This is a genomic window from Thalassobius vesicularis (assembly GCF_004799325.1).
In the GTDB taxonomy this organism is placed as follows: Bacteria; Pseudomonadota; Alphaproteobacteria; order Rhodobacterales; family Rhodobacteraceae; genus Thalassobius; species Thalassobius vesicularis.
Window position 1 is genome coordinate 1 of sequence record NZ_SSMD01000006.1, and the last position, 54,491, is coordinate 54,491.

A 54,491-nucleotide genomic window follows, 5' to 3' on the forward strand; every position below is an offset into this window, starting at 1 on the left:
CCCGATCCCTTCCCGAACTCGGAAGTTAAGTGCATGAACGCCAATGGTACTGCGACTCAAGTCGTGGGAGAGTAGGTCACCGCCAAACCTAGTAATAACCAGAAATCTCTCTATAAGATGAAATAACGAAAACGCCCGGCTAAAGCCGGGCTTTTTGCTTTTTCAGGGTCCGTGTTCCTACTGACTTGAATTGCTCATTTGCCTGCAACATGCTGAGATCAGCGAAGAATGTAGGGGGAGCGGATGGAACAGGTCACGCCTGAACAACAGGGTATGGATAGCGTGCGTCTGGCGCGGATCGGCGCCTGGATGGAGCGGTATGTCGAGACGCGGAAATATCCCGGCTGCTCAGTCGTGATCGCGCGCAATGGCAAGGAAGTCTATCATCATGCCACCGGGCAGCGCGATATTGAGCGCAATTTGCCCTTCACGCGTGACACCGCTGTCCGGATCTATTCGATGACCAAGCCGGTGACATCGGTTGCGATCATGATGCTGGCCGAGCGAGGGTTGTTTCACCTCGATGCTCCGGTCTCGGACTTCATTCCTGCCTTCAAGGACATGACCTGCTTGTTGCCCGGCGCGATGAATATCGCTCAGGTCAAGGCGTGCCAAACGCCCACCTTGCACCATCTTCTGACGCATACGTCCGGTCTGAGTTACCCGTTCAATCCTGGCCTGCTGCCTGCTGTGATGAACGATGACGATATGCTGTTTCGACCTGATCAAGGTCCGCTTGAGGCGATGGTCAACAAGGTTGCCGAACTTCCCTTGGCCTTTGAGCCAGGCACGCGCTGGGAATACTCCGTTTCGATCGACATCCTGGGCCGTGTGGTCGAGGTCGTGTCGGGCAAGTCTCTGGCGGAGTTTTTCGCCGAGGAAATCCTTGGCCCGCTCGGCATGCACGAAACGGCGTTTAGCGTACCGCAGACTGCGCGTGACCGGTTTGCCGCGCTGTACACCCCGCTCGCAGGGGATGCGATGGCGCTGAACTCGGCGCAAAAAGGGGCTGAGACCCTGCGCTGCGTGGACGATCCCCTGAAATCGCCATTTCTGGACGCGACGATGCATTCCGGTGGCGGCGGGCTGATCGGCACCATCGACGATTACATGAAATTCGCGGAAATGCTGCGCCGGGGCGGTGAATTCGGCGCGCGCCTGCTGTCGCCACAGACGGTGGCGTTTATGCGCCGCAATCACCTGAAGGGCGACATCGCCTCGATGGGACCGGCAAGCTTTGCCGAACAACCGATGGAGGGGATGGGCTTTGGTCTGGGCGGATCGGTGGTGATTGAACCCGGCCGCACACGCGTTCCCGGCAGCGTTGGCGATTTCAGCTGGGGCGGCATGGCGTCCACCTTCTTCTGGACGGACCCGGTGCTGGATTTGTCCGTGGTGTTCTTCACCCAACTGTCGCCGTCCAGTTCATACCCCGCGCGGGCAGAGCTGAAGGCCCTTGTGCATGGGGCGGTGATCGCATGACCGAACGCCCGATCCTTTGGACCCCGACCGACGAGCGTGCGCAATCAAGTTTGATGGCGGAGTATATCCGCTGGCTGAAAGCGCACAGAAATCTGGAATTCACCGATTACAACGCCCTGTGGGAATGGAGCATTACCGACCTCGAAGGGTTTTGGACCTCGATTGTCGAATTTTTCGATATCCGTTTCAGTGCCCCGGCAACGACCATCCTGAAAGAGCGCAAGCAGCCGGGGGCCGAGTGGTTCGTCGGGGCGCGTCTGAACTATGCGGAACAGGTCATGCGGTGGGCGGAGGTAAAGCCCGACGCACAGGCGCTGGTCGTCCACTCGCAAACGACCGGGCGGTCTGAATTCAGCTGGGCCGAGTTGCGTCAGGCCGTGGCCAATGTGGCCGCGCATTTGCGTGACATGGGCGTGGGGCCGGGTGACCGGGTTGTCGCCATCTTGCCGAATACCGAGGTGTCGGTGATCTCGTTCCTGGCCACAATCAGCCTGGGGGCGATCTGGTCGCTGTGTGCGCCGGATATGGGGCATGTGGCAATCCTGGACAGGTTCAAGCAAATCGAACCCAAAGTGCTGATCGCTCAGGACGGCTATATGCACATGGGCAAGATGATCGACCGGCGCGAAATCCTGACGCAAATCGCGGACGGCTTGCCGACGCTGCAGCACCGGGTAATCCTGCCGGTAGCGGGCGATCTGCCCAAGGGCGCTGTGGCGTGGTCCACGATGCTTGAGGGTGCGGCCGAGTTGCAGATCGAGCAGGTGGATTTCTCGCACCCGCTGTGGGTGGTCTATTCGTCGGGGACGACCGGCAACCCCAAACCGATTGTGCACGGCCACGGCGGCGCGCTGTTGGAGTCGGCAAAGGCCAGCATTCACATGGACATAACCGATCAAACGCGGTTCCAGTGGCTGACCTCCTCGGGGTGGATCATGTGGAACGTACAGAGTTCGTGCCTAGCCAAGGGGGCAACGGTCGTGATGTTCGACGGCGCTGCCAATTACCCGGACATGATGGAGGTCTGGCGCATCGCCGCGGCTGAGAAGCTTACGTATTTCGGCGCTGGGGCTGCCTATTTCACGGCCTGTCAGAAGGCCGGCATCAAGCCTGCGGCAGTACTGGATCTGAGCAGCATCACCGCGATCGGCGCAACTGGATCGCCGATGACTGCGGAAGGATACGACTGGGTCTACGCCGAGGTGGCGGCAGATGTCTGGCTGGCGCCGATCTCAGGCGGGACAGATTTGGCTGGGTCGTTCGTTTGCGGCAACCCGATGCTGCCCGTCCGCGCCGGAGAGATGCAGTGCCGGTCGCTGGGCAACGCGGTGCGGTCTTTCGACGATTCGGGAAATGAACTGATCGGCGAGGTTGGCGAATTGGTCTGCACCGAACCGCTGCCCTCGATGCCGCTGTATTTCTGGGGGGACGAAGGCAACGCGCGCCTGCTGGACAGCTACTATGACACCTATCTCGGCATCTGGCGGCATGGCGACTGGATCGAGATCACGCCCGAGGGCGGCTCGGTCATCTACGGCCGTTCGGACGCGACGATCAACCGGCGCGGGCTGCGTCTGGGCAGCTCGGAAATCTACCGGGCAGTCGAGGCGCTGGACGAGGTACAGGATTCACTTGTCGTCGATCTGGAGTTTCTGGGCCGCGACAGCTTCATGCCGCTGTTCGTGGTGATGACACCGGGGCAGGTGCTGGACGGTGCGATGCGGGACCGGATCAAGGGAGCGATCCGGGCCAATGTCTCGGCGCGGTTCCTGCCGGATGAGATCGTGGAAATCCCCGAGGTGCCGCGCACCCTGTCGGGCAAAAAGCTGGAAGTGCCGGTGAAAAAGCTGCTGTTGGGTGGCGATCCGGCCAAGGTGGTTAACCGCGATTCAATGGCCAATCCGGGCAGTTTCGATACGTTCATCTCCTACGCTCACGGGCACGAGGCGCTGGCGCATCACAAACTGTCCTGAGCGGCGCTGATCAGTTGCACCGCGCCCACGCCCAACGCGGCGCTGAGCGCGGTGCCGGGTCGGTGCAGTGAATTGTCCAGGGAAATCAGGCGTCCAGCGTCTCGGTGCTGGCGAAGAACATGGCCTGACTGACAGCCGATCGTACTTGCGCTTCGGAATAGGGTTTGGTGATGACAAAGGCTGGTTCGGGGCGCTCGCCGGTCAGCAGGCGTTCGGGGAAGGCGGTGATGAAGATCACCGGAATGTCGCCCGCGGCTTTGAGGATTTCGTTTACCGCTTCGACGCCAGACGAGCCATCAGCCAGCTGGATGTCCGACAGGATCAGGTCGGGGCGTACGCGCCCGGCCAGACGAACGGCACCATCGTGGGTGCGCGCCACGCCTGTGGTCGAGTGGCCCATATCCGATACGATATCCTGCAGGTCCATGGCGATGATCGCTTCATCCTCGATCACCAGGATGCGGCCGGTGACGCTGTCCTCCATCTCGCGGCGGGCGATGTCGACCAGCTGTTCGACCTCGGCCGTGGGAAGGTTCATGATCTGACCGATTTCCAGTGCCGAAAACTCCTCGATCGTGTGCAGCAGCAGCGCCTCGCGCGTGTTCGCGGTCAGCTTTTGCATGTGCGATTGGGCGCGACCGGCAAGGCCGTCCTCGGGCTCGGACACCGGGGCGCCGGCGCTGTTCCAGATCAGATGAAACGCCCGAAACAGCGCAACCTTGTCCGAATATCCCTGTTCAAAGACCGAGCGATCGCTCAGCAGCGCCTCCAACGTGGCGGCGGCATAGTTGTCGCCCGTCCGTTGTGACCCGGTCATAGCACGCGCGTAGCGGCGCAGATAGGGCAACAGGTTGGCAACGGTCACGGCCAGAGAATTGCTATCGGTGGGGTGCGACATGCGCGGCCTCATTTTTTCATTCTTTGTTGGAACCTAACTCAACCCGTGCGAGTTTGTTCCCCGAGAGTGTAAAAAAACAGTGCAGTATGCAGGAAGTTAAAACGATGGCGCAAAATCAGCCCAAGTCGAGCCTGGAAGAGCTGATCGACGACAACCTGCGCAAAGTTTACCGTCAGGTCGAGGACGAAGCCGTCCCGGATCGGTTTCTGGCGCTTTTGGATCAACTGAAGCAGCAGGAAGATCCACATGACAAATGAGACTGTGGCGAAGGACCCGCGCGACGAAATCGTCGAGCACCTGCCTGCCTTGCGTGCCTTTGCCGTCAGTCTGACGCGAAATGGCAGTCAGGCGGATGACCTGGTGCAGGACACCATCGTGAAGGCGTGGAAGAATTTCGACAAGTTTCAGCAAGGCACTAACCTGCGGGCCTGGTTGTTCACCATCCTTCGGAACACTTTTTATTCCGCGAAACGCAAAAGCCGCCGCGAAGTGGCTGATACCGATGGGTTGCTGGCCTCGACCTTGGCCGAAAAGCCCCATCACGATGGCCGGCTGGCGATGGTGGATTTCGAGAAAGCCTTTGCCACCCTTCCGGCAGAACAGCGCGAGGCGTTGATCTTGGTTGGGGCCTCGGGTTTTTCTTACGAAGAGGCGGCCGAGACCTGCAACGTGGCGGTCGGCACGATCAAAAGCCGCGTCAATCGCGGTCGCGCCCGGCTGGCCGAGTTGCTGGACGTCGGCCCGGATCAGGCGATGGAATTGACGGATGCGCCGACGGTCGCGGTTGTGGCCAGTTCGATGCAACCGCGCCGGGGGATTGTGTGAAGCAACTGATCGAGCGACTGCGCCAGCACAGCGAAACGCTTCCGTTCAGGATTGCGGCGCTGCTTGCCTTGGCGTTGTTGCCGATCGGCCTGATCTCGGTGACGCAGACCGTGTTGCTGATCCGGGAATCCGACGACCGCACAAAGGCCAGCCTGCTGGCCCTGACCTCAGAGGCGGCGGCGGGCGAAGAGGCGCATATCCGCACTGCATTCGGAGCAGCATTGGCCATTCGAGCGATGCTGTCGGACGGAATGCCGTCGCAGGCCGAGTGCGAGTTTCGTATGCAGCGTTTCCTGAAAGAAAGCGGGTCATTCTCGTTCGCGGGCTATGTCGATGGCGACGGCATCATCCGCTGTGCCTCGGGTGGACATATGAGGGACATGTCGCAGCTGACGATCTTTCCGCTGATGAAGGCCGACCCGGTGCCGCGCGTCACGATCAACCGCAACGGGCCGGTCAGCGGCACGTCGGTGCTGGTGATGTCCGTGCCGGTGATGGATGGCGAGAAATTCGACGGCTATATTGCGATTTCCCTGCCGCACCGGACATTCTTTGGCGACATCTCGGACGCGTCAGAGCGGTCACTGGTCAACCTCATCACCTTCAACGCGCAAGGGGCTGTTCTGACCAACGACCACGGGCTGGACGAGGTGGTCAACGAATTGCCCGTAAACCACGACCTGACCGAGTTCGTCGCGGGCAATGAGTACGCGTTCATCGACGTGAATGCGGACGGGAAATGGCGCGTCTATTCCGTGGTGCCCGTGGTGCCCAAGGTCGTCTACGCGATGGGAATCTGGGAATACGAAAGCTATGCCTCGCTGACCGAGAATATCAAGATCACCAACTCGGTCCTGTTTCCCGTTGCCATGTGGCTGGCCTGCCTTGGGGTCGCGTTCTTTGCCGTTCAGCGCATGGTCATTAGGCCGACGCGCGATCTGCGCGCCCGGATGCTGTTGTTCATGCGCGCCCGCAGGATTTTCCCGCCGCGGGACGAAAGCAAACTGCCCATCGAGATCCGCGAGATCGAAGAGACCTGGCAATTGCTGGCCGAAAGCGTGCTTCAGGACGAAGCGGAGCTGCACAACTCGATCCATAAGAAGGCCATACTGGTGAAGGAAGTGCATCACCGGGTGAAGAATAACCTTCAACTCATCGCCTCGATCCTGTCGATGAAGATCCGCAAGTCGCGCAGCATCGAAGTGCGCCACTCGCTGCAGGAAGTACAGCGCCGGGTCATGAGCATCGCGCGCGTTCACCAGAAACTCTACGAAACCTCGACTGAAGAGCGTGTTCGCGCGGACGAGCTGTTGCGCACGATCATCAGCCAGATCAAATCCTCGGCCCTGCCGAACGAGGCCGATGTGCGCTATAGCGATGAGTTTGAAAGCATCGTCCTGTATCCTGACCAGGCAGTTCCGCTGAGCCTTGCCGCCTCGGAAATGCTGACCAACGCGCTGAAATACATGGGGAAACCGTCGGATGGTCAGGCGTGGCTGTCGGTGCGGCTGGTGCCGGAGGGCAAAGACCGGGTGCTGTTCGAAGTGGCCAACTCGATCGGTGAAAAGGTCGATCTGGACGTCGCCATCACGGAAACCGGCCTAGGGGACAAGCTGATCGCCGCATTCGTCCAGCAGATGGAGGGCGAGGTTGAAACGGTGACCGAGGACAGCGTCTATCGTATCCGCATCCATTTCCCGATCATCGAGTTTACCGAGGCGGCCTAGCCGGACATCTGATCGTGACACCATTGCAGGATCGCGTCGCGGGACCGCGCCAGTGGTTGCGCCAGATCGCCGGAAAACTCCAGAAACGCGGGGAGTTTTTCGCGACCGACCCCCAGTATGACCGGGATGCCGCGCGACAGGGCCTCGGCGATGATGGGGCGAAAGCCTTGGCCTTCCGCCTCTTGCTTGCCGAATTTGTTCAACAGCACCAGCTGCGGCGCGTCCTCAAGGCCAGCCGCAATCAGCCCCGCAGCGTGCTCCAACCCCTCTGGGTCCAGATTGCAGCCTTGCGAAAGGCGCCCCAGCGATTGGCTGATCGCAACCTCAGGGCCGTCCGGCAACAGCCGCAGGCTCATGCTTTTGCGTTCGTCGTCGCCATTGCGTTGCGTGTCCTGCACCGCGCCGATCAGGGCTATGCCGTCCGCAAGCAACTGCCCGGCAACCTCGTGCAGCACGGCATCGGTCTGGCCCGGCTCTTCGGAAATGACGTACCCCAGCATCTGCGCCCCTTGTAACTGACCCGTTCGGATTACAGGATAGGCGCGGTTGGGAAAAGAGCGGCAGCGTCGCAGAAGGTATCGCAGTTATGAGCAAGCATCCGGCGGTGATCCTGGCAGGTGGCAAGGCCAGCCGCTTGGGCGGGGGCGACAAGGGCCTGTTGCGCCTTGGAAACGGGACCGTTCTGGATCACGTCATCGCCCGACTGACTCCGCAATGCGGCCCGATTGCGTTGAATGCGAATGGCGATCCGTCCCGGTTCAAAGGACTGAAATTGCCCGTTTTGCCAGACAGCGAGGCGGAACAGCCCGGCCCACTGGCGGGGATTTTGGCGGCGATGGACTGGGCGGCGTCCCTTGGAGCATCTTCGGTTGTGACGGTGGCTGCAGACACGCCGTTTTTCCCGCGCGATCTGGTTGCCCGGTTTGAACAGCATGATGGCGGTGTCATCGCGGCCAGCGGGATTGCTGGCGAACCGGCGTCGCTGCATCCGGTGTTCGGCCTGTGGCCCACAACATGGCGTGAGGATCTACGGCGCGATCTTAGGGCCGGGGAACGCAAGGTGCGCTACTGGGCCCGCCAGCACGGTGCCGCCGAGGAAGTGTTCCTGCATGGCGGCGCCGACCCGTTTTTCAACATCAACACGCCCGAGGACTTGCGTCAGGCTCGCGCCTTGGCGCGTGGCGATCAGTGCTTTCGGATGAAGTAGATTTGCGCGTTGCCGTCTTCGTGCATGGACAGCAATTCATGCCCGGATTGGGCGCAGAAATGGGGCAGGTCGATCACGGCGACGGGGTCTGTCGCGATCAGGCGCAGCACCTGACCGGGACGCAAAGCCATCAACCGCTTGCGCGCCTTCAGCACCGGCATCGGGCAGATCAGCCCCGAGGCATCGTATTCGTCATCATGCTCCATGTCCGCGCAGGTAGCCGATGGGATTGGCTCTGTCCACGATTTCCCGCGCATAACGGACATTCTGGCGCATGGCTTCATCTTGGCGTGATCCGCGCCTATCTTTAAAGGGTCGCAACCTTTCCGGAGTTTCCCATGCCGACGCATTATTCCCGCGCCCAGATTGCCTTGCACTGGGTGATTTTTCTGCTGATTGCTTTCCAATTTGTTGCCAACGAGCCTATGGGCGAGGCGTGGCGCGCCGTGAAAAAGGGGCAAGAGGTCTCGTTCGATCCGCTCGTGGCCGCACATGTTTTTGCCGGTATCGCGGTGCTGGCGCTGGTGGTCTGGCGTCTGGCCCTGCGCCTGACGCGGGGCGTCCCCCCGCTGCCAGCCGAGGAACCCGCACATCTGAAACTGGTCGCGCATCTGACCCATTGGGGGCTTTATGCCTTCATGGTTCTGGTGCCGCTCAGTGGTCTGGTCGCATGGTTCGGTTCCGTTGAGCCAGCAGGCGAGGCGCACGAAGTGCTGAAGACGCTGTTGATGATCCTGGTGATCCTGCATGTCGCGGGCGCGCTGTACCAACAACTGGTTTTGAAGACCAACATCATGGAGCGGATGAAAAAGGCGGGGTAACCCGCCGACCGCCCGGCCAGTCTGACCCAGATCAAAGAAGATATATTCCGAATCTCTTATGCATCTTCACAAGGACACGCGTCAGATTTTGTGAGGATGCTATGCTCAGACTGGCCTCTATTCTTTATTCGCTGATCAGCACTACGCTGGCGGGCACTTTGGTGATTGTCGCGCTGACGATGGGCTTTGACACGCTGCAGCCGATTCTGGTTGCGGCTGCGATCGGTTTTGCTGCGGCGCTGCCCGTTGCCTGGCTGGTTGCAAAAGGGATCGTCGAGAACAACTGATCCCGGCTTGTTTCGCTTCGGCGGAACGGTGGCGACGGCGGTAACAGGGAGGGGTCCCCGTTGGGGCCGCCGTCGCCTCTTTGAAGATCAGCGGTTCAGCCAGACCCGAACGGCGGCTTCGAACTCGCGCGGTTTTTCGGCGTGCAGCCAATGCCCCGCGTCGGGGATTTTCGCAAAGCTGGCATTGGGGAACCGCGCCTTGATCGTGGGGCGGTGTTCATGCGTCACGTAATGCGATTTCGCCCCGGACAGGAACAGAACGGGCTTGTCGAACTGCGCATCAAGCTGCGGGAAAGACAGGATTTTCGGCATCTCCTGTTCCAGCACGTTCAGGTTCAGCCGCCAGCGTTTCTCGGCCACGTCCAGCGATTGGGTAAAGAACACCGGCAGGGTTGGATCGTCGACCATGTCGCGCAATTGCGCCTCGGCGTCCGAGCGTTTTTGCACCTTGTCCAGATCGACCGCTTTCATCGCCTTGATGTATTGCAGTTGCGAATGGCCATAAGGCACCGGGGCCACGTCGGCCACGATCAGGCGGTTCACCAGTTCGGGATATTTCAGCGCCAGCACCATCGATGCCTTGCCGCCCATCGAGTGGCCCAGCACATCCATCGGGGCACCGTGAGCGCGGATTACTTCGGCCAGGTCGTTGGCCATGTCCTCGTAGGAATGGCTGTCGAACCACGGGCTGTTGCCGTGGTTGCGCTGGTCCACGGCGATCACCTGGCGCTGATCGGACAGGCGCTTAGCGATGACACCCCAATTACGCCCCGAGCCATAGAGGCCGTGGACGATCAACAGGGCGGGCTGGTCGGTGTTGTCACCGTGAACGATCTGGGTCAGCATAGGCCTTAGATAGCGAGGGCGCCGCTGCTTTGCCAGCAGGATCAGGCGCGTAAGGTGTGTACACGTGATCGAGCAAGACAGTTTTCACCGCATGACCACCGAGTTGGAGCATTTGCTGGCGCAAAAGCACGGGCTGACCTCGGGCCTGTTCGAAACCCGCTTGCGCAAGGCCCTGCGCCGCGCTCCGCGCAAGGTCAGGGCGGCGGCGGAACGCTTCGTGCAGGTCTCGGTCCAGATGGGCAACCCCAAGCTGATGCGCCTGATGGATCCCGCGGTGCTGGAGGCGGATTTCCAGCTGCTGCGCGCACATTTCCGCGCTATCGACGTGGCCGACCGGCGCAAAGGGCTGGTGCTGGGCGTGCTGGGCAGCGTCGGGTTCAGCCTGCTGGCCGTCGCGGCGCTGCTGATCATCTTTCTGGTGTGGAAAGGCTATCTGTGAGCTTGGGTTCGCGGTGCAATGCGCTGCGAAACACCAGCGTCACCGTGACAAAGCTGACATAGAGCAGCAGATACCACGACCCCATTTTGGCAAAGCTGACCTGATCGAACGGGTTTTGTCCGGCATACAGCCAGGTGCCGGTCATCGTCCCGATATTCTCGGCCAGCCAAAGGAAAAAGCTGGAGAAGAATGCCGCCAGGGGCAGGGGCATCCAGTACCAATTCTCGCCGATCCGAAACCAGATGCGGGTGCGCAGGTACAGAAGGACCGTCGCCGCAAACAGCAGCATGCGAATATCCGGCAGGAAATGATGCGCAAAGAAGTTCACGTAGATCGCCCCGGCCAGCACCAGCGTGGTCCAGTACGGCGGGTAGGGGGCGAATTGCATGTCGAACAGCCGGATCACCCGCGCCATGTAACTGCCGACCGAGGCATACATGAACCCGGAAAACAGCGGCACGCCCATGATCTTGAATAGGCCCGGTTCGGGATAGGACCAGCTGCCGGCCTGTACCTTGAACAGCTCCATCGCGGTGCCGGTCACGTGAAAGATCAGGATGACGCGCGCCTCGTCCCAGCTTTCGAGTTTCAGCGCAAGGAACAGCACTTGCAGGCCAAGCGCCACCACGAACAGCGTATCATAGCGGTGAATGGGCCAGTCCGCCTGCCAGATCGCGCGTGTCAGCAGGATCGCCGACAAAAGGCAGATGCCGAACAGGCAGGCCCAGCCTTGCTTGAGCACGAACATGACGAATTCGGCCAGGACATGCGGCAGGCGGGCGCGCATCCAGTCGCCAAGCTGGCGCTCGATCCGCAGGGTCAGGGGGGCGTGATGGGACATTGAAAACCGTTACTCTGAAAAATTTTGAAAAATGGAGGTTAGAACAGGCCGAAGATCTTTTTCCGTGGAAATTGCGCCTCGTACCACGGGTTTTGCGAGGCTCCGTGGAACCGGTTTTCGGCCTCACCGAACAGATCGGCCGGTTTAACGATGCCCAGATAGCTGACCATGTAGTCGCGCGCACTATAGAGTTGATATTGCGCGATGCAGGCCTCGTTCAGCTCTTGGGCCGTGGCGACCTGCTGCATCATCTGGATGACCCGTCGAAAATTGGTGGCCTCTTGATCCAGCCAATGATGGAATTCGTCGATTAACGGGCGACCGTCGATCAGCCCCCGTTCATCGCTGCGATAGGTCAACTCTCCGGCGCGGGGGCCATTCGCGATTAGGCAAACGCGCGTGCCGCAACCGTAATCGATAATCGACAACAGCCCCTGCAAGGCGTCGTCGGGGACATCCCAGCTGTTCTCGCTGTCGTAGTAGAACTCGCAGTCCTCGTCGTCGTCCTCGGCGTTTTGTCGGGCCAGATCGCGCAGTTGGTCCGCGTCCAGAAAGGGCGCGTCAGGGTGATAGCCTTTGATTTTTTCCAAGGATTGAAGGCCGTAAAAGGGGCCGGGCCCACCGTTGCCGCATTCCTGATAATAGCTGCGCAAAGGGGCGGGCAGGGCGGCATTGTTGGCGTTTTCCCACGCGGCGATCTGGGCGTCCGTCAGCTGTGGGCCGAACTGATAGAGGTGATGTCGCGCCCCAAAGACCTGACGGGTTTTGTCCAGATCTTTCAGGACACGCAGCTTGGCCTTCACCTCGTCCCACATTGGTTTGCGAACCTCATACTCGTCACTCGGACCAGCCTAGGAGCAGCTTGGGACAATGAAAAGCATCACCCAAACGAAAACGCCGCCGCTGGGATGTCCAGCGGCGGCGTCTGTTCAGGAGCGATCAGCCGATTACAGGTTCGGGTAGATCGGGAACTTCTTGCACAGCTCCTCGACCTCGGCTTTCACCTTGGCTTCGATCTCGGCATTGCCTTCTTCACCGTTGGCGGCCAGTCCGTCGACCACTTCGACGATCCAGTCGGCGATCTGGCGGAACTCGGCCTCGCCGAAGCCGCGGGTGGTGCCGGCAGGGGTGCCCAGACGGACGCCCGAGGTCACCATCGGCTTTTCGGGGTCGAAGGGGATGCCGTTCTTGTTGCAGGTGATGTGCGCGCGGCCCAGGGCCTTTTCAGTGGCGTTGCCCTTCACGCCTTTGGGGCGCAGGTCAACCAGCATCACGTGGGTGTCGGTGCCGCCGGTCACGATGTCCAGGCCGCCCTTCATCAGTTGATCGGCCAGAGCAACCGCGTTGGCGCGAACCTGCTTCTGGTAGGTCTTGAACTCGGGGCGCAGCGCCTCGCCGAAGGCGACGGCCTTGGCGGCGATCACGTGCATCAGGGGGCCGCCCTGAATGCCCGGGAAAATGGCCGAGTTCACCTTCTTGGCGATCTCTTCGTTGTTGGTCAGGATCATGCCGCCACGCGGACCGCGCAGGGTCTTGTGGGTGGTGGTGGTGGCCACGTCTGCATAGGGGAACGGGCTGGGGTGCTCGCCTGCGGCGACCAGACCGGCGAAGTGTGCCATGTCGACCATCAGCAGGGCGCCAACGCTGTCGGCGATCTCGCGCATCTTGGCGAAGTCCACCTGACGCGGAATGGCCGAGCCACCGGCGATGATCAGCTTGGGCTGATGCTCGGTGGCCAGAGCCTGCACCTGATCATAGTCGATCAGGCTGTCTTGCTTGCGCACACCGTACTGGACCGCGTTGAACCACTTGCCCGACTGGTTCGGCTTGGCACCGTGGGTCAGGTGGCCGCCGGCATCCAGCGACATGCCCAGAATGGTGTCGCCCGGCTGCAGCAGCGCGGTGAACACGCCCTGGTTCGCCTGCGACCCCGAGTTGGGCTGCACGTTGGCGAATTCACAGCCGAACAGCTGCTTGGCGCGCTCGATGGCCAGGTTTTCGGCCACGTCAACGAACTGGCAACCGCCATAGTAGCGACGGCCCGGATAGCCTTCGGCATACTTGTTGGTCATGACGGAGCCTTGGGCCTCCATCACGGCGGCCGAGACGATGTTCTCGGACGCGATCAGCTCGATCTCGTGACGCTGACGGCCCAACTCGTCGGTGATCGACTTGTACAGCTCGGGGTCACGCGAGGACAGCGCTTCGGTGAAGAAACCGGTATCGGACATTCATGTGCTCCGTATGGCAGTAGGATTGGCGCGTTCCTAAAGGAAAGGTGACACATAAGGAAGGGGGGAATGCGACGATACGGCAACTGTTGGCGGCAGGGCTGGTGCCCGGCGGAAACTTGTGGTTCGATTGGGAACGCTCTGCGCCGCTTAGGAAACAGGACCACGGCATGTCTCTTCGCATCGCTTTTACCGCCAGCGAGGCCCACACGGCCCAGACGGCCCGCGCCGCGTTGATCGGCCGCTACGGCAACACCCCTGAGGAACAGGCCCATATCATCGTTGCTTTGGGCGGCGACGGGTTCATGTTGCAGACGTTGCACCGCACCCAGCACCTTGATTTGCCGGTCTACGGGATGAACCGGGGCACGGTCGGCTTTCTGATGAACGAATACGCCGAGTCCGATCTGATCTCGCGCCTGTCCGATGCCGAAGAGGCGGTGATCAACCCGCTGTCGATGAAGGCCACCTGCGTGGACGGCACCGTGCATCACGCGCTGGCCATCAACGAGGTTTCGGTTCTGCGCGCCGGCCCACAGGCGGCTAAGCTGCGCATCACTGTCGATGGACGGCTGCGGATGGAGGAGCTGGTCTGCGACGGTGCCCTGATCGCTACGCCCGCCGGGTCCACCGCCTATAACTACTCGGCGCATGGGCCGATTCTGCCGATCGGCTCGGATGTGTTGGCGATGACGGCGATCGCACCCTTCCGGCCGCGTCGCTGGCGCGGGGCGTTGCTGCCCAAAACCGCCCATGTGCGGTTCGATGTGCGCGACCCGGACAAACGCCCGGTCATGGCCGAGGCTGACAGCTATGCGGTGGAAAAGGTGGTCAGCGTCGAGATCAAGTCCGAGCCTGACATCAAGCACCGCATCCTGTTCGATCCGGGCCACGGGTTGGAAGAGCGCCTGATCCGCGAGCAATTCGTTTAATAGAAGCTGACCCGCCCTAGGGTCACATCGCCCAGAATGGCGTAGGCGTTCAGCGCCTCGGGACGGGGCAGGCGGCGCAGCACCCCGCCAAAGGGCTGAAACTGCGCCAGTTGCAGGTTCAGCGTCTGCCAGTCGTGGGGCGCGACGAACTGGGCCGCATAGCCCTGCTCGGGCCGCATCGCTTGCGTGCGCAGGATCATACGGCAATGCGTGTCCGCCCCACGCAGGCTGATCAGCACGCCCCGCGTGGTCGGCAATAGCGGCAGTCGCAGCACATGAAACCCCGGTGGCGCCGCAGCGGGGCGCTCGGGCATAACCGGACGGTCTTCGGTGAAATCGTCGAAAATCATCATGGGGGCGACTCCGCGTGCGTTCTTATTTTGTTCTTTTTTCGAGCGGACGCAATCGCAAAAGAAAAGCCCCGCACGAAGGCGGGGCTAGTCGGGGTTAATCTGGGGGCAAACTTACTTGGCGTAGCCGATGGTTTGCAGGGCTTCCTTGATCTCGCCCAGGATCGCCGGATCGTCGATGGTGGCGGGCATCTTGTACTCCTTGCCATCCGCGATCGAGACCATGGTGCCGCGCAGGATCTTGCCCGAGCGGGTCTTGGGCAGGCGATCCACCACGACGGCCAGCTTGAACGCTGCCACGGGGCCGATCTTGTCGCGCACCAGCTTGACCACTTCCTTGACCACATCGGCGTTGTCGCGGTCGGCGCCCTTGTTCAGGCACAGGAAGCCGACGGGCATCTGGCCCTTCAGGTCGTCGCTGACGCCGATCACCGCGCATTCGGCGACATCGGGGTGCGAGGCCAGAACCTCTTCCATCCCGCCGGTCGACAGACGGTGGCCTGCGACGTTGATCACGTCATCGGTGCGCGCCATGATGTAGACGTAGCCGTCTTCGTCCTTCATGCCCGCATCGCCGGTCTCATAGTAGCCGGGGAAATGCTCAAGATAGGATTTCTTGAAGCGCGCCTCGGCGTTCCACAGGGTCGGCAGGGTGCCCGGGGGCAGCGGCAGCTTGATGGCAATCGCGCCCAGTTCGCCGTCTTTGACGGGGTGGCCGCCTTCGTCCAGGATCTGCACGTCGTAGCCCGGCAGCGGCACAGAGGGCGAGCCCAGCTTGACCGGCAGTTCTTCGATGCCCAGCGGGTTGCCCGCGATGGCCCAGCCGGTTTCGGTCTGCCACCAGTGGTCGATCACCGGAACCTTCAACTGATCCTGAGCCCAGACGATGGTGTCGGGGTCGGCGCGTTCGCCGGCCAGGTAGACCTGCTTCAGGCAGGACAGGTCGTACTTGCCGACATACTCGCCCTTGGGGTCCTCGCGTTTGACAGCGCGGAAGGCGGTGGGGGCGGTGAAGAACGACTTGACCTTATGCTCGCTGATGACGCGCCAGAAGGTGCCCGCATCGGGGGTGCCGACGGGCTTGCCCTCGAACACGATGGTGGTGTTGCCGTGGATCAGCGGGCCGTAGCAGATGTACGAGTGGCCCACGACCCAACCCACGTCCGAGGCGGCCCAGAACACGTCGCCCGGGTCCACGTTGTACAGGTTCTTCATGGTCCAGTTCAGCGCCACCAAGTGGCCGCCGGTCGGACGCACGACGCCCTTGGGTTGACCCGTGGTGCCCGAGGTATACAGGATGTACGCGGGGTGATCGCCCTCGACCGGAACGCATTCCGCCGGTTCCACGCCGTACTGGAAACCGTGCCAGTTATAATCGCGGCCTTCGATCAGCTTGGCGACTTCCTGTTCGCGCTGGTAGATTACGCAGAAGTCAGGCTTGTGCTTGGACAGGTCGATGGCGCCGTCCAGCAGGGGTTTGTAGTGGACGACACGGCCCGGCTCGATCCCGCAGGAGGCGGCGATGATCGCCTTGGGCTTGGCGTCGTCGATGCGGACGGCCAGTTCGTTCGAAGCAAAGCCGCCGAACACGACCGAGTGCACGGCACCCAGACGGGCGCAGGCCAGCATCGCCTCCAATGCTTCGGGGATCATCGGCATGTAGATGATGACGCGGTCGCCCTTTTCGATGCCCTTGGCGCGCAGGGCGCCGGCCAGGCTGGCGACGCGGTTGCGCAGCTCGACATAGGAAATCGTACGCTTGGTGTGGGTGACGGGGCTGTCATAGATGATGGCGGTCTGCTCGCCGCGGCCCGCTTCGACGTGACGGTCGACAGCGTTCCAGCAGGTGTTGACCATGCCATCCTTGAACCACTCGTACAGAGGGGCATTTTCTGCGAACAGGGCTTTCGAGGGCGCCTGGTCCCAATCGATGGCCTTGGCGGCGTCCATCCAGAACCCTTCGGGATCCGATTTCCACGCGGCGTAAACGTCTTTGTATGCCATTGTATGCCTCCTCCTTTGAGATGTGATTTTTGTTACGTAGCGTCGAAGATTCCCGCAAGAATTTTGCAGCGGGGGGCGACAGATTTACGCAAGAAATTTGCAGAAACGGATGCAGTTGACTCGCTAATTTTGCAAACACCCCAATGATCGTAAACAAAGCAAGCGAATTGGGCGGGTGTTTGCAAAATTGCAAATCTTCCCCCGCAAATCTTGCGACTCATCCGTCCGAGGCGGAGTGCTTCGGTAAATCATCCCCGAGTTGCAGCCAATCCAGATGTTGCCGGTAATGCACATGCATCTGGGGCGGCAGGAGGTTCGGGTCGTCCAGAGTTGCTGTGTAGAGGTGGATATTCACCGCGTCGTCCTGCGTACGATAGGCCATCGGCGTGCCGCAGTCGGGGCAGAACAGCCGCTCGACCCCGGGGGATGATTGGCGCACCTTTGGCGTACCTCGCCAGGCCACATTGCCATGTGGCACCCCAAAGAACGCGGTAACCGGGGCCGCGCAGTTGCGGCGGCAATCGGCGCAGTGGCAGTAGACGCTCCATGCGACAGGGCCGCCGGTTTCAAATCCGACGGCCTCGCAATGGCAATGACCTTTCACGGCGAACCTCCCTGCTGGGTTGGCTCAACCGTATTGTGCGACGGGCGTCCCTGCAATGGCGGCCATGTTCAGCAATCCGCGCGCGGTGATCGAGGGGCTGACGATGTGGGCGCGGTTGCCCATGCCCATCAGGATCGGCCCGACTTCCAGACCGCCGCCTTTGACCTTCAGGATGTTGCGCACACCGCTGGCGGCGTCGGCATTGGCAAAGATCAGCGCGTTCGCGGTGCCCTGCAGACGGTTGCCGGGGAAAATCCGCTCACGCAGTTCGGCGTCCAGGGCAGCGTCCACGTTCATCTCGCCCTCGTAGCAGAAATCGCGGGGGCACGAGTCGAGGATTTGTAGCGCTGCGCGCTGGCGTTGCCCGGTGTCGCTGTTCAGGTTGCCGAATTGCGATTGCGAGCACAGCGCGATCTTCGGCTCCAGTCCGAAGCGGCGCATATGGCGGGCCGCGCCGATCACCGTTTTGGCGATCTCTTCGGGGGTGGGATCGATCGAGACCTGGGTGTCCGCGATGAACAGCGGCCCGTCCTCAAGGATCATAAGCGACAGTGCGCCTGACGGCTGCAGAGTCTCGGTCGCCAGCAGTTGCGTGACATAGTTCAGGTGCCAGCGATATTCGCCGAACGTGCCGCAGATCAGGCTGTCGGCCTCGTCCCGGTGCACCATGATCGCGCCAATGGCGGTGGTGTTGGTCCGCATGATTGCCTTGGCCAGATCCGGGGTGACGCCGCGCCGGGCCATGACCTGGTGATAGGTCGTCCAGTAGTCGCGATAGCGCGGGTCGTTTTCCGGGTTCACCACTTGGAAGTCCTTGAAGGGGCGAACCGTCAGGCCAGCGCGCTCGCAGCGGGTTTCCATCACTTCGGGGCGGCCGATCAGGATAGGCTGCTCGGTGGTTTCTTCCAGAATTGCCTGGGCCGTGCGCAGCACGCGCTCATCCTCGCCCTCGGCAAAGACGATGCGACGGCTGGCTGTGCGGGCGGCCTCGAACACCGGGCGCATCAGCAGCGCGGACTTGAAGACCGACTGGGTTAGCTTGGCCTTGTAGGCCTCCAGATCCTCCAGCGGGCGGGTGGCGACGCCGCTGGCCATCGCGGCATTCGCCACGGCGGTCGAGACGACGCCAGACAGGCGCGGATCGAACGGTTTGGGGATCAGGTAATCGGCGCCAAAGCTCAGGCGTTCCCCCTGATAGGCCGCAGCAGCCTCGGCGCTGGTGGTGGCGCGGGCCAGTTGCGCGATGCCGTCGATGCAGGCCAGTTGCATGTCGTCGTTGATCTCGGTCGCGCCAACGTCCAGCGCACCCCGGAAGATGAACGGGAAGCACAGCACGTTGTTGACCTGGTTCGGGTAATCGCTGCGCCCGGTGGCGATGATCGCGTCAGGAGCGACTTCGCGCGCCTCTTCGGGCAGGATTTCCGGAGTCGGGTTGGCCAGCGCGAAAATGATCGGGCGCTTGGCCATTCGGGCGACCATCTCGGGCTTCAGAACCCGCGGGCCAGACAGGCCCAAGAACATGTCCGCGCCATCAACCACGTCATCCAGCGTCCGCAGATCGGTTTTCTGGGCATAAGCCGCTTTCTGGGGGTTCATGTCCTCGGTCCGGCCTTCGTAGACCAGCCCGTGCACGTCACACAGCCAGACGTTTTCGCGTTTCACACCCAGTTTCAGCAGCATATTGAGGCAGGCGATACCCGCTGCACCACCCCCGGTCGAGACGATCTTGATATCCTCGAACCGCTTGTTGGCGACGAACAGGGCGTTCTTGGCCGCCGCGCCCACAACAATCGCCGTGCCGTGCTGGTCGTCGTGGAAGACGGGGATGTTCATCCGCTCGCGACACAGTTTTTCAACGATGAAACAGTCGGGGGCCTTGATGTCCTCAAGGTTGATCGCGCCGAAAGTCGGCTCTAGTGCGCAGACAATATCGGCCAGTTTCTCGGGGTCGGGTTCGTTTACTTCAATGTCAAAACAATCGATGTTGGCAAATTTCTTGAACAGGACGGCCTTGCCTTCCATCACCGGTTTCGAGGCCAACGCGCCGATATTTCCCAGCCCCAGAACGGCGGTGCCGTTGCTGACCACGGCCACCAGATTGCCCCGCGCCGTGTATCTGCTGGCGTTTGAGGCGTCGTCCTTGATCTCTAGGCAGGCTTCGGCCACGCCGGGCGAGTAGGCGCGGCTCAGGTCGCGGCCGTTTGCCAGCGGCTTGGTTGCGCGGATCTCCAGCTTACCCGGCTTTGGGTATTCATGGTAAAACAGCGCCGCCTGGCGCAGCGCCTCTTTTTGATTGTCGGACATGCGGAGCCTCCCGTTCCAATATAGTTTAGCATTAAACTAATTTCCAGCCGTTGGAAAGGTGTTGTTAGCGCCAACCTGCGCGGGCTTGCAAAAGGTCGCAGGGGGTACCAATGTTTCCTGACAAATCGGCCATTCGTTCAAAGGATAGCACCATGTCCCTACTGGATGCAGCCCGCGCCGTGCGGGAAAACGCATACGTGCCCTATTCCCGGTTCAAGGTGGGGGCGGCGATCCGCTCGTCCTCGGGTCAGATCTACGTGGGGTGCAACGTCGAAAACGTCGCCTACCCCGAAGGCACCTGCGCCGAGGCCGGGGCCATCGCAGCCATGGTCGCCTCAGGTGAGACCGAACTGATCGAGGTTTGCGTGATCGCCGACAGCCCGCACCCCGTCACCCCCTGCGGTGGTTGCCGCCAGAAACTGGCCGAGTTCGGCCGGGGCGATGTTCCGGTGCGTCTGGCCACGGTGGACGGCCCCGAAACCCTGATGACCATCGCCGAGCTGCTGCCCGGTGCCTTCGATCAGACGCATATGGAGCGCGCCTGACAAAATGGATGCCCGCGCCCTCATCGCTCGTGTCCGTGACCGGCAGCCGGTGGATGCGCAAGACCTGATCTGGTTCGCCGCCGGGCTGGCCGACCATGCCGTGACTGACGCGCAGGCCGGGGCCTTTGCGATGGCCGTTCTGCTGAATGGTCTGGGCGAGGACGGGCGCGTTGCCCTGACCCGCGCCATGCGCGATTCGGGCGATGTGCTGCGCTGGGATCTGGATCGGCCCGTACTGGACAAGCATTCCACCGGCGGCGTGGGCGATTGCGTCTCGCTGATCTTGGCGCCCGCGCTGGCGGTATGCGGCGCTTACGTGCCGATGATCTCGGGGCGCGGCCTGGGCCACACCGGCGGCACTCTGGACAAGCTTGAGGCGATCCCGGGTTTCCAGACCGCCATCGAGGAGGACCGCCTGCGCGACATCATCCGCCGCGCCGGTTGCGCCATCGTCAGCGCCTCGGCCCGTATCGCGCCCGCCGATAAGCGCCTCTATGCCATCCGCGACGTGACCGCGACGGTCGAGAGTCTGGACCTGATCACCGCCTCGATCCTGTCCAAGAAACTGGCCGCCGGGTTGGAGGGGCTGGTTCTGGACGTCAAAATCGGCACCGGCGCGTTCATGAAATCCGCCGACGATGCCCGCGCCTTGGCGCAGGCGCTGGTAGATACCGCTAATGCCGCAGGCTGCCCGACCACGGCGCTGATCACCGATATGAACCAACCGCTCGCCCCCGATCTGGGCAACGCGCTGGAGGTGGCCAGCTCCATGCGCGTTCTGACCGGGCAAGACCAAGGCCGTTTGCTGGAAATCACCGCCGCGCTGGGCGGGGTTTTGCTGGCGAATGCCGGGCTGACAGACAGCGTAGGGCAGGGCGCTCAGGCCATTCTGGACTGCATCAGCGATGGCAGCGCCGCCGAAGCCTTTGGCCGCATGGTCGCCGAACAGGGCGGACCGGTGCAATTCGTCGACAGCTGGTCGCGCTTCCTGCCCGAGGCCCCGGTCATCCGCGAAATCCCTGCGCCTGCGTCTGGCTACGTCGCCGGTTGGAACGGCCATGCGCTGGGGCTGTGCGTCGTCGATCTCGGCGGTGGGCGGCATGTCGAAACCGACACCGTCGATCCCGCCGTCGGCCTGTCCGAGGTTGTTCCGCTGGGGACATGGGTCGAGAAAGGCCAGCCTTTGGCCCGCATCCATGCCGCCCGCGAAGCCGCAGCCGATCGCGCGGACGAGCAGGTTCGCGCCGCGCTCACCCTGTCGGACACCGCCCCTGAGCTGCCGCCCCTCATCCACGAAAGGATCGGCTGATGCCCCGCGCATTTCTGGTTGTGATCGACAGCGTCGGCATTGGCGGCGCGCCGGATGCTGACCGGTTCTTCAACGGTGACCTGCCCGATACCGGGGCCAATACGCTGGCCCATATCGCCGCCGAATGCGCCGCCGGTCGTGCCGAGGCCGGGCGCTCTGGCCCCCTGCATCTGCCCACGATGGACGGGATGGGCGCCGCCATTCGCATCGCCAGCGGCACCGATGCGGGCCTGCCCAACCACCCCACCGGCCTCCATGGTGCCGCGACCGAGGTCAGCCCCGGCAAGGACACCCCCTCAGGCCATTGGGAGATCGCGGGCGTTCCCGTCCCTTGGGACTGGCACTATTTCCCCGATACGCAGCCCGCCTTCCCGCCCGATCTGACCGCTCAGGTCTGCAAACTGGCCGGGACAAAGGGCATCTTGGGCAACTGCCATGCCTCGGGCACCGCCATTCTGGCCGATCTGGGGGCCGAGCATATGCGCACCGGCTGGCCGATCTGCTACACCTCGGCCGACAGCGTGTTCCAGATCGCCGCGCATGAGGAAACCTTCGGCCTCGACCGCCTGTTGGATCTGTGTCAGGCCGTAGCCCCGCTGGTCCACGCGATGAAGGTCGGCCGGGTGATCGCGCGGCCCTTTGTTGGCACACCCGAAGCCGGGTTCACCCGCACCCAGAACCGCCACGACTATGCCATCGCGCCCCCCAGCCCGACCCTGTGCGACTGGGCGCAGGCGGCGGGGCGGCGCGTCCATGCTGTGGGCAAGATCGGCGACATCTTCTCGATGCGCGGGATTGATAAGGTGCGCAAAGGGACGGACGCACAGCTGATGCAGCACCTCTCGGATCTGGTCGATCAGGCTGAGGATGGCAGCCTGACCTTCGCCAATTTCGTCGAGTTCGACAGCCTTTACGGCCACCGCCGCGACGTGTCCGGCTATGCCCGCCATCTGGAGTGGTTCGATAGCGAACTGGCCAAACTCCTGCCCCGCCTGCGCGACGGCGACCTGCTGCTGATCACCGCCGATCACGGCAATGACCCGACATGGAGCGGCACCGACCACACCCGCGAACGCACCCCGGTTCTGGGCTATGGTGTGGGCAAACGCGACATCGGCAACGTCATGTTCACCGACATCGCCGCCAGCATCGCCGCGCATCTTGGTATCCCGGCGCAAGGCCCAGGAAAGTCGTTCCTATGAGTTGGCGCAGCTTCCCCAAGGCCGAGCTTCACCTGCATTTCGAAGGGGCCGCGCCCCCGGCCTTTATCCGTGGTTTGGCCAAGGAAAAATCCGTCGACCTGACTGGCGTGTTCGACGAACGCGGCAGCTATGCCTTCCGCGACTTCCCGCACTTCCTGCAAGTCTACGAGGCGGCGACGCAAGTCCTGCAAACCCCGCGCGATTATCAGCGCCTGACCCGCGCCGTGCTGGAGGAATGCGCCGAAAACGGGGTGATCTACGCCGAAACCTTCCTGTCGCCGGACTTCTGCGGCGGGCGCGATCTGCATGCATGGCGCGACTACCTGCACGCCATTCAAGAGGAGGCCGACCGCGCCGAGCGCGAAATGGGCATCACTCTGCGCGGCATCGTCACCTGCATCCGCCATTTCGGCCCCGACAAGGCTCGTGAAACCGCGATCTGCGCGGCGGAAACGGCGGGCGACTGGATCACCGGCTTCGGCATGGGTGGGAACGAGGCGATCGGCCGACAGGGCGATTTCATCTGGGCCTTCGATTGCGCCCGCGAGGCCGGTTTGCGCCTGACCACCCATGCCGGCGAATTCGGCGGGCCGGATTCGGTTTGGCAGGCGATCAATGATCTGCGCGTCGAACGCATCGGTCACGGTGTCCGCGCCATCGAAGACCCGCGCCTTGTTGAAACCCTGGCCGAGACCGGCGTTGTGCTGGAAACCTGCCCCGGCTCTAACGTCACCCTTGGCCTCTACCGCGATTTCGCGTCTCACCCCATTGCACGCCTGCGCGATGCGGGGGTAAATGTGACCATATCCACTGATGACCCGCCGTTTTTCCACACCACGATGACGCGGGAATTCGAGGCGCTGGAGCAGGCGTTCGGCTGGACTGCCGACGACTTTGCCGAGCTGACGAAAACGGCGATCAACGCGGCCTTCTGTGACGAAGGAACACGCGCGCGCCTGCTGAAAAGACTGGAGAGCACATGACCGATCACCTGACCATCGTGACCCACCCGCTGGTGCAGCACAAACTCAGCCTGATGCGGGACAAGGAAACCTCGACCGCCAGTTTCCGCCAACTGCTGCGCGAGATCAGCCAGCTTTTGGCCTATGAAATCACGCGCGAGCTGGACATGACCACCCGCCGCATCGAAACCCCGATGGAGGCGATGGACGCCCCGATCCTCGAGGGTAAGAAGCTGGCGCTGATCTCGATCCTGCGGGCGGGCAACGGCCTGTTGGACGGCGTGCTGGAACTGATCCCCGCCGCCCGCGTCGGCTTTGTCGGCCTCTACCGCGACGAGGAAACGCTGGAGCCCGTGCAATACTACTTCAAGGTGCCCGAAAGCCTGGAGGACCGCCTCGTCATCGCCGTCGATCCGATGCTGGCGACCGGCAATTCCTCGGTTGCGGCGATTGATCTGCTGAAAAAGGCAGGGGCGAAAAACATCCGTTTCATGTGCCTGCTGGCCGCCCCCGAAGGCGTCGCCCGCATGAAAGAGGCACATCCCGATGTTCCGATCGTCACCGCCTCTCTGGATCGCGGCCTGAACGAGAAGGGCTACATCATGCCGGGACTAGGGGATGCGGGTGACCGCATGTTTGGCACAAAATAAGCCAAAGTCTTTACTCGGACGGATGAATCGGGCAACCTGCCCCAAAGCCTGCAATGGGGGCCGTATGCCTGTTTCCAACCGCCTGTACTCTGCTGTTTTCGCCCTTCTGATCGGTGCGTCCGGGGCTGTGGCCCAGGGCATTGGCGGCGGCCCGCTTCCGGCGGAATTTCCGCCCGCCTCTTTTGACGGGCGTCAGTATGTTGACAGCCAGGGCTGCGCGTTCATTCGCGCTGGGGTAGGCGGGGCCACGACCTGGGTGCCGCGTGTAACGCGGTCCCGTGAGCAGGTCTGCGGTCTGCAGCCGACATTCGGCAAACCCGCCGCACAGCCCGCGCCCGCTTCGACGCAGGTCGTCAAGGCGGAGCCGCCGAAACCCACACCGCCGGCCGCCAAGCCGGCACCCAAACCCGCAGCGGAGCCGGTGCGCACGGTCGCTTCTGTGACCACGCCGCCGCGCGCAATGGCCCCTGCGCCGCGCCGCGTTGCCCCGACGCCGCCGCCTGCGCCGCAATCCGCGATGAACTGCCCGGAGCTGGGCGACAGCGCGCGGTTCATGCAGGGCGAGGGCGTGCGCTGCGGCCCGCAGGCCGAGCCGCCGGTGATCTACGCGGTCGAGGCTGGCCGCGATGGCAGCACCGCCGCGAAACCCGCTTATGCCGCCCCGACCGTTCGGGCAGACACCTACCGCGCGCCGCCCGGGATTCGTGTGCCCGATGGCTATCGGCCCGTCTGGAAAGACGACCGCCTGAATCCCAACCGTGGTCCCCGGACCGCGCAGGGGGATGCGGATTCCGATCTGGTCTGGACCCAGACCGTTCCCCGCCGCCTGATCGACCAGCGCACCGGGCAGGACGTGACGCGCCTGTTCCCCGGCCTCAGCTATCCGCACACCACCTTTGCCGCGCAAAGCCGTCAGGCCGCCGTGGCACCGCAAGCGGCCCCGGTGGCGACTGCGCATCAGTTCGTGCAGGTGGGAACGTTCGGCGTGCCCGCAAATGCCCAACGCAGCGCCGCGCAGTTGCAGCAGGCCGGGCTGCCGGTTCAGACTTCCTCGTTCCGCAAGGGCGGGAAGTCCTACCAGGTCGTGTTCGCGGGGCCGTTTGGCAATTCGAACGATCTGGCGCAGGCATTGCACACCGCCCGTCAGGCCGGGTTCCGGGACGCGTTCCTGCGCTGATCGCGCGGGTCAGCCGCTACAGATTTCCTGAAGGCGCACCCAGTCCGCATCGCTGAGGATCGTGGGCACTTGCTGTTCGCGCATCGGGTCCGCCTCGATCAGGCCGACGGTCGCCTCGCCGGACACGTCCAGCGCATAGGCATAGGGGGTCGAGGACAGCTTGGCCTCGGCAAACCCGGCCAGCAGGGCGGCATCGGTCAGTGGGGCGCGCGGGACGGCCAGAATGGTTTCGGCATAGGCGGCCAGCGCCTCGTCCGGCAGCGTGCCAGTCGTCAGCAGGTGTAAGGTGTCCAGAAAACCGCCCGCCTCCAGCAGTTGTTTCAACGGATCAGCGGTGCGGGCGCGCACCAGTTCGGCGACGATGAAACCGGCTGCAACGCTGGGGTCTTCGTACTCTTCGATTAAACGGCGCGAGATCAGCAAGATCCGCCCCGGCAGCAGCACGGTTTCCGACACGCCCGAGCGCATCACGATGATCCGGTTGGCCTGTACCCGCGGCAGTTTGATCCGGCTGGCCAGATGTTTCAGCGACCCGTCCGAGGATTGCGTGGCGCAAGCCTGCCCCGTGACCCGCTGGGCATGGACCAGCAGCCGTTCGCCCAGTTCCGCCCGTTTGACGGTGGGCACGACGCGGACCGCGTGGTTCAGCATGGCACCGGGTAGCCAGAACACCGCCAGCGCCAGTACCGTCGCCATGACCGAGCCTAGGATGACCAGCCGCAGCCGCCCCGGCTTGGCCCGAGTCCGCCCGATGGCCTGACGCAGCTTCTCGATGGCCTGGATCATCTCAGACTCGTCCTGCGTCAGCTCCAGCGTTTCGTCCGGGTCGCCGTCGGGGTGATAGATCGCGGGGGTCTCGCCGGGATTGGCGCGTTCGACAGCCGCCAGAGACCAATGGGCCAGCGGCTGTTCCTTCATGTCGGTGATGACCAGCGTCGCATCCCCGATCGAGACGATCACCTCGCGCCGCTGGGCGTCCGGGGCCGGACGCCACAGACCAGAGGCTTCGATCCGCTGGTATTTGCGAAGTGCTGTCATTCGGGGCTGCCCTGCCTCTTTCTTTGTCATGTGAATAACACGGGCAGGGCGGGGGCGTCCATCCGCCCCCGGATCACATCACAGCGTCTTTGCGATGGTGCGCAGCTCGAATTTCTGGATTTTCCCGGTCGAGGTCTTGGGCAATTCCTGGAACACCACCTTTTTCGGGGTCTTGAACCCTGCCAGCCGCTGACGGGCAAAGGCGATCAGGTCCGCCTCAGACGCGTCGTGCCCGTCCTTCAGCTCGACAAAGGCGCAGGGCACTTCGCCCCATTTTTCGTCCGGCTTGGCGACCACGGCGCACAGCAGCACGTCCGGGTGCCCCATCAAGACGCCCTCGACCTCGACCGAGCTGATATTCTCGCCGCCCGAGATGATGATGTCCTTGGCCCGGTCCGCGATCTGCACATAGGTGTCGGGGTGCTGCAACGCGATGTCGCCGGTGTGGAAATAGCCCCCGGCAAAGGCCTCGGCAGTGGCTTTGGGGTTCTTCAGATACCCCTTCATCACCCCGTTACCGCGCATGACGATCTCGCCCTGGGTTTTGCCATCCATTGGGATTTGCTGCATTTTCTCGTCCACGACGGTGATGTGTTCCATGATCGGCATGGCCACACCCTGACGGGCCTTGATCGCGGCACGGTCGTCGCCTTGCAGATGATCCCACTCGCCGCGCCAGGTGCATTCGGTGGCCGGACCGTAAACCTCGGTCAGCCCGTACACTTGCGTGATGTTGAAGCCCATCGGCTCGATCTTGGCCAGCGTTGCCGGGGCGGGGGGCGCACCTGCGGTGAACACCTCGACGATATGGTCAAAATCGCGCCGGTCTGCGGCGGGCGAGTTCACCAGCGTGTTCAGCACGATGGGGGCCCCGCCGAAATGCGTCACACCCTCATCTGCAATGGCGTCGAAAATCGCTTTGGCGGTGATGTCGCGGCAGCACACCACGGTGCCGCCAAGCGCGGGCATCATCCAAGTGTGGCACCAGCCGTTGCAGTGAAACAGCGGCACGATGGTCAGATAGCGCGGGTGCAAGGCCATCCGCCAGCTGATCACCTGACCCATCGCGTTCAGATAGGCCCCGCGATGATGATAGACCACGCCCTTGGGCCGCCCCGTGGTGCCCGAGGTATAGTTGAGCGCGATGCTCTCCCACTCGTCCTGCGGCATGATCCAGCGGAACTCGGGATCACCCGAGGCCAGTAGCTCCTCATACTCCATGTACTGCCCAATATGGTGCACACCGGCCTGATCGTCGGCCACCTCGATCACGATAGGTGCCGGCCCGACCATATCCTCGATCGCCTGCGCCACGACCGGCAGGAATTGCGGGTCCACCAGCACCACCTTGGCGGCACCGTGATCCAGGATATAGGCGATGGTGTCGCTCTCCAGCCGTGTGTTGATCGTGTTCAGTACGGCTCCGCAGGCGGGCACGCCGAAATGCGCCTCGGCCTGCGCGGGGATGTTCGGCAGCACTGTCGCCACCACGTCCCCCGACTGCACACCCAGCTTTTGCAGCGCCGAGGCCAGACGCGTCACCCGCTCATGATACTCGGCATAGGTCTTGCGATGGGTGCCATAGACGACGGCCAGATGATCGGGAAATACCGCCCGCGCCCGGTTCAGCCAGGACAGCGGCGTCAGCGGCACATAGTTGGCGGCGTTCTTCTCCAGCCCGGTCTCATCTGCCATCCATCCCATCGGCGGTCCCTCCTGTCAAAATTGGATAGAATTCGTTGGGCGGCATATTGTGCCGGATCGCCGCCCAAGAAAAGGCCCCGTCCGTGCAATTTCTCGGGCTTTTCCAAGGTGCGCCAATCCGATAGCGTCCGGCGCATGATCCTGTCGCATGGCCGCAAATACATCTTCATCCACATCCCCAAAACCGGGGGCACCTCTATGGCCCTGGCTCTGGAAAGCCGCGCGATGAAGGATGACATCATGCTGGGCGACACCCCCAAGGCCCGCCGCCGCCGCGCGCGCCTCAGCGAGGTACAAACCGCCGGGCGGCTGTGGAAACACTCTACCCTGTCAGACATTGACGGGCTGGCCTCGGCCCAACAGATCGCCAGCTATTTCACCTTCACCCTGGTGCGCAACCCGTGGGACCGCGTGGTCAGCTATTACCACTGGCTGCAAACCCAAAGCTTCGATCATCCCGCCGTCCGTCTGGCCCAATCCAGCACCTTCACGCAGTTCATCAACCACGCCCACACGCAACTGTCGCTCAGCGCCGCGCCGGCCAGTTTCTACATGACCGACCTGCGCGGCCAAGAACACTGCCGCGCCTATATCCGGCTCGAGCATTTCGACACCGACGCCCAACCCCTCTGGGATCACCTCGGCTTCACGCTCGATCTCCCACATGAAAACCGCTCCAACCGCGTCGATTACCGCCGCTACTACAGCGATGCCGACGCCGACCTCATCGCCCGAACCTGCGCTGCCGACATCGCGCGCTTCGGCTACGCTTTCGACTGATCTTCTTCTTTTTCCAAATATCCCGGGGGTTTGGGGGCTGGCCCCCAATCTGACCTGTGTTTGGGGGCTGCCCCCCAATTCGCCAATAAAAAACGCGCCCCCGTTTCCGGGGACGCGCCAACTCATCAAAACCCGAATACTCAGGCCGCCTTGGCCTCGGGGTTGAACCGGCCATAGAAGCTCTGACCCTTCTCGGCCATCTCACGCAGCAGGGCGGGGCATTTGAACCGCTCGCCATAGGCTGCTTCCAGCTCGTCGCACCGCTCGGCGGCGTATTCTGCGCCCAGCATGTCCAGCCAGCTGTAGGGGCCGCCGGTCCAGGGCGCGAAGCCCCAGGCCAGGATCGCGCCGACGTCACCCTCGCGGATGTCCTCGACGACGCCTTCCTCCAGTGCGCGCACCGCTTCCAGAACCTGGGCGAACATCAGACGGTCTTTCACGTCCTGCAGCGCGGGCAGCTCGTCGGCCAGCGGGTACTGATCGGTCATGCCCTGCCAGTAGCCCAGACGCTTGCCTGCCTCGTCGTAGTCAAAGAACCCGGCCTTCGACTTGCGGCCCAGACGGCCCAGCCCTTCCATCCAGAAGATCATGTCATCCGCCGGGCTTTCGGGATAGGCATTGCCCATCGCGGCCTTGGTCGCACGGGCGATTTTCGCGCCCAGATCGATCGAGGTCTCGTCCGTCAGCTGGATCGGCCCCACGGGGAAGCCCAGCTGCTGCGCGGCGTGGTCGATCATTGCCATCGGCACGCCTTCGGTGATCATGCGTGCGCCTTCGTTGACATAGGGAATGATGCAACGGTTGCAGTAGAAGAACCGCGCGTCATTGACCACGATCGGCGTCTTGCGGATCTGGCGGACGTAGTCCAGTGCCTTGGCGACGGCACGATCCCCGGTTTCCTTGCCCTTGATGATCTCCACCAGCAGCATCTTTTCAACCGGGCTGAAGAAGTGGATGCCGATGAACTGCTCGGGGCGCACGGATGCCTTGGCCAGACCGGTGATCGGCAGGGTCGAGGTGTTGGACGCAAAGATGCAATCCTCGGGGATGATCGCCTCGACCTTCTTGGTCATCTCGGCCTTTACGCCCGGATCTTCGAACACGGCCTCGATGATCAGGTCACAGCCTTTCAGCGCGTCCAGATCGGGGGTCGCGGTAATCAGGCTCAGCAGCGCCTCTTTCTTCTCGGGCGTTGCCTTGCCGCGCTTGATGCCCTTGTCCATGTAGCCCGCGGTGTAGGCCTTGCCGCGATCCGCCGCCTCTTGGTCACGGTCGATCAGCACGACCTCCATCCCGGCCTGGGCCGAGACCAGCGCGATCCCCGCGCCCATCATGCCAGCGCCCAGAACGCCAATCTTCTTGACCGACTGATCGGGGATGCCTTGCGGACGAACGGCGCCTTTTTCCAGCGCTTCCTTGTTCAGGAACAGCGAGCGGATCATGGCCGCCGAGGACGGGTTCATCAGGATATGGGTGAACCAGCGCGCCTCGATCTTCAGGGCGGTGTCGAAGGGCACCATTGCGCCTTCGTAGACTGCGCTCAGCAGGGCCTTGGGGGCCGGGAAGGCGGCGTTGGTGTTGGCGTTGACCATGGCCGAAGCGCCGACAAAGGTCTGGAAGCCCATCGGATGATAGGGCGCACCGCCGGGCATTTTGTAGCCCTTGGCATCCCACGGCTTGACCAGATCGGTCTCTTTCGCGTTCAGCACCCATTCGCGGGCGGCGGCAATCGGGTCCTCGACGACTTCGTCGATGATGCCTGCGCCCTTGGCTTTCTTGGGGTTTACCAACTGGCCTTGCAGCAGGAACGGGCTGGCTGCCATCGCGCCCATCTTGCGGACCAGACGGGTGGTACCACCAGCGCCCGGGAAGATGCCGACCATGATTTCCGGCAGGCCGATCTTGGCCTTGGGGTTGTCAGCGGCAAAGATGCGGTGGGTGGCCAGCGGCAGCTCCAGGCCGATGCCGACGGCGGTGCCGGGCAGGGCGGCTGCGATCGGCTTGCCGCCTTTCTTGGTCTTGAAGTCCATCCCGGCCAGCTCGATCTTCCGCAGCAGGCCGTGCATCTGCATGATGCCTTCGAACAGACCGCGGGCGGGTTCGTCGCCGGCGTCCTCTTTCATCTTGGCCAGAACGTTCAGGTCCATCCCGCCGGCAAAATCCTTCTTGCCGCTGGTGATGACGATGCCCTTCACGGCCGCGTCGGCCAGGGCGTCGTCGATCAGATCGCTCAGCACGATGAGGGCTTCGCCGCTCATCACGTTCATGGATTTACCGGGGCAGTCCCAGGTGATGGTTGCGACGCCTTCGGCGTCTTTGCTCATGGTGAAATCAGTCATGTCTCTCACTCCGGCCCCGAATTACACGCGCTCGATGATGGTGGCCGCGCCCATGCCGGACGCGATGCACAGGGTGGCCAGGCCAACCTCTTTGTCCTGGCGCTCCAGCTCGTCCAGCAGGGTGCCGATGATGATCGCGCCGGTCGCGCCCAACGGGTGACCCATCGCGATCGAGCCGCCGTTGACGTTGATCTTGTCCATGTCCACGTCGAACGCCTGCTGGAACCGCAGCACGACCGAGGCAAATGCCTCGTTGACCTCAAAGAGATCAATATCGCCGATCTGCATCCCGGCATCCTTCAGGATTTTCTGGGTTGCGGGCACGGGGCCGGTCAGCATGATGGTCGGCTCGGTGCCGATCTTGCAGGTCTGACGGATGCGCGCGCGCGGTTTCAGGCCGTAGGCCTTGCCGAACTCGGCATTGCCGATCAGCACACCGGCCGAGCCATCCACGATCCCCGAGCTGTTGCCCGCATGGTGGATGTGGTTGATCCGCTCCAGATGCGGGTATTTCAGCATGGCGACCTTGTCGAAGCCCGGCATCACCTCGCCCATGTCCTTGAACGAGGCTTTCAGCGCGCCCAGGCCCTGCATGTCGGTGCCGGGACGGATGAACTCGTCGTAGTCCAGAATGGTCAGGCCGTTCACATCGCGCACCGGCACGATGGACTTGGCGAAACGGTTGTCGTCCCACGCGGCCTTGGCGCGCTTTTGCGATTCCACGGCCAGCGCGTCGGCCTGATCGCGGCTGAACCCGTACTCGGTGGCGATGATGTCGGCCGAGATGCCCTGCGGCACGAAATACCGCTCCATCGCGACGGACGGATCGACCGCAACAGCAGCACCATCGCTGCCCATGGGCACGCGGCTCATCATCTCGACGCCGCCCGCGATATAGGCCATGCCCGCGCCGCCCTTGACCTGGTTTGCGGCCAGGTTGACCGCCTCCATGCCCGAGGCACAGAAGCGGTTGATCGACAGGCCGGGGATGGATTCATCCAGATCCGAAGCCAGAACAGCGGTGCGCGCCAGGCATGCGCCCTGTTCCATCACCTGGGTCACGTTGCCCCAGATCACGTCCTCGACGGCGTGGCCTTCCAGCCCGTTACGCTCTTTCAGCGCGTTCAGGATGGTCGAGGACATCCGCACCGAGGTCACCTCATGCAGTGACCCATCCGGGCGGCCCTTGCCGCGCGGGGTGCGCACGGCGTCGTAGATATAGGCTTCGGTCATGGTTGCCTTCCTCTTTGGTTAGGCCCGGTCCGAGGGGTTTCCGGGCATCAGATCGTATGGGTGTTTCCAACCGGGCAGGGCGCTGATGTTGCCCAGCCAACGGTCGATATTGGGGTATGCTTCGCGCTCGAACCCAAAGGGCTCGGGGTAGAACAGGTAGCCGCAGCAGCTCAGGTCGGCATTGGTGATGCCGTCACCGACCAGCCAATCCTTGCCTTCCAGCGCCTGGTCCAGCACCTTCAGTGCCGCCTGCAGACGCCCGACATTGAACGCGATCACGTCGGCGTTGCGGTGCTTTTCGGGCAGGAAGTTCATCAGGAACCGGGTCATCCCGGCCTGAGACGACATCTTGTGATTGTCCCAGAACATCCAGCGCATCACTTCGCGCGCCTCTTCGGGGGTGGTGCCGCCGAACTTGCCAGTCTTTTCGGTGATGTACATCTGGATCACGCCCGACTGGCTCAGCGTCAGGTCGCCGTCCACCAGTACCGGGGCCTCGCCCATCACGTTCAGCGCCCGGTATTCGGGGCTGCGCGCGGCACCGCTGAAGAAGTCCACCCAGACCGCTTCCCAGTCCAGGCCGCTCAGCTCCAGCGCCAGTGCCGCCTTGTAGGAATTGCCGCTTTCGCCAAAGCAATACAGTTTCGTCGTCATGCCCAGTCCTCCCTGTTCGCGCATGTCTCTGCGTTGGAGTGTGAGTATTTTTGGCAGGATGAAAAGGCTGACGAGTGGGAGGTCACGTAACGTCTGACCGCTCGTTGCCTGTGACGCGGCGTTGCGACTGATGCCGCTCAACCGAGGAGAAAGCGCCTCATCCTGGCAAAAATACTCTGTTTGGTGGTTCGCTTAGCGTTTGCGCGCCTCCAGCTCCGAATTGAACAGCCTCAGCCGGTGGGCAAAGGTGTCCTCGTTGATCACGCTGTCGAAATTCTCGAACAGAAACGACAGTGCTTCGCCTTCTTCCAGCCCGGCCTCCTGCGCCAGTTTCTTCAGTCTGCGATAGCCGTCCTCGGTCATCGCGGCGTTGAAGCGACGGGTCAGTCGAAAGCGTTTGGGCATGTCTCCTCCTTCGGGCTCGCAGGCTGGCGCGATCCCATCGCGCCAGCCCCCGTGAGCGGGGCCTCCCCCCGGTTCCGGTAAGGCTTGTCAGCCTCAGAAGTTCGCCGCGTCCAGCTTCATCACCGTGTCGGCGCCGCTGTTGATGCGGGCCAGGTGCAGGCTGGTGGCGGGCAGGCGGCGGGCCATGTAGTAGCGGCCCGTCGTGATCTTGGTTTCATAGAAGGTGGGGTCGGCCGCGCCGTTTTCCAGCGCCTCGTAGCTGACCTTGGCCATCTGCGCCCACATCAGGCCCAGGCAGACATGGCCGAACAGGTGCATGAAGTCATACGAACCCGACAGCGCGTTGTTGGGGTTCTTCATGCCGTTCTGCATGAAGTACATCCCGGCGGCCTGCAGGTCCTTGGATGCCGCTTTCAGCGGGTCCAGGAAGCCGGCCTTCAGCGCCTCGTTGCCTTCGTTGTCCTTCAGGAAGGTCTTCACCATGTCGAAGAAGGCCATCACGTGCTTGCCACCGTCGGCGGCCAGCTTGCGGCCCACCAGGTCCAGCGCCTGAACGCCGTTGGCGCCTTCGTAGATCATGGCGATCCGGGCGTCGCGGGTGAACTGCGACATGCCCCATTCCTCGATATAGCCGTGGCCACCATAGACCTGCTGGGCCTGAACGGTCATGTCATAGCCTTCGTCGGTCAGGAAACCCTTGATGACCGGGGTCAGCAGGCTGATCAGACCGTCGGCGGCGGTGTCATCGTTGCGGTGCGCGCGGTCGATCATGGTCGCGGACCACAGGATGAACGCACGTGCGCCTTCGATGAACGACTTCTGGTCCATCAGGTTGCGGCGGATGTCGGGGTGCACGATCAGCGGGTCGGCCGGGCCGTTGGGGTTCTTGACGCCGGTGACGTCGCGGCCCTGCAGGCGGTCCTTGGCGTAGGCGACGGCGTTCTGGTACGCCGCTTCGGCCTGGGTCAGACCCTGCATGCCGACGCCGATGCGCGCTTCGTTCATCATGGTGAACATGGCGCGCATGCCCTTGTGCTCTTCGCCCAGCAGATAGCCGGTGGCCTCGTCATAATTCATGACGCAGGTCGAGTTGCCGTGGATGCCCATCTTTTCTTCGATGTTGCCGCAGGACACGCCGTTGCGCGCGCCGGGGGTGCCATCTTCGTTCACGATGAACTTGGGGACGATGAACAGCGACACGCCCTTGATGCCCTCGGGGCCGCCGGGGATCTTGGCCAGCACCAGGTGGATGATGTTGTCCGACATCTCGTGCTCGCCAGCCGAGATAAAGATCTTCTGGCCCGACACCTTGTAAGTGCCGTCGCCCTGCGGAACCGCCTTGGTGCGCATCATGCCCAGATCGGTGCCGCAATGCGGTTCGGTCAGGTTCATGGTGCCGGTCCATTCGCAGGACACCATCTTGGGCAGATAGGTCGCCTTCTGCTCGTCCGAGCCATGCGCCAGGATGGCCGATGCCGCGCCGTGGGTCAGGCCCTGGTACATCGAGAACGCCTGGTTGGCCGAGCTGAACATCTCAGCCACCGCGATGCCCATCACGTAGGGCATGCCCTGACCGCCGAATTCCTCGGGCAGATCCAAGCCGGTCCAGCCACCTTCGCGCACCTGGTCGAACGCTTCCTGGAACCCGGTGGGCACGCGGACCACGCCGTTTTCCAGAACGCAGCCTTCCTTGTCGCCAACCGCGTTCAGCGGCGCCAGCACTTCCGAGGTGATCTTGCCGGCTTCTTCCAGCACGGCGCTGGTGAAATCGGCTTCCAGCTCGGCATAGCCGGGAACGTCGGACTGGCTGATCTTCAGCAGGTCGTGCAGCACGAACTGCATGTCTTTCACAGGTGCGGTATAGCTCGGCATGGTCTCTCTCCCACTTGACGCCAAGGGCGCTGGACAGCGTTACTCGGCGGCCTTCTGTTTGCTCTTGAGCGAGACGATCATCTTTTCGCCCCAGCCCATCTGTTCCTTCAGCTCCTCGATGGCTTCGTTCAGCTCATCGCGTTGCCGCTCCATGTCGCGCAGACGGTCCTGCGCCACTTCAAAGGTCCGCTCCAGCTGGGTCAGCTGGGCATCCCCCATATTGTACAGATCCAGCAGCTGCCGGATCTCCTCGAGGCTGAAGCCAAAACGCTTGCCCCGCAGGATCAGTTTCAGACGGCCACGATCGCGGTGCGTGAACAGTCGCTTCTGGCCTTCGCGGATCGGGAACAGCAGTTCCTTCGCCTCGTAGAAACGCAGGGTGCGCGGGGTCACGTCGAACGCGTCGCACATCTCGCGGATCGTCATCGTTTCTTTCGTCACAGTCATTTCCTTCCCTCCGAAGGTTGAACGGATGGACAAGAATTGCGGTGCCTTGATTTTGGTTACAACAGAAATTGACGTTGACGTAACCGGTACGTCACGTCACTTTTTCGTTGACGTAAGATCACACAAGGTAACCCGGCGGAAAGCGCAATTTCCTTTCGTTACGTCACATTGCGAAAAAGAAAAAAGGCGGGGAAATCCCCGCCCTTTTTTCCGCAAATTTCAGGCGATCACATCGCCTTCAGCGCTTCGGATGTCTCGTCGCGCGACCGGGTCAGTTCCAGAATCGCTTCGTCCAGTTGGCGGCGTTGTTCGGCCAGTTCTTCCAGCTGACGGCTGGCGCTGGCGACCCAGGCCTCCATCTGTGCCTTGGACCCCTGCTTGTCGTAGATCAGCAGCCACTGGCGGATGCCTTCCAGCGAGTAACCCCATTTGCGGCCTCGCAAAATCAGGGTCATGCGGGCCATTTCGCGCGGCCCGTAGAACCGTGACCGGCCTTCGCGCTGAGGCTGAAGCAGCTCAATATACTCGTAATATCGCAGGGTGCGCGGGGTCACGTCGAACTTGGCGCACATTTCTTTAAAGGTCAGTCGTTTCTCGGACATTTCGGGTCGTTGCTTGGTTGCGTGGGCGCAGTCTGCAACATACGGACCCGCTTTGACCAGCCCCTTTCCTTACGTCAATGCTGCAGAGCAACATCGTCAGGGCGTCATGAAGCCCGGCGCCAGAAAGTAGAACCCGTAGGCGACGATAACAGCCGGCACCGCCGACACCACCGTCGCCAGCATCGCCGTCCGCGGGCTAAGCGCAATGGCGGGGAACAGGGCGTCTCCGTCGTTGGAAATCGCGTTCCCGATCAGCGCCGAGAAAGGCAGCGCGCCGTTCAGATACAGCGTCGTCACCAGAACCTGCGGCCCGCATCCCGGCACGAATCCGATCAGGATCCCGATCAGCGGCAGCAGGGGGGCAACGGTCTGGAACGCCGACTGCAGGTCCAGCCCCGCAAAGGTCACCATATAGTCGTACAGCAGGTAGGCCCCGATCACCCAGACCGAGATAAAGTTGGTCTCTTCGGCCATCCGGGTCACCGGCGCGTCCTGCGCGTTGGTCATCGCCTCCAGCGGCGAGGTCAGCCAGATCCACAGCCCGATCGCGGTGCCGCCCAGCCCGATCACGCTCAGCACTTCGGTCGGCGTGTTGTCGTACAGCGGCGACTGGATCAGTTGCAGAACGCCCAGCACGAACCCCGGAACCACGGCAGCCAGAAAGGCCAGATCACGGCCCCGCAACGCTCCGATCCGGGTCGGCATCGCGCAACCGCCGCCATAGGCCGTGGGCGGCAGAATGCGCAGCGCATCCACGATCCACCCCGAGGCGATTCCCACCGCAAAGGACAACGGCAGCACCACGGCCGCCGCTTCGGGACGGGTTGCGATCAAAAGGAACGCAGCGTCACCCATCGTGGCCGTCAGAGTCGCCACGACCGCGCCAAACCCGACATTGCCCGAGGCATAGGCCGCCACCACGACGACCGCCCCGCCGCAGCCGGGGGTCGCCCCCAACGCGGCCGCAATCGGCACCTGTGCCCATTTCGCGCCGTTCAGAACGCTCCCGATATCAAAGCGAAACAGCCGCTCGGCCCCGTAAAACAACAGCAGGGTGGCCGCAACGAACACCGAAACCTGGAAATAGGCGTCCAGCATCAGCTCGCGCGTCAGACCGCCCAATTCACCCGGTGCCAGCGCCAGGACCAGCAGCAGCAGCGCATAGGGCAGCCTGCGCGCACGGAACGGGCCCAGGAAACCGGGCTGAAAACTGGCAGGGGCGTGGGTGTCGAGTTGTGTCATGACACGGATACTTATGAGAATGGTTCGCAATTGCAAGAACAAACCCTTGCGCTCCTACCCTGTTGGGCGGAATAGATAGGGAAATGCACAGGTTTCAGGCGCGGAGGCAGATTTGGCTGCAGACAAGACCACGATCGCGAAGCAATTCATCTCGGCGATTCCCCACGCAAAGGCGCTGGGGATGGAATTCACCAAGATCGAGAGTGGCGTGGCCGAGATGCGCATGCCCTATGACGAGCGGTTCGTCGGTGATCCCAAGACGGGCGTGATCCACGGCGGTGCTGTCTCGGCCCTGCTGGACACCACCTGCGGCGCGGCCGTGATGAGCCACCCCAAGGCCCCCGGTGGCACCGCCACCATCGACCTGCGGATCGACTACATGCGCGCCGCGACGCCGGGTCAGGCCCTGCGCACCCGCGCCCATTGCTACCGCATCACCAAGAACGTCGCCTTTGTCCGCGCCGAGGCACTGGATGACGATGACGAGGTGCCCGTCGCCACCGCCGCCGGCGCCTTCACCGTCGAGGGGTTGACGCAATGAGCCCCAGCAAGCGCCCCGAACCCGTCCAGATCGTCAAGCAGCGCCGCGATGCGGCCCTGAACGCGCTGGTCCACGGCGTCCCCTACATCAAGTTCCTCGGGATCGAGTTCGACCGCCGCGGAGACGAGCTGACCGCAGTCTTGCCGTTCTCGGAAAAGCTGATCGGCAACCCGTTCCTGCCCGCGATCCACGGTGGCGTGACCGCCGCGTTCCTCGAGGTGACGGCGATCATCGGCCTCAGCTGGGCCTACCTGTGGGACGACATCGAAAGCGGCAAATTCGATGCCGAGCGTCTGGTCTCGGGCGATTTGCCCCTGCTGCCCAAGACCATCGACTTCACCGTTGATTACCTGCGCTCGGGCCTGCCGCGTGACGCCTATGCGCGCGCGCAGATCAACCGCTCGGGCCGTCGCTACGCCAGCGTCCATGTCGAGGCATGGCAGGACAACCGCCACCGCGCGTTTGCACAAGGCACAGGCCATTTCCTGATGCCGCAATCAAATGGCTGAGGCCGGTCTGGCCAATCAGATCACGCATCGCAGGGTTCTGAAAATCGCCCTGCCGATCGTTTTGTCCAACGCCACGGTCCCGATCCTCGGGGCCGTCGATACCGGCGTGGTTGGCCAGCTGGGTCAAGCCGCCCCCATCGGCGCGGTTGGCGTCGGTGCGGTCGTGCTGACCGGGATCTACTGGATCTTCGGCTTTCTGCGCATGGGCACCACCGGCCTGACCTCGCAGGCGGTCGGAGCTGGCCAGAGCGGAGAGGTCGCGGCCCTGCTGACCCGCGCCCTGCTGATCGCCGCCGCCGCTGGGCTGGGCATCATCGCCCTGCAACTGCCGATCTTCTGGGCCGCGTTCCAGCTGTCCCCCGCCTCGGCCGAGGTCGAGGGGCTGGCCCGCGACTACATGCAAATCCGCATCTTCAGCGCCCCCGCCGCCATCGCCATGTACGGCGTCACCGGCTGGCTGATCGCGCAAGAGCGTACCCGCGCCGTGCTGGCCATCCAGCTGTGGACCAACGGCGTGAACATCCTGCTGGACCTGTGGTTCGTGCTGGGGCTGGGTTGGGGCGTTCAGGGCGTGGCGATGGCCACCTTCTGCGCCGAATGGACGGGTCTGGCGCTGGCCCTGTGGTTCTGCCGCGCCGCCTTTGCCGTTCCCGCCTGGCGCGACTGGCCCCGCGTGTTCGACCGGGCCAAGCTGACGCATATGATGTCGGTGAACACGGACATCCTGCTGCGCTCCTTGCTGCTGCAGGCGATCTTCATGTCCTTCCTGCTGATGGGCGCAAAATTCGGCGACGACGTTCTCGCCGCCAACCAGGTCCTGCTGCAATTCCTCTACATCACCGCCTACGCGCTGGACGGCTTCGCCTTCGGGGCCGAGGCGCTGGTCGGTCAGGCGCTGGGTGCCCGCAACCGCGCGGCCCTGCGGCGCGGGGCTGCCCTGTCCAGCATGTGGGGGGCAGGGGTGTCGCTGGGTCTGGGGCTGATCTTTGCGCTGGCGGGCGGGCAAATCATCGACCTGATGACCACCGCCGAGGGCGTCCGCGCCGACGCCCGTGTCTTTCTGATCTACATGGTGCTGGCACCGCTGGCGGGTTCGGCCAGTTGGATGTTGGACGGCATCTTTATCGGCGCAACCCGCGCGCGCGACATGCGCAACATGATGGCCGTCAGCTTCGTGATCTACCTCGTGTCGCTGGCCGCCCTTGTGCCGGTCTTCGGCAATCACGGCCTGTGGATCGCGCTGCTGATCTCGTTCGTCGCACGGGGGCTGACGCTGTTCGTCCGCTACCCCGCGCTCGAGGCCGAGGCCGATCGCCCCGCGTGACCGAACCCGCCCATCAGGGCGGGCGCGTGGCTCACAAGATCTCCAGCACCGCCTCGGGCGGACGTCCCAAAGCGGCCTTGCCATTGGCAAAGACCACGGGGCGCTCGATCAGACGCGGATGGGTGGCCATCGCGGCCAGAAGCGCGTCCTCGGGGCTGTCCTTGCTCAGGCCCAGCTCCTTGAACTCGGCCTCCTTGGTGCGCACCATCTGGATCACCGGCAGCCCCAGCGCCGCCTGTGCCGCGCGCAGCTCCTCGACCGAGGGCGCGTCCTCCAGATACAGCCGCACCGTCACGTCGCGCCCCTCCAGCAGGGCCAGCGTCTGACGCGATTTCGAGCAGCGCGGGTTGTGCCAGATCGTAATCACAGCCAGTCCTCCCGTCCGGTGCCGACCGCATCGGCGACATTGGCAAAGCCGTCACGCGCCAGCAGCTTGTCCAGCCCGCGCGCGATCTCGGCCCCCAGTCCCAGCCCCTGATACACCAGCGCGGTGTACAGCTGCACGGCCGATGCCCCGGCGCGGATCTTGGCATAGGCATCCTCGGCCGAGGAAATCCCGCCCACGCCGATGATCGGCAGCTTGCCTTCGGTCAGGGCCGACAGGCGCGCCAGAACGCGGGTCGATTTCTCGAACAGCGGCGCGCCGGACAGACCGCCCGTTTCGCCCTTGTGCGCGTTGATCAGCCCGTCGCGCGACAGCGTGGTGTTGGTCGCGATCACCGCGTCGATGCCCGAGGTCAGCGCGACCTCGGCCACGTCTTCCAGCTCGGCCGGCGACAGATCGGGCGCGATCTTCAGGAACACCGGGATCGGCCGCTGCAACGCGCCGCGCGCCGTGATCACCCCGGCCAGCAAGGCCGAAAGCGCCTCTTTGCCCTGCAGGTCCCGCAGCTTCTCGGTGTTGGGCGAGGACACGTTCACCGTCGCGAAATCCAGGTAGGGCCCGCAATGGGTCAGCACCTTGGCAAAATCGGCGGCGCGGTCGTCGCTGTCCTTGTTGGCCCCCAGGTTCAGCCCCAGCACCATGTCGCGCGGACGCTGCGCCAGACGAGCGCCGATCGCCTCCATCCCTTCGTTGTTGAAGCCGAAGCGGTTGATCGCGGCGCGGTCCTCGCTCAGGCGGAACAGGCGCGGGCGCGGGTTGCCGGGCTGCGGGCGGGGCGTTGCGGCCCCCACCTCGATGAACCCGAACCCCGCGCGCGACAGTGGGGCCAGCACCTGCGCGTTCTTGTCGAACCCCGCGGCCAGACCCACCGGGTTGGCCATAGTTAGCCCCGCCACCGTGGTGCGCAGCCGGTCCGACGTCACCAGCCCCGCCAGCGGGGCCGCGCCGATCTGCAGCGCCTTGATCGCCAGGCCATGCGCCGTCTCGGGGTCAACCTTATGCAGAGCCAGAAGGCCCAGTTTCTCCAGCGGGGTCATGCGATGCCTTTCGGGAATTGGTGGGTGCCGCCAACCAGAGGCAGCGGTTCATGCCAGGCGATATCGTCCATTCGCAGCGGGCGGTAAAGATGGGGAAACAACGCACCCCCGCGCGACGGTTCCCATTTCAGATCTTCGCCCAGGGTGTCCGCCTCCAGCGCCAGCAGCACCAGCCCGTCCTCGCCCGCGAAATGCTTGGCGGCGGTTTCGGCGGCCTGCGCGGCGGTCGAGAAATGCACGAACCCGTCCGCGATATCGACGGGGGCGCCTTGCGTGACGCCATCGGCCTGCAGCGCAGACCACTCTTCGGACCGGAAAATCTTGTATATCAGCATGGGCCCTCTGATGCCGCGCTGCTGCCGTGCGGTCAAGCCAGAAGGATTTTGACAGGTTCGGGATTCGGGTGCAGGCTGATCCGATAACAACCCAACAGGAGAGTTCCCATGTTTGTCCGTTTTCTGGGCGGGCTCAGCGTATTGGCCCTTGGGGCCGGTATGGCGCAAGCCGAGTATTCCCTGACTATTCTACATACCAACGATTTCCACGCCCGGTTCGAGCCGATCAGCAAATACGATTCCGGCTGCTCGGACGCCGACAATGCCGAAGGCAAATGCTTTGGCGGCACCGCGCGTCTGGTGACGGCCATTGCCGACGCCCGTGCGCGCTCGAACAACGCGGTGTTGTTCGACGGCGGCGACCAGTTCCAGGGCACGCTGTTCTACACCTACTACAAGGGCAAGATGGCGGCCGAGTTCATGAACAAGCTGGGCTATGACGCGATGACCGTGGGCAACCACGAATTCGACGACGGCCCCGAGGTGCTGCGCGGCTTCATGGATGCGGTCGGTTTCCCGGTGCTGATGTCGAACGCCGATGTCTCGGGCGAACCGACGCTGGCGGGCAAGCTGGCCAAATCCACGGTGATCGAGCGCGGCGGAGAGAAACTGGGCCTGATCGGCCTGACCCCGCAGGACACCGATGAGCTGGCCAGCCCCGGCCCCAACATCATCTTCACCGACCCGGTCGGCGCCGTGCAGCAAGAGGTCGACGCCCTGACCGCGCAAGGCGTGACCAAGATCATCGTGCTGTCTCACTCGGGCTATACCGTGGACAAACGCGTCGCGGCGGAAACCACCGGCGTGGATGTGATCGTGGGCGGGCATTCCAACACCTACCTGTCCAACACCTCGGACCGCGCCGAAGGGCCCTATCCCACGATGGTAGGCAACACGGCCATCGTCTCGGCCTACGCCTACGGCAAGTTCCTGGGAGAGCTGAACGTCACCTTCGACGACGCGGGCAACGTGGTGACGGCCACGGGCGAGCCGCTGATCATGGACGCCGCCGTGTCCGAGGACGCCCCCACCAAAGAGCGCATCGCCGAGCTGGCCAAACCGCTGGACGAAATCCGCAACAAGGTCGTGGCCGAAACCGCCCAGCCGATTGACGGCGCCAAGGGCAGCTGCCGCGCAGGCGAATGCGCGATGGGCAACCTTGTTGCCGACGCCATGCTGGACCGCGTGGCCGATCAGGGCATCCAGATCGCGCTGCAAAACGGCGGCGGTCTGCGGGCCTCGATCGACGCGGGGCCGGTGACGATGGGCGAAGTGCTGACCGTGCTGCCGTTCCAGAACACGCTGTCGACCTTCCAGGCCAAGGGCTCGACCGTGCTGGCCGCGCTGGAAAACGGCCTGTCGCAGATCGAGGAAGGCGCAGGCCGCTTCCCGCAGGTCGCCGGTCTGAAATTCACCTACGACCCCACCGCCGCCGCTGGCAGCCGCGTCGTCTCGGTCAAGGTGATGATGAACGGCGAATGGGCCGATCTGGACCCCGAGCACGTCTACGGCGTCGTGACCAACAACTACGTCCGCAATGGTGGGGATGGCTACAAGGTACTGTCGACCGAAGGCATGAACGCCTACGATTTCGGCCCCGACCTGGCCGACGTGACGGCCGAGTATCTGGCCGCCAAGGGCCCCTACACGCCCTATCTGGATGGCCGGATCGTCGCGAAGTGATCATGGGTCCGCGCCTCTGTCAGGGGCGCGGACCAAATTTCTTTCAAAGAAATTTGTCCGGAAAATTTCGAATTTTCCGGCGCCGCCTCAACCGTTCAGCACCTGATCCGTCGTTACGACCTTGGCATAGCTCATGGCCAGCGGCGACATGAACGCCGCATGCACCATCTCGGCCGGGACCGTGACCCCGCCGAACTGCGCCTCTTTCGCGCCGCAGGCATCCTCGGCCACTATGGTCTCATAGCCCATATCGACTGCCGCCCGCGTGGTCGCGTCGATGCACATCTGGCTTTGCGCGCCGCACAGGATCACCCGCTCGACCCCCGCGCCCTGCAGGATGTTCTGCAAATCGGTGCCCTGAAAGCTGTTCGGCCGGTGTTTCAGCACCACCGCCTCTCCGGCGCTCGGGGCGACGCTGGTGTGGATCTCCGCCCCCTCGGTCCCCGGCCGAAAGAATGGCGAGGTGGGCCGCCCCTCGTGCCGGATATGGACCACCAGTTGCCCTGTCTCGCGCGCATGTTTCAGCAGCCGCGCCGCGTTCTCGGCCGCTTGCGCCATCTTGGCGACGGGCCACGCGCCCCCCTCGAAATAGTCGTTCTGAATGTCCACCAGGATCAAAGCCGTCGTCATCATGCGTCCTTTCCGTTGCTTTGACTGCAAGATGCCACGCCTTGACCGGCCACAGAATTGGCTAATACTGCAATCACTATGCAAGATTCGCCAAACCCCCTGTCCGTCGCCCTTGTCGCCACCCCCGGCGTGCAAGAGGCCGCCTTGCTGGGCCTGACCGACCTCTTTGCCGTGGCCAACCGCTTTGCCCCCGGCCGGATCGTTGCCACCCGGGTCGACCAACCCGTCCCCCACCGTTTCGACGTCGTGCTGTTCCTGCCCAGTCTTGGCGGCTCTCGTGGCGCGCCGGATCATCCGCTGGCGCTTTGGGCGCGGGATCAGCACCGGCAGGGCGCGCGGCTTTGCTCTGTCTGTGCGGGCGCGTTCTGGCTGGGCGCGGCGGGCGTGCTGGACCGTCGTCCCGTCACCACCCATTGGGCGCTGGAGGATGAGTTCCGCGCCGCCTTTCCCGCCGCCCGGCTGGAGCCTGAGCAGATCCTGATCGACGACCACGACATCGTCACAGCCGGCGGTCTGATGGCGTGGATCGACCTTGGCCTGTTCCTTGTGGGGCAGGCGGGCGGCCCCGCGCTGGTGTCCCAAGTCGCGCGTCACCTGCTGGTCGACCCCTCGGGGCGCGAGCAGCGCAATTACCGCACCTTCCGCCCCAATCGCGGGCATGGGGACGCCGCCATTCTGGCGGTTCAGACCTGGCTGGAAACCCACCATCCCCAGCCTGTCCTGGCCGAGGATATGGCCGCCGTCGCCGCCCTCAGCGGCCGCAGCTTTCTGCGCCGGTTCCGCGCCGCGACGGGGCTGACCCCCTCGGCCTACCTGCAAAACCTGCGGATCGAGAAGGCCCGCGGCCTGCTGGAGCGCACCCCCACACCCGTGGCCGAAATCGGCTGGGCGGTTGGCTACGCGGATGCCGCCGCCTTTGCGCGGGTGTTTCGCCAGATCACCGGGGTGACGGCGGGCGATTACCGTCGCCGCTTCGCCATTGCCTGACCCGGCCCCGCCCCGCTATCCTGCGCAGCATGGATCACCCGCTCATCGACCTCATCAACCAGAAGATCGCGCAGGCCGAGGCAGACGGCGCCTTTGACAACCTGTCCGGTGCGGGCAAACCGCTACCGCCCTGCGATGACCCGGAAAACGCCCTGTTCAACCGGCTGATCCGTGAAAACGGCGCGGTGCCTGAATTCGTCAACCTGTCGCGCGAACTGGCCCGCCTGCGAGAGGAGCTGCGCGATTGCGCCGACCGCACGCGCCGCCGCGACCTGATGCAAGAGATGTCGCTGATGGAGACGCGGATCGCTCTGGCCAAGCAGGACTTTGGGCGCTGAGCCATGTGCGGGCGGTTCGCGGTCACCCTGCCGAATGATGCGATGGCCCAGCTGTTCGGGGCCAGCCCGGCGAATGCTCTGCCCGCCGTGCCAAATTACAACGTCTGCCCGACGACGCAGGTGCATGTGGTCGCCACAGACTCGGACATCCGCAGGCTGGGCGCGATGCGCTGGGGCTTTCTGCCGTCGTGGTACAAATCGCCCACCGATGGCCCGCTGCTGATCAACGCCCGCGCCGAAACCATCGCCGAGAAACCCGCCTTCCGCGAGGCTTGCCGTCGCCGCCGCTGCATCCTGCCCATCTCGGGGTTTTATGAATGGAGCAAGGACGACGCGGGCAACCGTCTGCCCTGGTACATCACCCGCACCGATGGCGCGCCGATGGCCTTGGCCGGGGTCTGGCTGATGTGGGGCGCGGACCCGTTTCCCACCTGCGCCGTCGTCACCACCGGCGCCAGCGCGGATATCGAGCATGTCCATCACCGCATGCCCGTGATTCTGGAGCCCGACACCTGGGCCAAATGGCTGGGCGAAGAGGGGCACGGCGCCGCCCCGTTGATGCGCGCCGCCCCGGTTGGCACCCTGCAGACGCACCGGGTCAGCACCGCCGTCAACTCCAACCGCGCCTCGGGCCCCGAGCTGATCGTGCCGTTCGACGAGTGATCGGAACGCCGTTCCGGTGCCGTCGCGGCAGGCTGGAATAAAAATCCCTGAACATGATAATGGTCAGTATGCGTACCGTATTAATACGGTATGAACTTTGCAAAATGGCCTTGCAAACTCTTGCTTACCCCGTGGGTTTCGCTGTACGCATCCGCAAAACCGGAGGCACAATGCAGACGCAGCAATTCCAGATCGCACAGGAAATCGGGGCCAAATTGCCTCCGGTCGAACTGCGCGACGTCTGCTATGCCCGCGAAACCACACAGGTTTTTCAGGGCCTCTCGCTCAGCCTGTCGCAGCGGCGCGTGGGAATCGTCGGGCGCAACGGCTCGGGCAAGTCGCAACTGGCCCGACTCATCGCCGGTTTGGCCGCGCCCGACGCGGGGCAGGTCACCGTGGACGGCGTCACCGTCGCCACCGACCGCAAGGCCGCCATCCGCACCGTTGGCATCCTGTTCCAGAACCCCGACCACCAGATCATCTTTCCCACCGTGGGCGAGGAGCTGACCTTCGGCCTCACCGCCACTGGCACGCCCAAGGCGCAGGCGCGCGAGCAGGCCCACGCGATGCTGGCCCGCTTTGGTCGCCCGGACTGGTTCGACCGCTCGGTGCATGGCCTCTCCGGTGGTCAGCGGCATCTGGTCTGCCTGATGGCCGTGTTGATGATGGCGCCCCGCGTGATCGTGCTGGACGAACCCTTTGCCGGGCTCGACATGGCCACCACCCTGCGCCTCAGCCGTCACCTGTCCGCGCTGGACCAGACCCTGATCCACATCAGCCACGACCTGTCCGCGCTGTCCGGCTATGACCGCGTGATCTGGCTGGAACAGGGCGCGGTCCACATGGATGGCGCCCCTGCGGATGTCCTGCCCGCCTACGAAACCCAGATGCGCGCGTGGGGAGGGTCCGATGATTTCGCTGACCTCTGAGCGCCGCACCCCCTATCACTCCTGGCCCGCGGGCCCCAAACTGCTGGGCCTGTCGGCCTTCACGCTGGCGATTTTCTACATGAACGGCATCGCGCTCAGCGCCGCCGTGATGGGGGCGGTGATCGCCGCCTATCTGGTCGGCGGTCTGGCCTTCGCCCGCGAGGGGCTGCGCTTTCTGCGCCCCGTCCTGGTCTTCGTCGCCATCATCCTGGTCTGGCACCTGGCCGTGGGCCGCGTGGCCGAGGGCGTGGTCATCGTCCTGCGCCTGCTGGCCGCCATCGCCGCCGCCAACCTGGTGACCCTCACCACCCGGATGGAGGACATGCTGGACGTCATCCAACGCACCTTGGCAAAGATCGGCGTGCCCCCGGCGACCCGCCGCAGGTTCGCTTTGTCCGTCGCGCTGGTCGTACGTTTTACGCCCGTTTTGGTACAAAAGGGCGGCCTTCTGGTCGAGGCCTGGCGTGCCCGCACTGTCAAACGCCCCGGCTGGCGGCTGGTGCTGCCCTTTGCCCTGCTGGCCATCGACGACGCTGAACAGACCGCCGAGGCGCTAAAAGCGCGCGGCGGGGTGATGTGATTACCGGGCCGTTTGCCCGCCCCCTCCTCAGGACGCAACGAAAGGACCCCAAATGGAACGCAACCTGACCCTGATCGCCCTCTTTGCCGCACTGATCGCGGCCCTGGGCCTTGTCCCCAAACTGACGCTGATGTCGGGTGTGCCGATCTCGGCGCAATCGCTGGGCATCATGTTGTGCGGCACCGTGCTGGGCGCCAAGCGCGGCGCGCTGGCCGTGCTGCTGTTCCTGGCGCTGGTGGCGCTGGGTCTGCCCCTGCTGGCCGGTGGCCGTGGCGGCATCGGCGTGTTCTCGGGCGTGACCATGGGCTACCTGATCGGCTTCCCGGTTGCGGCTTTCGTCACCGGCCTGCTGGCTCAGACCTGGCGTGATCGTGGCGGGTTCGTTTTCCCGGCCGTCGCGGCCCTGATCGGCGGCGTGATCGTGCTGAACGTGCTGGGCATCATCGGCATGTCGATCAAGCTGGACAAGACGTTGCTGGAGGCCTCGCTGCTGGCGACGCCGTTCGTGCCGGGCGATATCCTGAAATGCGTGCTGGCCGGCCTGATCACCCAAGGTCTGCTGAAAGCGCGCCCCGGTCTGGCGCAGGCCTGATCGGACAGGGGGAAGGGGGCGCTGCCCCCGTCGCGCATGGCGCGACTCCCCCGGGATATTTGGAAAAAGAAGAAGGGCAGGGGGTGTCTCCTGCCCTTTTTCGTTATTTCTTTTTCATGGCGTCCAGCAGGGCCGCGCCGAAGCCGCCGACGTCCGATCCGCGGGTGGGGGCGGGTTTGCCGCCCTTGGGGCCTTTCGGCGTGTGGCGCGGGGCGGTGTTGCGCGAGGGGGCGGTGCGGTCAGGGCGCGGCTCGGCCGGGCCGGTGTCTTTTTTCATCGACAGGCCGATGCGTTTGCGGGGCACGTCCACCTCGGTCACGCGGACCTTGACGACATCGCCGGCCTTGACGACCTCGTGCGGGTCTTTGACGAAGCGATCGGCGATCTGGCTGATATGGACCAGCCCGTCCTGGTGCACGCCGATATCCACGAAGGCGCCGAAGGCCGCGACGTTGGTTACCGTGCCTTCCAGCAGCATGCCAGGGCGCAGGTCGGTGATCTCGTTCACGCCATCGGTGAAGGTGGCGGTCTTGAATTCGGGGCGAGGGTCGCGGCCGGGTTTTTCCAGTTCCGACAGGATGTCGCGCACCGTGGGCAGGCCGAAGCGGTCATCGACGAAATCCGACGCGTCCAGCCGTTTCAGCGGGGCGGGGTCGGCCATCAGCGTGCGCAGGTCGCGCCCGCAGGCGGCGACGATCTTGCGCGCGACGTCATAGGCCTCGGGGTGGACCGAGGAGCCATCGAGCGGTTCCTTGCCATCCCGGATACGCAGGAAGCCCGCGCATTGCTCGAACGCCTTGGGGCCCAGTCGGGCGACTTTCAGCAGGTCCTTGCGGGATTTGAACGCGCCGTTGATGTCGCGATGGGCGACGATGGCGTCCGACAGGCCCGGTCCGATCCCGGCGACCCGCGCCAGCAGCGGGGCCGAGGCGGTGTTCAGATCGACGCCCACGGCGTTCACCGCGTCCTCGACCACGCCGTCCAGCGATTTGCCAAGGCGGCGCTGGTCGACGTCGTGCTGGTACTGGCCGACGCCGATGGATTTCGGCTCGATCTTCACCAGTTCGGCCAGCGGGTCTTGCAGGCGGCGGGCGATCGACACGGCCCCGCGCAAGCTGACGTCCAGCCCCGGGAATTCCTGTGCCGCCAGTTCCGAGGCCGAGTAGACCGACGCGCCTGCCTCGGACACCACCACCTTGGTCGGTTTCTTGGCCGAGCGCATCAGGCCCAAGAGATCGCCCACCAGCTTTTCCGTCTCGCGCGAGGCGGTGCCATTGCCGATGGCGATCAGGTCCACCTTGTGGCGGGCGATCATCTCGGCCAGCGTGGCCTGAGCGCCGCGCACGTCATTCTTGGGCTGGAACGGGTAGACCGTGGCGGTTTCCAGCAGCTTGCCGGTGGCGTCCACGACGGCGCATTTCACCCCCGTGCGGATGCCCGGATCAAGGCCCAGCGTGGCCTTGGCCCCCGCAGGGGCGGCCAGCAGCAAGTCCTTCAGATTGCGGGCAAAAACGTGGATCGCGTCCTCTTCGGCGCGGCGGCGCAGTTCGGTCAGCAGGTCGATGGACAGCGAGATATGCAGCTTCACCCGCCACACGAAACCGGCCACCTTGCGCAGCCACTGATCGCCCTTGCCGTCGCTGCTGGCTTGCAGCTGTGCGGCGACCATCTGTTCGGCCCGGTTCTGGCCCGGCGCGGCATCCGCGTCGACGACGATGTCGATCTGCAGGAAGCCTTCGTTGCGGCCGCGGAACATCGCCAGCGCACGGTGCGAAGGCACTGTGGCCCAGTTTTCCGACTGTGCGAAATAGTCCGAGAACTTGGCGCCCGCCGCCTCTTGTCCCTCGATCACTTTCGAGGTCACGACCGCCTCGCGCATCAGGAAATCACGCAGGCGGCCCAGCAGGTTGGCGTCTTCGGACAGGTTCTCGCCGATGATGTCGCGCGCGCCGTCCAGCGCCGCTTTCACGTCCGGCACGGCCTCGGTGATATAGCCCGCCGCCAGCGCCTCGGGGTCGGCGGACCGGTCCGCCAGGATTCCCGTCACCAGCGGTTCCAGACCGTTTTCGCGGGCGATCATCGCGCGGGTGCGGCGCTTGGGTTTGTAGGGCAGATAGATGTCTTCCAGCGCTGATTTCGTCTCGGCCCCGGCAATCGCGCGGGCCAGATCGTCGGTCATTTTGCCCTGCTCGGTGATCGAGGACAGGATCGCCGCCCGCCGGTCGTTCAGTTCGCGCAGGTATCCCAGCCGGTCAGCCAGCGTGCGCAGTTGGGTGTCGTCCAGCCCGCCCGTCACTTCCTTACGGTAGCGCGCCACGAAGGGCACCGTCGCGCCGCCGTCCAGCAGGGTGATCGCGGCCTGCACCTGTTCGGGGCGGGCGCTGATTTCGGTGGCGATCAGGGTCGGAATACGGCGCTCGGCCGCGGCGTCGATGGACATGGGGGACTCCCTTGGGCACTGTTCGGACAGCCTGTCTACCGCCCCCGGCCCGCGCCGCCAAGCGCAATCAGCGCAGCGCGCGCGACAGCAGGTTCACCCCGCCCAGCACCACGACCAGCGCCAGGATGATCCACTCGGCCCGGGTTTTGCGCTTCTTGGGGGTGGGGGTCTCGTTGACGATCTTTTCTATGCGCAATTCCTGCCCCGGCAGACGCTCTTTCAGTGCCGCGATGGCCGCCTGCTGGGTGGGCGCGTCGATGCGTTCGCGCTGCGGGGTTTCCGGCGCGTCGCTGGACAGGTTGCGGAATCGGATCACGTATTCGGCCATATCCGCGCCGTATCACAGCCCGGCGCGCGCGCCAATGCGCCCGTTTCGCAGGCAGTGCCGCGCGCAATTTGCCGCGTCGCAGCAAATCGACTCGGCTCTGTCACATCGCCCGCCTAGACTGGGGCGAAAGATACCAAATCACAGGCCCAGCATGTTCTCCCTCTCTGGTAAGAAAGCCCTGATCGTCGGCATCGCCAATTCCCATTCCATCGCCTATGGCATCGCCCAGGCCCTGCGCGAACAGGGGGCCGAGCTGGCGGTGACCTACCTCAACGAAAAGGCCCGCCCTTTTGTCGAACCCCTTGCGCAAGAGCTGGAGGCCGACATCTTCGCCCCGCTCGACGTGACCGACACGGCCCAGATCGACACGCTGTTCGACCAGATCGAGGAGCTGTGGGGCCGCCTCGACATCCTGATCCACGCCGTCGCCTTCTGCCCGATGGAGGATCTGCACGGCCGCGTCACCGATTGCTCTCGTCAGGGGTTCCGCATGGCGATGGATATCTCGGTCGGCAGCTTCCTCCACCTGACCCGTGAGGCCGAGCCGCTGATGGCCGACGGCGGCGCCTGCATGACCATCAGCTATTTCGGTGCCGAAAAGGTGGTCGAGAATTACAACGTCATGGGCCCGGTCAAGGCCGCGCTGGAATCCGTCACCAAGTACATGGCCGCCGAGCTGGGCCCCAAGGGCATCCGCGTTAACGCCCTGTCGCCCGGGCCGCTGATGACCCGCGCCGCCAGCGGTATCGCGCATTTCGACCAACTGCTGGACATGGCGGCCGAGCGCGCGCCGACCCATCAACTGGCCACCATCGCGGACGTGGGGGCCTACGCGGCCTTTCTGGCCTCGGACAGTGCGAAAAACGTGACCGGCGGGGTGCACTATATCGACGGCGGCTATCATATCGTGGGCTAGGGGAAACCGTCTTGACCTTGTCTTGCGGTTCGCCTATCCCGTGATCCTGCTGAGCGGGCGTTGTGTAATGGTAAGACCTTAGCCTTCCAAGCTAATGACGCGGGTTCGATTCCCGCCGCCCGCTCCAGCCTATCCCCAGACAGTTCCATCCAGCACCGGCCCCACCGTCAGGGACAGGCCCCAGATTGCCAGCACCGCGCCCGCGATCAGGTCCAGCCAGCGCAGCGCGCCGTCGTTCATCCGGGTCCGCGCCCACAGCGCCAGATGCACCAAGATCAGCCACCACAGGGCCGAGCCGAAAAATACCCCCGCCACCAGCGCATAGGCCGCGTGCGCCTGACTGGCCGCAGCGCCCCCCAGTGCCGCGATCATGCCGGTAAAGGCCAGAATCGTCGCCGGGTTCGACAGCGTCAGCAGGTAGGTCGCGCCGAACGCCCCCATCAATCCGCGCGCCGGGGCCTCGGCCGCGCGGGCCTGACGCCGGGCAAAGAATCCCTTCAGTGTCATCAGGCCCAGCCACAGGATCAGCAGCCCGCCGAACACCTGCATCTGCGGCGCATAGAGCAGCAGCACCCCGGTGGCCGAGAACCCCACCGCCACCAGCAGCCCATAGGTGCCATCCGCCGCCGCAGCCCCCAGCCCGGTCGCCAGCCCCGCGCCGCGCCCCTGCATGATGCTGCGCCGGATGCACAACAGCCCGATCGGCCCGACCGGAGCGGCAATGGCCAGCCCGATGCCCAGCCCTTTGACAAACACCTCCAGCATCAGCGGTCCGCCCCCACGGCGATGGCCGCGGTTTCCTTGGCCGTGTCCAGCGTGATGATCGACTCGGTTCGCAGCACGGCAGGCAGGGGTTTCACCACCCGCGTCAGGAACGCCTGCAGCGCCCGCGTATCCGCCACCCGCAGCTTCATCAGGTAGGAATGTGGCCCGCTGATATGGTGCAGCTCCTGCACCTCGGGGTGGCTCACCAGTTCCGCGACCGCCTCGGCCTCTCCGTCAAAGCTCAGGTCCAGCAGCATGAACGCGCACAGCCCCAACCCAAAGCTCTGCGGGTCCAGACGCGCCTGCCAGCCCGCAATTGCCCCCTGTGCCACCAACCGGCGCACCCGGTCATTCGCGGCAGACAGCGACAGGCCCACGGCCTCGGCCAGTTCAGCGGACGAGGTGCGCCCGGCCTCTTGCAGGATGGAGCAAATTTTGCGGTCGATGTCGTCCATGATGGGAATCATTTCTGCTGGAATTATGATAGGCCGCAAATATTCCTGAATATTCACGATTCGACAAGCAAAATGACGGCGCGCGCATCCATCCCCCGCTCAACCGCCACCTTTCCCAGCCCCGCACGCTTTGCTAAGCCATTCTGCAAGGCATTTTGCGGGGGCTTCCCATGTATCAGCGCATCAAGAACCTGTACGAAGGCGACAGCGAGGCGGCGCACCGCTTCCGCTATGCGCTGCTGGTGTTCGACGTCACCACGATCCTGTTCGTGATCGCCACGTCCTTCTTTCCGCATGGCCTGTCGGTCGAGGTAATCGACTTCGTCTTCGGCATTTTCATTCTGGCCGATTTCGTGGCGCGGATCGCGATTGCCAACCACCCCCTGCGCCTGTTCACGCGCCTGTCCACATGGGCGGACGTGGTCGCTGTCTGCTCGTTCCTGGCCCCGATCGTGGGCGAGGGGCTGGGCTTCCTGCGTATCCTGCGGACCCTGCGCCTGCTGCACACCTATCAGCTGATGAACCGGCTCAAGCAGGATTTCGTGTTCTTCCGCCGCCATCAGGACGTGGTGATCGCAGCCATCAACCTGTGTGTGTTCCTGTTCGTGATGACGGGCCTGATCTATGCGCTGCAACACGGGCTGAACCCGCAGATCAACAACTACGCCGACGCGCTGTATTTCACCGTCACCACGCTGACCACCACGGGCTTCGGGGATATCACGCTGACCGGCACCTCAGGCCGGATGCTGTCCGTCGCGGTGATGATCTTTGGCGTCACCCTGTTCCTGCGTCTGGCGCAGGTGATGTTCCGCCCCGCCAAGGTCCGCGCGCCCTGCGCCCATTGCGGGCTGAGCCTGCACGACCCCGACGCCGTTCACTGCAAACACTGCGGCGCCGTCGTCCATATCGAGACCGAGGGCGAGTACTGATCGCCCCGGATCACACCCGCCAGGCCAGCACGCGCCGCTCGACCCAGCCGATCACGCCCGAGGTCAGCACCCCCAGCCCCGACAGGATCACCACGCCCGCGAACAGCCGTTCAAGGTCATAGAGCGATCCTGCCTCCAGGATGTACGCGCCGATGCCGTATTGCGCGCCCAGCATCTCGGCGGCGACCAG

The 54,491-nt window shown here is 63.8% G+C and carries 59 protein-coding genes, 1 tRNA gene and 1 rRNA gene (1 of these 61 running past the window's edge); 31 read left to right on the forward strand and 30 right to left on the reverse strand.

Going from position 1 to position 54,491, the window contains the following annotated elements; all coding sequences use genetic code 11:
* The 3 genes from rrf to E7681_RS12735 all read left to right on the forward strand — a co-directional run.
* A 5S ribosomal RNA gene (gene rrf / locus E7681_RS12725) occupies positions 1 to 88 on the forward strand; the annotation flags it as partial.
* Positions 89 to 273: 185 nt separating this feature from the next.
* Entirely contained in the window at positions 274 to 1,482 is a 1,209-nt protein-coding gene (locus E7681_RS12730) for a serine hydrolase domain-containing protein (RefSeq protein ID WP_136339941.1), read from the forward strand.
* A complete protein-coding gene (locus tag E7681_RS12735; RefSeq protein WP_136339688.1) occupies positions 1,479 to 3,455 on the forward strand; it encodes an acetoacetate--CoA ligase in 1,977 nt (658 codons plus the stop codon). Before E7681_RS12730 ends, E7681_RS12735 begins: the two co-directional genes overlap by 4 nt.
* An 85-nt stretch (positions 3,456 to 3,540) precedes the next feature.
* On the opposite strand, the gene E7681_RS12740 is transcribed toward E7681_RS12735, so the two are convergent.
* Complete coding sequence (locus tag E7681_RS12740; RefSeq protein WP_136339689.1) at positions 3,541 to 4,353, reverse strand: response regulator; 813 nt, start codon at positions 4,351 to 4,353, stop codon at positions 3,541 to 3,543.
* Between the two features lie 86 nt (positions 4,354 to 4,439).
* Between E7681_RS12740 and E7681_RS18845 the strand changes: the two genes are divergently transcribed.
* The 3 genes from E7681_RS18845 to E7681_RS12750 are packed head-to-tail and all read left to right on the forward strand — an operon-like array spanning position 4,440 to position 6,905.
* Positions 4,440 to 4,610, forward strand: coding sequence for a NepR family anti-sigma factor (locus E7681_RS18845; protein ID WP_246032477.1), 171 nt, complete (start codon positions 4,440 to 4,442; stop codon positions 4,608 to 4,610).
* Positions 4,600 to 5,178: an RNA polymerase sigma factor gene (locus tag E7681_RS12745; protein WP_136339690.1), complete on the forward strand. Its 579-nt coding sequence runs from the start codon at positions 4,600 to 4,602 to the stop codon at positions 5,176 to 5,178. Before E7681_RS18845 ends, E7681_RS12745 begins: the two co-directional genes overlap by 11 nt.
* Positions 5,175 to 6,905 carry a sensor histidine kinase gene (locus tag E7681_RS12750; protein WP_136339691.1) on the forward strand — a complete coding sequence of 577 codons (1,731 nt, stop codon included), beginning with the start codon at positions 5,175 to 5,177 and terminating at the stop codon, positions 6,903 to 6,905. Before E7681_RS12745 ends, E7681_RS12750 begins: the two co-directional genes overlap by 4 nt.
* Here the strand turns inward: E7681_RS12750 and E7681_RS12755 are convergent.
* On the reverse strand, positions 6,902 to 7,405 hold the full coding sequence (locus tag E7681_RS12755; protein WP_136339692.1) for a DUF2478 domain-containing protein: 504 nt from the start codon (positions 7,403 to 7,405) through the stop codon (positions 6,902 to 6,904). The two genes, E7681_RS12750 and E7681_RS12755, sit on opposite strands and share 4 nt — an antisense overlap.
* Positions 7,406 to 7,491: 86 nt before the next feature.
* Here E7681_RS12755 and mobA point away from each other — a divergent pair, with 86 nt between their 5' ends.
* A complete protein-coding gene (mobA, locus tag E7681_RS12760) occupies positions 7,492 to 8,112 on the forward strand; it encodes a molybdenum cofactor guanylyltransferase MobA (protein ID WP_136339693.1) in 621 nt (206 codons plus the stop codon).
* On the opposite strand, the gene E7681_RS12765 is transcribed toward mobA, so the two are convergent.
* A complete protein-coding gene (locus tag E7681_RS12765) occupies positions 8,091 to 8,318 on the reverse strand; it encodes a sulfurtransferase TusA family protein (protein WP_136339694.1) in 228 nt (75 codons plus the stop codon). The two genes, mobA and E7681_RS12765, sit on opposite strands and share 22 nt — an antisense overlap.
* Before the next feature lie 132 nt (positions 8,319 to 8,450).
* Here E7681_RS12765 and E7681_RS12770 point away from each other — a divergent pair, with 132 nt between their 5' ends.
* Together E7681_RS12770 and E7681_RS12775 are read left to right on the forward strand one after the other, a co-directional pair.
* A complete protein-coding gene (locus E7681_RS12770) occupies positions 8,451 to 8,933 on the forward strand; it encodes a cytochrome b (protein ID WP_136339695.1) in 483 nt (160 codons plus the stop codon).
* Between the two features lie 101 nt (positions 8,934 to 9,034).
* Positions 9,035 to 9,220: a CTP synthetase gene (locus E7681_RS12775; protein ID WP_136339696.1), complete on the forward strand. Its 186-nt coding sequence runs from the start codon at positions 9,035 to 9,037 to the stop codon at positions 9,218 to 9,220.
* Between the two features lie 87 nt (positions 9,221 to 9,307).
* Here the strand turns inward: E7681_RS12775 and E7681_RS12780 are convergent, their stop codons facing one another.
* Positions 9,308 to 10,066 carry an alpha/beta fold hydrolase gene (locus E7681_RS12780; RefSeq protein ID WP_136339697.1) on the reverse strand — a complete coding sequence of 253 codons (759 nt, stop codon included), beginning with the start codon at positions 10,064 to 10,066 and terminating at the stop codon, positions 9,308 to 9,310.
* 64 nt (positions 10,067 to 10,130) lie between these two features.
* Here E7681_RS12780 and E7681_RS12785 point away from each other — a divergent pair, with 64 nt between their 5' ends.
* Positions 10,131 to 10,505, forward strand: coding sequence for a hypothetical protein (locus E7681_RS12785; protein ID WP_136339698.1), 375 nt, complete (start codon positions 10,131 to 10,133; stop codon positions 10,503 to 10,505).
* Here the strand turns inward: E7681_RS12785 and E7681_RS12790 are convergent.
* The 3 genes from E7681_RS12790 to glyA all read right to left on the reverse strand — a co-directional run bounded on the left by E7681_RS12790 (position 10,474) and on the right by glyA (position 13,577).
* Positions 10,474 to 11,346, reverse strand: a complete 873-nt coding sequence (locus E7681_RS12790) for a DUF817 domain-containing protein (RefSeq protein ID WP_246032478.1) — start codon at positions 11,344 to 11,346, stop codon at positions 10,474 to 10,476. The genes E7681_RS12785 and E7681_RS12790 overlap by 32 nt on opposite strands.
* 38 nt (positions 11,347 to 11,384) lie before the next feature.
* A complete protein-coding gene (locus E7681_RS12795; protein WP_136339699.1) occupies positions 11,385 to 12,161 on the reverse strand; it encodes an SMI1/KNR4 family protein in 777 nt (258 codons plus the stop codon).
* Between the two features lie 132 nt (positions 12,162 to 12,293).
* A complete protein-coding gene (glyA, locus tag E7681_RS12800; protein ID WP_136339700.1) occupies positions 12,294 to 13,577 on the reverse strand; it encodes a serine hydroxymethyltransferase in 1,284 nt (427 codons plus the stop codon).
* A 170-nt stretch (positions 13,578 to 13,747) separates the two neighbouring features.
* Here glyA and E7681_RS12805 point away from each other — a divergent pair, with 170 nt between their 5' ends.
* Entirely contained in the window at positions 13,748 to 14,509 is a 762-nt protein-coding gene (locus E7681_RS12805; RefSeq protein WP_136339701.1) for an NAD kinase, read from the forward strand.
* On the opposite strand, the gene E7681_RS12810 is transcribed toward E7681_RS12805, so the two are convergent.
* From E7681_RS12810 to E7681_RS12825, 4 genes are all read right to left on the reverse strand, one after another.
* Positions 14,506 to 14,862, reverse strand: a complete 357-nt coding sequence (locus E7681_RS12810) for a hypothetical protein (RefSeq protein ID WP_136339702.1) — start codon at positions 14,860 to 14,862, stop codon at positions 14,506 to 14,508. The two genes, E7681_RS12805 and E7681_RS12810, sit on opposite strands and share 4 nt — an antisense overlap.
* Positions 14,863 to 14,973: 111 nt before the next feature.
* Positions 14,974 to 16,863 carry a propionate-CoA ligase PrpE gene (gene prpE / locus E7681_RS12815; protein WP_136339703.1) on the reverse strand — a complete coding sequence of 630 codons (1,890 nt, stop codon included), beginning with the start codon at positions 16,861 to 16,863 and terminating at the stop codon, positions 14,974 to 14,976.
* 217 nt (positions 16,864 to 17,080) lie between these two features.
* Complete coding sequence (locus E7681_RS12820) at positions 17,081 to 17,467, reverse strand: GFA family protein (protein ID WP_136339704.1); 387 nt, start codon at positions 17,465 to 17,467, stop codon at positions 17,081 to 17,083.
* A 24-nt stretch (positions 17,468 to 17,491) separates the two neighbouring features.
* Positions 17,492 to 19,771 (reverse strand): NADP-dependent malic enzyme, encoded by a 2,280-nt coding sequence (locus tag E7681_RS12825; protein ID WP_136339705.1) that lies wholly within the window; start codon positions 19,769 to 19,771, stop codon positions 17,492 to 17,494.
* A gap of 110 nt (positions 19,772 to 19,881) precedes the next feature.
* Between E7681_RS12825 and E7681_RS12830 the strand changes: the two genes are divergently transcribed.
* The 6 genes from E7681_RS12830 (at position 19,882) to E7681_RS19300 (ending at position 25,616) form a co-directional block, all read left to right on the forward strand.
* Positions 19,882 to 20,316, forward strand: coding sequence for a cytidine deaminase (locus E7681_RS12830; protein ID WP_168733205.1), 435 nt, complete (start codon positions 19,882 to 19,884; stop codon positions 20,314 to 20,316).
* Between the two features lie 4 nt (positions 20,317 to 20,320).
* Positions 20,321 to 21,625: a thymidine phosphorylase gene (locus E7681_RS12835; protein WP_136339707.1), complete on the forward strand. Its 1,305-nt coding sequence runs from the start codon at positions 20,321 to 20,323 to the stop codon at positions 21,623 to 21,625.
* The gene (locus E7681_RS12840) at positions 21,625 to 22,827 is read left to right on the forward strand and encodes a phosphopentomutase (protein WP_136339708.1); all 1,203 of its coding nucleotides are present in this window, start codon (positions 21,625 to 21,627) and stop codon (positions 22,825 to 22,827) included. The genes E7681_RS12835 and E7681_RS12840 overlap by 1 nt, the downstream gene beginning before the upstream one ends.
* Positions 22,824 to 23,810 (forward strand): adenosine deaminase, encoded by a 987-nt coding sequence (locus E7681_RS12845; RefSeq protein ID WP_136339709.1) that lies wholly within the window; start codon positions 22,824 to 22,826, stop codon positions 23,808 to 23,810. Before E7681_RS12840 ends, E7681_RS12845 begins: the two co-directional genes overlap by 4 nt.
* The gene (upp, locus tag E7681_RS12850; RefSeq protein ID WP_136339710.1) at positions 23,807 to 24,439 is read left to right on the forward strand and encodes a uracil phosphoribosyltransferase; all 633 of its coding nucleotides are present in this window, start codon (positions 23,807 to 23,809) and stop codon (positions 24,437 to 24,439) included. Before E7681_RS12845 ends, upp begins: the two co-directional genes overlap by 4 nt.
* A gap of 64 nt (positions 24,440 to 24,503) precedes the next feature.
* Positions 24,504 to 25,616: an SPOR domain-containing protein gene (locus E7681_RS19300; protein WP_168733206.1), complete on the forward strand. Its 1,113-nt coding sequence runs from the start codon at positions 24,504 to 24,506 to the stop codon at positions 25,614 to 25,616.
* Positions 25,617 to 25,625: 9 nt separating this feature from the next.
* Here the strand turns inward: E7681_RS19300 and E7681_RS12865 are convergent, their stop codons facing one another.
* The gene (locus E7681_RS12865; RefSeq protein ID WP_136339713.1) at positions 25,626 to 26,654 is read right to left on the reverse strand and encodes a hypothetical protein; all 1,029 of its coding nucleotides are present in this window, start codon (positions 26,652 to 26,654) and stop codon (positions 25,626 to 25,628) included.
* Between the two features lie 78 nt (positions 26,655 to 26,732).
* Entirely contained in the window at positions 26,733 to 28,358 is a 1,626-nt protein-coding gene (locus E7681_RS12870) for an AMP-binding protein (RefSeq protein ID WP_136339714.1), read from the reverse strand.
* A 135-nt stretch (positions 28,359 to 28,493) separates the two neighbouring features.
* Here E7681_RS12870 and E7681_RS12875 point away from each other — a divergent pair, with 135 nt between their 5' ends.
* The gene (locus E7681_RS12875; RefSeq protein WP_136339715.1) at positions 28,494 to 29,138 is read left to right on the forward strand and encodes a sulfotransferase family 2 domain-containing protein; all 645 of its coding nucleotides are present in this window, start codon (positions 28,494 to 28,496) and stop codon (positions 29,136 to 29,138) included.
* Positions 29,139 to 29,278: 140 nt separating this feature from the next.
* Here E7681_RS12875 and E7681_RS12880 read toward each other — a convergent pair whose 3' ends face one another.
* The 8 genes from E7681_RS12880 to E7681_RS12915 all read right to left on the reverse strand — a co-directional run bounded on the left by E7681_RS12880 (position 29,279) and on the right by E7681_RS12915 (position 37,932).
* Entirely contained in the window at positions 29,279 to 31,477 is a 2,199-nt protein-coding gene (locus E7681_RS12880; protein ID WP_136339716.1) for a 3-hydroxyacyl-CoA dehydrogenase NAD-binding domain-containing protein, read from the reverse strand.
* Positions 31,478 to 31,498: 21 nt separating this feature from the next.
* Positions 31,499 to 32,710 (reverse strand): acetyl-CoA C-acetyltransferase, encoded by a 1,212-nt coding sequence (locus tag E7681_RS12885; protein ID WP_136339717.1) that lies wholly within the window; start codon positions 32,708 to 32,710, stop codon positions 31,499 to 31,501.
* Positions 32,711 to 32,728: 18 nt separating this feature from the next.
* A complete protein-coding gene (locus E7681_RS12890) occupies positions 32,729 to 33,364 on the reverse strand; it encodes a glutathione S-transferase family protein (protein ID WP_136339718.1) in 636 nt (211 codons plus the stop codon).
* Between the two features lie 192 nt (positions 33,365 to 33,556).
* Positions 33,557 to 33,769 carry a hypothetical protein gene (locus E7681_RS12895; RefSeq protein WP_136339719.1) on the reverse strand — a complete coding sequence of 71 codons (213 nt, stop codon included), beginning with the start codon at positions 33,767 to 33,769 and terminating at the stop codon, positions 33,557 to 33,559.
* Between the two features lie 93 nt (positions 33,770 to 33,862).
* Positions 33,863 to 35,641 (reverse strand): acyl-CoA dehydrogenase C-terminal domain-containing protein, encoded by a 1,779-nt coding sequence (locus tag E7681_RS12900; protein ID WP_136339720.1) that lies wholly within the window; start codon positions 35,639 to 35,641, stop codon positions 33,863 to 33,865.
* Between the two features lie 39 nt (positions 35,642 to 35,680).
* Positions 35,681 to 36,088 carry a MerR family transcriptional regulator gene (locus E7681_RS12905; protein ID WP_425471388.1) on the reverse strand — a complete coding sequence of 136 codons (408 nt, stop codon included), beginning with the start codon at positions 36,086 to 36,088 and terminating at the stop codon, positions 35,681 to 35,683.
* A 227-nt stretch (positions 36,089 to 36,315) separates the two neighbouring features.
* On the reverse strand, positions 36,316 to 36,690 hold the full coding sequence (locus tag E7681_RS12910; RefSeq protein WP_136339721.1) for a MerR family transcriptional regulator: 375 nt from the start codon (positions 36,688 to 36,690) through the stop codon (positions 36,316 to 36,318).
* 96 nt (positions 36,691 to 36,786) lie between these two features.
* The gene (locus E7681_RS12915) at positions 36,787 to 37,932 is read right to left on the reverse strand and encodes a putative manganese transporter (protein ID WP_136339722.1); all 1,146 of its coding nucleotides are present in this window, start codon (positions 37,930 to 37,932) and stop codon (positions 36,787 to 36,789) included.
* A 112-nt stretch (positions 37,933 to 38,044) separates the two neighbouring features.
* On the opposite strand from E7681_RS12915, the gene E7681_RS12920 reads away from it, so the two are divergent.
* The 3 genes from E7681_RS12920 to E7681_RS12930 are packed head-to-tail and all read left to right on the forward strand — an operon-like array spanning position 38,045 to position 40,306.
* Positions 38,045 to 38,473, forward strand: a complete 429-nt coding sequence (locus E7681_RS12920; RefSeq protein ID WP_246032479.1) for a PaaI family thioesterase — start codon at positions 38,045 to 38,047, stop codon at positions 38,471 to 38,473.
* Positions 38,470 to 38,982 (forward strand): PaaI family thioesterase, encoded by a 513-nt coding sequence (locus E7681_RS12925; RefSeq protein ID WP_136339723.1) that lies wholly within the window; start codon positions 38,470 to 38,472, stop codon positions 38,980 to 38,982. The genes E7681_RS12920 and E7681_RS12925 overlap by 4 nt, the downstream gene beginning before the upstream one ends.
* The gene (locus tag E7681_RS12930) at positions 38,975 to 40,306 is read left to right on the forward strand and encodes an MATE family efflux transporter (protein ID WP_136339724.1); all 1,332 of its coding nucleotides are present in this window, start codon (positions 38,975 to 38,977) and stop codon (positions 40,304 to 40,306) included. The genes E7681_RS12925 and E7681_RS12930 overlap by 8 nt, the downstream gene beginning before the upstream one ends.
* Positions 40,307 to 40,337: 31 nt before the next feature.
* On the opposite strand, the gene arsC is transcribed toward E7681_RS12930, so the two are convergent.
* The 3 genes from arsC to E7681_RS12945 are packed head-to-tail and all read right to left on the reverse strand — an operon-like array spanning position 40,338 to position 42,063.
* Positions 40,338 to 40,673, reverse strand: coding sequence for an arsenate reductase (glutaredoxin) (gene arsC / locus E7681_RS12935; protein WP_136339725.1), 336 nt, complete (start codon positions 40,671 to 40,673; stop codon positions 40,338 to 40,340).
* Entirely contained in the window at positions 40,670 to 41,728 is a 1,059-nt protein-coding gene (locus E7681_RS12940) for a quinone-dependent dihydroorotate dehydrogenase (protein ID WP_136339726.1), read from the reverse strand. Before E7681_RS12940 ends, arsC begins: the two co-directional genes overlap by 4 nt.
* Positions 41,725 to 42,063 (reverse strand): DUF952 domain-containing protein, encoded by a 339-nt coding sequence (locus E7681_RS12945; RefSeq protein ID WP_136339727.1) that lies wholly within the window; start codon positions 42,061 to 42,063, stop codon positions 41,725 to 41,727. Before E7681_RS12945 ends, E7681_RS12940 begins: the two co-directional genes overlap by 4 nt.
* 108 nt (positions 42,064 to 42,171) lie before the next feature.
* On the opposite strand from E7681_RS12945, the gene E7681_RS12950 reads away from it, so the two are divergent.
* The gene (locus E7681_RS12950; protein WP_136339728.1) at positions 42,172 to 43,746 is read left to right on the forward strand and encodes a bifunctional metallophosphatase/5'-nucleotidase; all 1,575 of its coding nucleotides are present in this window, start codon (positions 42,172 to 42,174) and stop codon (positions 43,744 to 43,746) included.
* A gap of 87 nt (positions 43,747 to 43,833) precedes the next feature.
* Here the strand turns inward: E7681_RS12950 and E7681_RS12955 are convergent, their stop codons facing one another.
* Complete coding sequence (locus E7681_RS12955) at positions 43,834 to 44,376, reverse strand: cysteine hydrolase family protein (RefSeq protein WP_246032480.1); 543 nt, start codon at positions 44,374 to 44,376, stop codon at positions 43,834 to 43,836.
* Between the two features lie 78 nt (positions 44,377 to 44,454).
* On the opposite strand from E7681_RS12955, the gene E7681_RS12960 reads away from it, so the two are divergent.
* The 6 genes from E7681_RS12960 to E7681_RS12985 all read left to right on the forward strand — a co-directional run bounded on the left by E7681_RS12960 (position 44,455) and on the right by E7681_RS12985 (position 48,465).
* A complete protein-coding gene (locus E7681_RS12960) occupies positions 44,455 to 45,363 on the forward strand; it encodes a GlxA family transcriptional regulator (RefSeq protein WP_136339730.1) in 909 nt (302 codons plus the stop codon).
* 29 nt (positions 45,364 to 45,392) lie between these two features.
* Positions 45,393 to 45,701 carry a DnaJ family domain-containing protein gene (locus E7681_RS12965; RefSeq protein WP_136339731.1) on the forward strand — a complete coding sequence of 103 codons (309 nt, stop codon included), beginning with the start codon at positions 45,393 to 45,395 and terminating at the stop codon, positions 45,699 to 45,701.
* A 3-nt stretch (positions 45,702 to 45,704) separates the two neighbouring features.
* The gene (locus tag E7681_RS12970) at positions 45,705 to 46,364 is read left to right on the forward strand and encodes an SOS response-associated peptidase (RefSeq protein WP_136339732.1); all 660 of its coding nucleotides are present in this window, start codon (positions 45,705 to 45,707) and stop codon (positions 46,362 to 46,364) included.
* 170 nt (positions 46,365 to 46,534) lie between these two features.
* Complete coding sequence (locus E7681_RS12975; protein WP_136339733.1) at positions 46,535 to 47,293, forward strand: energy-coupling factor ABC transporter ATP-binding protein; 759 nt, start codon at positions 46,535 to 46,537, stop codon at positions 47,291 to 47,293.
* A complete protein-coding gene (locus E7681_RS12980) occupies positions 47,274 to 47,873 on the forward strand; it encodes an energy-coupling factor transporter transmembrane component T family protein (protein ID WP_136339734.1) in 600 nt (199 codons plus the stop codon). Before E7681_RS12975 ends, E7681_RS12980 begins: the two co-directional genes overlap by 20 nt.
* A 52-nt stretch (positions 47,874 to 47,925) precedes the next feature.
* Complete coding sequence (locus E7681_RS12985; protein ID WP_136339735.1) at positions 47,926 to 48,465, forward strand: biotin transporter BioY; 540 nt, start codon at positions 47,926 to 47,928, stop codon at positions 48,463 to 48,465.
* A gap of 103 nt (positions 48,466 to 48,568) precedes the next feature.
* On the opposite strand, the gene E7681_RS12990 is transcribed toward E7681_RS12985, so the two are convergent.
* Positions 48,569 to 50,905: a Tex family protein gene (locus tag E7681_RS12990; protein WP_136339736.1), complete on the reverse strand. Its 2,337-nt coding sequence runs from the start codon at positions 50,903 to 50,905 to the stop codon at positions 48,569 to 48,571.
* 67 nt (positions 50,906 to 50,972) lie between these two features.
* Positions 50,973 to 51,233: a hypothetical protein gene (locus E7681_RS12995; RefSeq protein ID WP_136339737.1), complete on the reverse strand. Its 261-nt coding sequence runs from the start codon at positions 51,231 to 51,233 to the stop codon at positions 50,973 to 50,975.
* Between the two features lie 151 nt (positions 51,234 to 51,384).
* Between E7681_RS12995 and fabI the strand changes: the two genes are divergently transcribed.
* Entirely contained in the window at positions 51,385 to 52,149 is a 765-nt protein-coding gene (gene fabI, locus E7681_RS13000) for an enoyl-ACP reductase FabI (RefSeq protein WP_136339738.1), read from the forward strand.
* Positions 52,150 to 52,202: 53 nt separating this feature from the next.
* Positions 52,203 to 52,276, forward strand: a tRNA-Gly gene (locus E7681_RS13005).
* A 2-nt stretch (positions 52,277 to 52,278) separates the two neighbouring features.
* On the opposite strand, the gene E7681_RS13010 is transcribed toward E7681_RS13005, so the two are convergent.
* Positions 52,279 to 52,914: a LysE family transporter gene (locus E7681_RS13010; protein WP_136339739.1), complete on the reverse strand. Its 636-nt coding sequence runs from the start codon at positions 52,912 to 52,914 to the stop codon at positions 52,279 to 52,281.
* Positions 52,914 to 53,369, reverse strand: a complete 456-nt coding sequence (locus E7681_RS13015) for an Lrp/AsnC family transcriptional regulator (RefSeq protein WP_136339945.1) — start codon at positions 53,367 to 53,369, stop codon at positions 52,914 to 52,916. The genes E7681_RS13010 and E7681_RS13015 overlap by 1 nt, the downstream gene beginning before the upstream one ends.
* 170 nt (positions 53,370 to 53,539) lie before the next feature.
* Between E7681_RS13015 and E7681_RS13020 the strand changes: the two genes are divergently transcribed.
* Positions 53,540 to 54,301: an ion channel gene (locus E7681_RS13020; RefSeq protein WP_136339740.1), complete on the forward strand. Its 762-nt coding sequence runs from the start codon at positions 53,540 to 53,542 to the stop codon at positions 54,299 to 54,301.
* Between the two features lie 10 nt (positions 54,302 to 54,311).
* Here E7681_RS13020 and E7681_RS13025 read toward each other — a convergent pair whose 3' ends face one another.
* Positions 54,312 to 54,491, reverse strand: the 3' portion of a protein-coding gene (locus tag E7681_RS13025) for an ABC transporter permease (protein ID WP_136339741.1). It continues 615 nt past the right edge of the window; only the last 180 of its 795 coding nucleotides appear in the window; the start codon falls outside the window, past its right edge — the gene reads right to left on this strand; the stop codon is at positions 54,312 to 54,314.

Coding starts and splice junctions, on each gene's coding strand:
- E7681_RS12930 (WP_136339724.1), top strand. CDS start 38,975: ATGGCTGAGGCCGGTCTGGCCAATCAGATCACGCATCGCAGGGTTCTG.
- E7681_RS12950 (WP_136339728.1), top strand. CDS start 42,172: ATGTTTGTCCGTTTTCTGGGCGGGCTCAGCGTATTGGCCCTTGGGGCC.
- E7681_RS12740 (WP_136339689.1), bottom strand. CDS start 4,353: ATGTCGCACCCCACCGATAGCAATTCTCTGGCCGTGACCGTTGCCAAC.
- E7681_RS12840 (WP_136339708.1), top strand. CDS start 21,625: ATGCCCCGCGCATTTCTGGTTGTGATCGACAGCGTCGGCATTGGCGGC.
- E7681_RS12895 (WP_136339719.1), bottom strand. CDS start 33,769: ATGCCCAAACGCTTTCGACTGACCCGTCGCTTCAACGCCGCGATGACC.
- E7681_RS12730 (WP_136339941.1), top strand. CDS start 274: ATGGATAGCGTGCGTCTGGCGCGGATCGGCGCCTGGATGGAGCGGTAT.
- E7681_RS12780 (WP_136339697.1), bottom strand. CDS start 10,066: ATGCTGACCCAGATCGTTCACGGTGACAACACCGACCAGCCCGCCCTG.
- E7681_RS12910 (WP_136339721.1), bottom strand. CDS start 36,690: ATGTCCGAGAAACGACTGACCTTTAAAGAAATGTGCGCCAAGTTCGAC.
- E7681_RS12890 (WP_136339718.1), bottom strand. CDS start 33,364: ATGACGACGAAACTGTATTGCTTTGGCGAAAGCGGCAATTCCTACAAG.
- E7681_RS12905 (WP_425471388.1), bottom strand. CDS start 36,088: ATGACTGTGACGAAAGAAACGATGACGATCCGCGAGATGTGCGACGCG.
- E7681_RS12885 (WP_136339717.1), bottom strand. CDS start 32,710: ATGACCGAAGCCTATATCTACGACGCCGTGCGCACCCCGCGCGGCAAG.
- fabI (WP_136339738.1), top strand. CDS start 51,385: ATGTTCTCCCTCTCTGGTAAGAAAGCCCTGATCGTCGGCATCGCCAAT.
- E7681_RS12745 (WP_136339690.1), top strand. CDS start 4,600: ATGACAAATGAGACTGTGGCGAAGGACCCGCGCGACGAAATCGTCGAG.
- glyA (WP_136339700.1), bottom strand. CDS start 13,577: ATGTCCGATACCGGTTTCTTCACCGAAGCGCTGTCCTCGCGTGACCCC.
- E7681_RS12805 (WP_136339701.1), top strand. CDS start 13,748: ATGTCTCTTCGCATCGCTTTTACCGCCAGCGAGGCCCACACGGCCCAG.
- E7681_RS12995 (WP_136339737.1), bottom strand. CDS start 51,233: ATGGCCGAATACGTGATCCGATTCCGCAACCTGTCCAGCGACGCGCCG.
- E7681_RS12865 (WP_136339713.1), bottom strand. CDS start 26,654: ATGACAGCACTTCGCAAATACCAGCGGATCGAAGCCTCTGGTCTGTGG.
- E7681_RS12845 (WP_136339709.1), top strand. CDS start 22,824: ATGAGTTGGCGCAGCTTCCCCAAGGCCGAGCTTCACCTGCATTTCGAA.
- E7681_RS18845 (WP_246032477.1), top strand. CDS start 4,440: ATGCAGGAAGTTAAAACGATGGCGCAAAATCAGCCCAAGTCGAGCCTG.
- E7681_RS13015 (WP_136339945.1), bottom strand. CDS start 53,369: ATGGACGACATCGACCGCAAAATTTGCTCCATCCTGCAAGAGGCCGGG.
- E7681_RS12770 (WP_136339695.1), top strand. CDS start 8,451: ATGCCGACGCATTATTCCCGCGCCCAGATTGCCTTGCACTGGGTGATT.
- E7681_RS12955 (WP_246032480.1), bottom strand. CDS start 44,376: ATGACGACGGCTTTGATCCTGGTGGACATTCAGAACGACTATTTCGAG.
- E7681_RS12945 (WP_136339727.1), bottom strand. CDS start 42,063: ATGCTGATATACAAGATTTTCCGGTCCGAAGAGTGGTCTGCGCTGCAG.
- E7681_RS12775 (WP_136339696.1), top strand. CDS start 9,035: ATGCTCAGACTGGCCTCTATTCTTTATTCGCTGATCAGCACTACGCTG.
- E7681_RS12915 (WP_136339722.1), bottom strand. CDS start 37,932: ATGACACAACTCGACACCCACGCCCCTGCCAGTTTTCAGCCCGGTTTC.
- E7681_RS12790 (WP_246032478.1), bottom strand. CDS start 11,346: ATGTCCCATCACGCCCCCCTGACCCTGCGGATCGAGCGCCAGCTTGGC.
- E7681_RS12940 (WP_136339726.1), bottom strand. CDS start 41,728: ATGACCCCGCTGGAGAAACTGGGCCTTCTGGCTCTGCATAAGGTTGAC.
- E7681_RS12765 (WP_136339694.1), bottom strand. CDS start 8,318: ATGGAGCATGATGACGAATACGATGCCTCGGGGCTGATCTGCCCGATG.
- upp (WP_136339710.1), top strand. CDS start 23,807: ATGACCGATCACCTGACCATCGTGACCCACCCGCTGGTGCAGCACAAA.
- E7681_RS12810 (WP_136339702.1), bottom strand. CDS start 14,862: ATGATGATTTTCGACGATTTCACCGAAGACCGTCCGGTTATGCCCGAG.
- E7681_RS12735 (WP_136339688.1), top strand. CDS start 1,479: ATGACCGAACGCCCGATCCTTTGGACCCCGACCGACGAGCGTGCGCAA.
- E7681_RS12900 (WP_136339720.1), bottom strand. CDS start 35,641: ATGCCGAGCTATACCGCACCTGTGAAAGACATGCAGTTCGTGCTGCAC.
- E7681_RS12965 (WP_136339731.1), top strand. CDS start 45,393: ATGGATCACCCGCTCATCGACCTCATCAACCAGAAGATCGCGCAGGCC.
- E7681_RS12960 (WP_136339730.1), top strand. CDS start 44,455: ATGCAAGATTCGCCAAACCCCCTGTCCGTCGCCCTTGTCGCCACCCCC.
- E7681_RS12795 (WP_136339699.1), bottom strand. CDS start 12,161: ATGTGGGACGAGGTGAAGGCCAAGCTGCGTGTCCTGAAAGATCTGGAC.
- E7681_RS13010 (WP_136339739.1), bottom strand. CDS start 52,914: ATGCTGGAGGTGTTTGTCAAAGGGCTGGGCATCGGGCTGGCCATTGCC.
- E7681_RS12970 (WP_136339732.1), top strand. CDS start 45,705: ATGTGCGGGCGGTTCGCGGTCACCCTGCCGAATGATGCGATGGCCCAG.
- E7681_RS12980 (WP_136339734.1), top strand. CDS start 47,274: ATGATTTCGCTGACCTCTGAGCGCCGCACCCCCTATCACTCCTGGCCC.
- E7681_RS12990 (WP_136339736.1), bottom strand. CDS start 50,905: ATGTCCATCGACGCCGCGGCCGAGCGCCGTATTCCGACCCTGATCGCC.
- E7681_RS12880 (WP_136339716.1), bottom strand. CDS start 31,477: ATGACTGATTTCACCATGAGCAAAGACGCCGAAGGCGTCGCAACCATC.
- E7681_RS12830 (WP_168733205.1), top strand. CDS start 19,882: ATGTTTCCTGACAAATCGGCCATTCGTTCAAAGGATAGCACCATGTCC.
- E7681_RS12875 (WP_136339715.1), top strand. CDS start 28,494: ATGATCCTGTCGCATGGCCGCAAATACATCTTCATCCACATCCCCAAA.
- E7681_RS12975 (WP_136339733.1), top strand. CDS start 46,535: ATGCAGACGCAGCAATTCCAGATCGCACAGGAAATCGGGGCCAAATTG.
- prpE (WP_136339703.1), bottom strand. CDS start 16,863: ATGGCATACAAAGACGTTTACGCCGCGTGGAAATCGGATCCCGAAGGG.
- E7681_RS12755 (WP_136339692.1), bottom strand. CDS start 7,405: ATGCTGGGGTACGTCATTTCCGAAGAGCCGGGCCAGACCGATGCCGTG.
- E7681_RS12825 (WP_136339705.1), bottom strand. CDS start 19,771: ATGTCCGACAATCAAAAAGAGGCGCTGCGCCAGGCGGCGCTGTTTTAC.
- E7681_RS19300 (WP_168733206.1), top strand. CDS start 24,504: ATGCCTGTTTCCAACCGCCTGTACTCTGCTGTTTTCGCCCTTCTGATC.
- mobA (WP_136339693.1), top strand. CDS start 7,492: ATGAGCAAGCATCCGGCGGTGATCCTGGCAGGTGGCAAGGCCAGCCGC.
- E7681_RS12870 (WP_136339714.1), bottom strand. CDS start 28,358: ATGGGATGGATGGCAGATGAGACCGGGCTGGAGAAGAACGCCGCCAAC.
- E7681_RS12925 (WP_136339723.1), top strand. CDS start 38,470: ATGAGCCCCAGCAAGCGCCCCGAACCCGTCCAGATCGTCAAGCAGCGC.
- E7681_RS12985 (WP_136339735.1), top strand. CDS start 47,926: ATGGAACGCAACCTGACCCTGATCGCCCTCTTTGCCGCACTGATCGCG.
- E7681_RS12835 (WP_136339707.1), top strand. CDS start 20,321: ATGGATGCCCGCGCCCTCATCGCTCGTGTCCGTGACCGGCAGCCGGTG.
- E7681_RS13020 (WP_136339740.1), top strand. CDS start 53,540: ATGTATCAGCGCATCAAGAACCTGTACGAAGGCGACAGCGAGGCGGCG.